The sequence below is a fragment of the Legionella fallonii LLAP-10 genome (assembly GCF_000953135.1).
Lineage (GTDB): Bacteria > Pseudomonadota > Gammaproteobacteria > Legionellales > Legionellaceae > Legionella > Legionella fallonii.
Genome location: NZ_LN614827.1, coordinates 2714942 through 2772612, shown reverse-complemented (window position 1 = coordinate 2772612; position 57671 = coordinate 2714942). Strand labels below are relative to the sequence as shown.

Genomic DNA, 57671 nt, shown 5'->3' with positions numbered 1-57671 from the left:
ATTTGGGTGATGTCGTCAGGTAATTTCACTCGTGGGATGGGTTTTGCTTTTTCTTCTGCAAAGAAAGAGTTTTTGCATAAAATATCATAATCTTCTTTACATGATTTAGCCGTTTTTTGAGGGGGATTAAACTCAAAAATAGAGCGGAACTTTTCTTTAAATATTTCTCCTAATCGGTTGTGCATGTCTTCTGTTGGATGAACATCATCCCAGAACATATAACCATCCGCAGGCGACAGTTTATCTTTTTCATATTCTGGATTTTCTTTATCCTTTTCAAACTGTTCAGATGAAGTAAATGGGGTTTTTTGCTTGCTTTTATCAAATCCATATTGCTCAGGATTGTCATATATTTTTTTAAAATCAGTATTAATATCGTCAATATAAAGATTAATAGGGATATGGAGATCTTTATATTTTTGATTAAGCTCAGCACAGCGTTCAGCAAGCTTTCTATTGAAATAGTCACAACATTCTGAGGCGTTATCTCGTTCCCATTGGCTTTTCGCTTGATATCGAGGGGTTAATCCGAGATCGGGCAGGTTAAATAGAATAAAATTCCTATAACCTTTTTGGATTGATAACTCTATATTTTTGATGCGCTCATTAACAGCATTATCTACTTCAGTGTGAGTAGGTCTTTCGTTTACAGTGATTAAGTCATTGGCTCCAGACCACTCAATAATTAAAGTTGCTGCTTTTTCTGCGTTAGAAATGGCATACTTTTTATCATCAGCAAAAAGCGCGTTTCGTTTTTTTTCTAGTGTAGATAAGATAAGCCGAGAAACTTCTTTGGAGGGATCAATAGTAATGGTTGTTGAGTAATCATAGGACGTTAGGCCACCTTCACAATAGAATCGTGCAAATCGTTCCCCGTTAAATAGAATGTGCTTATCATCATTAAGACTAAATGCTGTCTCATTTCGTTTGAGTAAAGCGATATCAGTTAGGAACTCATCACTAATATCGGCATTAGCAGCGGCGGTATGCTGCAATTTGAGCTTGTTGCGCTGATGCTCAATTTCAAATCCTTCTGCTACAGCAGAGCAGTAATAATCTCCCCAAAGATATCCGTTGGTAAATCGGCCTTTGGGGGATTTGCCATACAAACCGGACAATAAACCCATAGGAATAAAACCTAGGAGCTCACGTTTATCAAGAGTTCCTCTATCTGATAAGCTATCACCCAGTACAACTAATCGACTAATCCGTGTCATATAGTTCTCCTTGTAGTTAAGCCTAGAAAAAGACATTGGGTTCGATGTCTTTAGTTTTCTGCTGCTCACTACATACCCAATGATTTCTCTAGATTGTGAAGACAGTAAAATAATGAGAGTTCTGCATAAAAGAGGGGGATATCCTTTTATGCTGCTAGGCAAAAGTTAGCGCGTAAAATGCATAGCATAGAAATAAGTATAGATAGAGAATTCTTTTTATGAGGGATAAGCTCGGGAAATTTACACTTTACTACTGGGTGGGTTTCTGCAAAGTCAGAGATATCTTTTTCTAATTGTCTTAATGGAGATGAACGTTTTTGCTTGCTCGCATAAAAAGAAACATATTCTTTCGGATTTTATTTCATACAAGCCTGGGCGCAGTGCTAGCGCAACACCCAGGCTACAAATACTGTCTTATCCACGTTGCTGCCCGACTTACTTCTGTGTCGAACTTATCATGAATTAGGATTATGATTGTGGGGTTTCATCTTCATTAGGCAGATAGCGTATACGATGAGCTTCATTGACTAGTACTTTAAAATAGTCATAACTCATATAGAAGTTTCCATGATCACCAACGTTTTCTCCCCAGGAATTACGCAGGGTAAATAAACCTTTGTGTTGTCTTCCTTGTTCGTCAGTGGCAACAGCATCATCATCGTACCCTGTAATGATCATTTCATGTCCGCCGAATAATGGTCGTAAATAAATGTCACGAGCTATTTCAGGTGTAAGTACCCAGGTATCATAAGTTGCATTACGTGTCCCAACTGCTCCTGCGAAGCCCAGATCAAAATCTAGAAGGAGTACACCAAAAGTGACTCGGTCATTTTCATTCAATGCTACTTTAATGTCATGAATGGTTTTATCGGTATCTGTTCTATCAAGAAGCGCCTGAAAAAGATCGAGAATAGAGGACCAACGTATGGTCTTTTGAGAGAGATCTTCACTGAGCTGATGATATTCTTCAGGAGTCATTCCTGGATTGGACAAAGACTGCTCCGTTTCAGGATATTCAGTCAAACCGCCACAACCAGCAGTTTTTTGTTGTTCTTTACTTACTATGCCAAATGTTTCCATTTGATTTAATACTAGTCGACCGTAGGAACCATTCCAGCCACTAGGATTATAGCCATTTTTTTCTAGGTATGTACCTAATTGTAACTGACAGAGTTGGCTGATGTAGTCACCTTGATTGAGTGCAGCATTGACTGCAGCTGTGTTAGCAAAGGTAACACAGGAGCCAAAATTGCCTTGATCCAGAACAGGGACATTGCCCATGCCTAACTCTACTTTACGAGGAAGATTGCTCGCCATGAGCGATGCTTTGTTGGTTTTATTGACTGTAACGGTCATCCTGTTTTTTAGCAGATCGATAGCCGGTTTAGATAATTTTATTTTAAGTAATTTGATATGTTGTATCGTTGGTTTTGCACTGATTGCTTTATTTTTTGGAGCGGTGAATGTATGGTCAATTGTTCCAATCACTTTAGCTTCTTGAGCAAATGAGTTAGCACTCAATGCTAAGGAGAGTAACAACAGTTTGGGTATGCGCATTAATAATCCTCCATAAATAAAAATAGTTGGCAGTTACATTAGTTGATTCAACGGAACAGGATTATACTTTATGATCCAAAAACGATCAATCAACTAACTGGAAAATCAAAATAAGTATTTGGATAGGGTTCTTTTTTTAGTGTGTAATGCCACCATTCATACAAATAGGGCTTGAAACCATTTTTGATCATCAATTGTTGCAATAGTAGACGATTCTCTTTTTGGCTTTTGCTGAGATGGTCATAATGAATATGAGCAGTCCTGTCGAGGCAGTCAAAACGAGTGCCCATATCAATGGAGTCATCGTCTGCATAGTTTGGCGATATATCATAACAACGAGTAAAGGGTATTGAATTTTGTTTTTTAGCAGGACTATTTAATTTGACTAAGGTCAGATCAACGGTGCTACCGCGAGTATGTCCAGAGGATAAGGCAATGTAATCTCGTTTAAAGAGTTGGTCTTTGGGTTCGCGGGGATAAAAAGCGGCTTTTTGGCGTTGATCGGCGCTCTTTTGGCTCCATTGATAAAAGTAATTGACTGCGCGTTGCGGCCTGTAACAATCATACACTTTAAGACTATAACCTTTGGCTTTAATTTCCTTTTGTGCTTTTTTTAATTGCTCGGCTGCTTGTTGGGTGACTATGCATACTCCTTTTTTATATCCAGGAATGGAGTTGCCAATAAAATTATTAGACGTGGCATAACGCATGTCTTGAATGATATCAGGAGCAACATCATGCAAATAAACAAATCCTTGGGGTAGGGCAAAGGAAGTTATGGTGACAAAGGAGCAAAAAATAAAAAGGGATATTTTTCTCATAATCTACACGGTAACCAAGAAGTATCTTTGTTTATCATGAAAAAATAGGTTTTGTCTACTTTAGACGATCGGCGGGGATTTTTCTGAATCTTCGTTTTCTCCCTTTATTTGGTCTTTAAAGCCGTTCTTGATGGTTCCTCATTATTATCATTAGCGGTAGGAGTAACACCGGGTTGTTGGATCGTTGGTGCGGTAGTTTGCATGGATTGTAATAATGAAGAAACTAAACTTTTGCTGTGTCTTGGTTCCTTTTCAGATAGAGAAGATTGTTTATTAGACTGTTCTTGAGAGGTATTAGATAAAGCTCTGCGTATTTTTTCAGAGCTATCTTCGTTCTCGTGCATTATAGTGTCAGGGTTTTCTGTATCATAAGTTTCTGCTTTTAGAGCAACATTGGCCTCAAGAGTTTTAGATTGCCTTTGCCAATTGTCATAGAGATGGTAAGGGAGGGTAAAGACCAAAAGGATAACTCCTAATATTCCGCCAGCTACTTTTAAGGGGCCAGACTTCATTCTATCCCAAAATGACGGGGGGAAACCCTCCCAGGCATTCATTAGCATTTTGGTTAAACTTTTATGAGCTTGCATCGCCCCAGCTTTTTCTTGATGCAGATTGGTCATTACTGACTTTTGTTCTTCTGCGTAGTTCCTCGAGGTCAATATACCAACTTCTCCATCTTTAGCTTCAAACTTTCGCAGAGGCTCCTTGGTCTACTAAACTGACTAGAGAAGCCGCACCTTGTAGGCCCACTTTATTGTATTCACTATCAAGAGTCGCTTTTAATTGTTTTGCCGTTTGAGGAACCTGTTCACCACCATGAGCTAATTTACTAAGAGCTTTACTAATCAGTGTCATCCCTGCGGATTGTTTGCCATTAGCTAGACTGTCTAATATGGCGACACGACCATTAATTGCTTGCGCTCGCTCATTTCCGCTTTTACATCCACCAATAGAAGCTTCTTCAGCATAAACTGACAAGACCTGAGTTAGTTTGGCGTATTCATGATTAAAATGTAAATCATGAGCCATTAAATTTTTTAAGCCCAGTTGCACGTTGTCTAGGAGTGACTCTGATTCGGGAGATACTTGGGACTTCCAAGCTTTTTTAATTTCTTGAATTGATTGTTTTGCTTCACGTCCTTCGGCGGAGCTAGAAAAATAGGATTCGCGTTGGGGAGAACGTTCTAGGTAGTCTTTATATTTTTGGAATATTTGACTAATTTGCTCTTGTTCTGGAGGAAGAGCTTTATCATATAAAGTATGTAATAAGGCCATTTCACTCATTAGAGTCGATTCTTCTCTTAATACATTGCCTGTATCATAGCCAAGTGAATCTCCGAATCCATTAACCGAGATATTCTGCACAAAACAGAATACGGGTTCTTGAGTCTTATCACGTAATTGTTTGACGTTATAACGATGCATTCCCCGTAGGATGTGTCCGGCACTTTGAGTTTGAAGATTTTCGTTCAAACCAATGGTGCCAAGAAAATCATCTGGGCCATCATTGATGGCGGTGTAACTATTGTAGATAAAGGCTTTAGGCTTGCGCTCTCTTTCAGTTAATAGGGCTCCTAAATTATATTCCTTTTTAATCGTTTTTAATTTTTCTGCAACATCATTGATGTAGGCATTATCGCCGGGTAAGCCCTCTTTTAAGACAGGAGAAGGCGTACGAATTTGCATGCGCGTGTGTTCATTTGCGGCAATTTCTCCTAATCCATTTAAGCCATGGGTAATTAGTTGTCTATGAGCAAATTGACTGCCTTGAATTCGTTCATGTGCTGTATTGTCGCTACCTGCAATTAAGGTGGCTATGCCTAGGTCCTGATCAAGATGTAACACATCATTAGCCGTAGCAGTAGTTCCTTCGGCGATGTGCTTTAACGAGACTAACTCTTCAGTGCTCTCGGATAGTTCTATTTGAACGTCTTCGATCATTTTTTTTGATAAAATGATCCCCGTTTGTTGGACAATTTGTTGCATCATTAGGGTGTGGACTTGAGGCAATAATTCTTTACGGGCTTTATCAAGCGATTTATTTAACTTAGCTACATCAAGTGTTCCATCTCTTTTCATTGCGCTTTTTAGCGCTTTAGCATAAGTATCCATAACTAATTGATTGACTTTAAGCATGGTGGCTTGATGAACCGCCATCATTTTACCTTCAGTTAGTGCTGGAACTGCTTTTGAGTAAACACGCGAAACAAGGTTTAGATGGAAATCAAATTCCTGTTGTAGTGCGATGATGCTCCCTTTGGGAGTTTCTTGGAGCTTCGCTATTATTTCTTGAGGTTTATCGACCCCTGCTTTGCTTAAGGCGCCATTTAATTGCTTATTAAATTTGGCGAGCAAAACATCATTGTTATTCACATCGAGACTTACTGTGGTCGTCGGTGTCGTGGGAATTAATTCTTTGCCAAGAGCTGCATCTAGTCCTTTTTTGCTTAATGGAAAATTGCTTCTTGAAACTCTATTGATTTCCCTAACGATATTGATGATTTCATTTTCACTTGGAGTGACATGGACTAATAGGCGTCCTTGGGGGTCAAATGCTAGATTATTTCCATTTTGTTCTGCTTTGGCTTTAGCAAGTTGTGCTAACTCATTCATGTATGTTGCTTGGGCCTTGGCCTGTCTTTCCATGAGTTCATTTGCCATACTGTTACCTCTTCCACAGCCGCTACTTTTTATATTATAGGCTTGCAAAACTTAAGAGCCGATTAAGACTTTCTTAAGGCTACATTAAGCGCCCTAGATTTCTGTACCGGACATATTCCTGTATTTGTCTTTCTTTTTGCACTGAGATTGAATATTTCATAAATACCTAACGTCTATTGTGAAAGCTAACAATCAATAGCGTTAGGTACACTACAGGGAGTTAGTAATAATCTATAGTAGTAGTTGTTACGTCTAAGGGACCGGGGTAATCAACATCCAATATTACTGGCTCAACAACTGGAGCAACTGTTACTTGTCTGTATTGAACGATTTCGCTGGAAGTCACGCAACAACATCCAGACGCTAATACGGCAATTCCAATCAGTACTATCCATTTCATCATGAAATCCTGAGTTCTTTGTTTAACCAAAGTGTAGATTATTTATTCCTTATTTTCCAGGTCAAATAAGAGACATAGTCGTTGTGGGTTGTTTCACTAGACTAAATAGTTTTAATAGACCTCTTTCCAAACTTGCGACAGAGGATGAATTGTGAGGAGAAATGGAGCGCAGAACGGGGGTGTACACGAAAGTCTCATGAAGATTCGAGCACCGTTGCGAGTTTGGGAGTGCTACTTACTTAGGAATAGAGTTAATCTTGTGGATTTTGCTGTTTCTGTTCATTTACATGATAGAGAAAAACTAATAATTGAGCGACTGCAACATAGAGGTTTGATGGAATTTCATCGTTGAGTTTCACTGTAGATAACAAAGCAGTCAGCTCTTCGTTTTGCTCTATAGGTATACCGTGTTCTCTGGCAGTTGCAATAATTTTCCTCGCAAGAGCGCCTTCTCCTTTAGCGGCGATCCGCGGAGCATTGTTACCATCGTAGTGTAAGGCAACAGCTAACGGTTTCTCTTTTTTCATATACGTATATCCAATAAACGTAAATTGGCGACATCAATTTGGTTATTTTCTAATCCTAGCTGCAATTTCCATTGATGCAGGTTGAGGCCTAATTCATTGAGCATTTTACCTATTTCTTGTTGGTATTCATTCAATGTGTTTACCGTTTCAGGATGTTGTGCATTAATTTTAATGTCTACACGGTCGTTGAAAAGGGATACGGTGGCTTGCAAATCTCCCATGGGGACTAAGCTTAAGGCAAAAGAAAGACTCCATTTAGATTGCTGCATAGGTTCTGCTTTATGTTGTTTGATCATTAATGGAATGACATCTACACGATCCGCGATTTTTATCGGTAGATCGAGCATGATCATATATCCATTTTTATTATCGGATAAATGATTAATCTGATTGGCCGTAATTCTTGCCAATACATGATTCAGTTGTTGTTTCACTATAGAAAAAAGATCTTCAGGTGATTGTTCCGGTAAACAAATGAACGGAGTGTTATGTAAGGGTTGTGGAATGGCTCCAGGTAAAGGTAAGGGATCTTGTTCTAGGAGCTTGTATTCTTGATGTGGCATTAGCCCACTATCCGGTTTAATGTAGTAGGGCAAGTTTTTTAAAAGTTTCAGACATTGTCCTTTGAAATCTGCCTTTAGTTGCTGAGTGTTTTTATCTATTCGCCGGTTCAGTAGCAGAGACTCGAAAAACAAACCGCTTTGACTGATCGCCAGCATTAAGTGCTGTGGGACTTCAGATAGTGGAATGATATTCGCCAAGATGGTATTGATTTGTTGACTGATAGAGCCTGGAATATCCTCTAACTGCGCCAATTGATTGAGTATATTAAGTAAATTAGTCGGCGGAGCTTGTTTGGGTAAGGTTAATAAAAGAGCTTGTTGTAGCACTGATAAAGGCAGGGATTTGGGCTGTACCTCAAGAACAGTGTTATGTTTATTAGCAACAACTTTTACTTCTAAAGTTTCTCCAGGGCTAAAATGATGGGAAGATTGGGCATTTAAGTTTTGGCCATTAATATTAATAAGTACTTGATTGTTCGTTAATGGAGTAACGACTACTGCTTTTAATATTTGGCCTACATAAAGTTCAGTCGCGGGCTTAGCTAGTTTGATCTCTTGTGTTGGCGTTAAACGTACACTAGGAGATTTATTCATTTCAACAGCCATGGCGATTCTTCCTGTTCATTTTGAATGAGTATATACTTCTCTTCTTTGTTATCGGCAGAGTGATGAATTGCTTTATAATTCACCAGGAAAGGACACCAGGATTTGAGCTGGGAAGGATCGTTATTTTATTAATTTATTATTGAAATTAATAAGTTAGTTTATTTAAGGATAGCCCAAAGTTCTTCTGGTCATTGCGCAATTTTAATAGGGTGTAGTGATGTTAGATAGAGCCAGCGTAGTTGATGAACAGTTTCTTAAACGAGTTTTGCAAGCAGATTTTCCTCAACCTAATAGTACTATGAGTCCAACAACAGCAGAATTGGATAAAAAAACTGCTGTGGACTTATTTGATTCGCAAATTAAATCGCGACTTTTGGATTTGATCGCCAGACAATTAAAAGAAAAAGGATTGTCATTTTATACCATTGGCAGCAGTGGTCATGAGGGTAATGCGGTATTAGGTCAGGTATTTAGAGCAACCGATATGGCTTTTTTGCATTATCGTAGCGGGGGATTTTATCTGCAACGGGCCAAGCAAGTTACTGGGGCTGATGGGGTAAAAGACATTTTATTGTCCTTGGTTGCTGCGGCATCTGATCCTATCTCCGGTGGGCGTCACAAGGTATTTGGTAGCGTTCCTCTCTATATTCCGCCGCAGACATCAACTATTGCCTCTCATTTACCCAAGGCATTAGGAGCTGCTGTATCTATTACGCGGGCTAAAGAATTAAATCTTCAATCCACATTGGCCGCGGACTCGGTTATCCTTTGTTCCTTTGGTGATGCATCAGCCAATCATGCTTCGGCGCAAACTACATTTAATGCGTGTTCTTGGATTGCCCAGCAAAATTATCCATTACCTATAGTATTTATTTGTGAAGATAATGGGATTGGTATTTCTGTTCCTACCCCGAATCACTGGATAGAATCTTCTATCGGCGCACGTCCAGGATTACATTATATCTCTTGTGATGGCTTAAATATTGCCGATGTTTATGCTAAAGCGCAGGAAGCCGAATATTTAGCACGTTTTAAAAAGCAACCTGTGCTTTTGCATATGAAGTGTGTGCGTTTATTGGGACACGCCGGTTCTGACATTGAGTCTCAATACAATACCCAAGCTGAAATAGAGTTTAGAGAATCTCATGATCCATTGTTACATACTGCTCGGATTCTTTACACGGAAGGGTGGATGGATTTGCAATCAATGGTTGATCTCTATCTAGACAATAGGGCATTGATTGAAGCGAAAGCATTAGAGGCTATTAGAGAGCCAAGAATGAGTAATGCAGAAGAGGTAATGGCTTCTTTATTGCCTAAGGTTGAGGCAAAGCCAGTATTATCTATTCCTGATGAAACAAAACGAGCGCAAGTGTTTGCTGGGGCTTATAGTCAATTAAAACAAAAAAGAAATTTATGCCAACATATTAACTTTGCTTTGACCGATTTAATGATGCAGTATCCCAATATGCTGGTCTTTGGTGAGGATGTTGGTAAAAAGGGGGGCGTGTATCGCGTTACCGCCGATCTGCAGGTACGGTTTGGCAAACGCCGTGTTTTTGATACCCTACTTGATGAAACGACCATTTTAGGAACTGCGATTGGATTAGCACACAATGGCTTTATCCCTGTTCCTGAAATTCAGTTCTTGGCCTATTTACATAATGCAGAAGATCAATTACGTGGAGAAGCGTCGACTTTATCTTTCTTTTCCAGTGGACAATATCAAAACCCTATGCTCATTCGCATTGCGTCCTTAGCTTATCAAAAAGGATTTGGTGGACATTTTCATAATGATAATTCTTTTGCGGTATTACGCGATTTACCCGGAGTGATCGTTGCTTGTCCCTCCAATGGGCCTGATGCTGCAAAAATGCTACGTACTTGCATGCATTTAGCGTACACGGAAGGGCGAGTGGTAGTGTTCTTAGAGCCTATAGCTTTATATATGACTAAAGACTTACACGCCCCAGGTGATAATGGCTGGCTCTTTGATTATCCCGAGCCGCAAGAAGTTATTCCTTGGGGGAGCGTTGGTGTTTTTGGTGAGGGTGACACGGTAATTTTAACTTATGCCAATGGATACTATTTATCACGCCAAGCAGCAAAAGTCTTGAAAGAACGGCATGGTATCAATGTGAAAATTGTCGACTTGCGTTGGCTCAGTCCTTTGCCCAAAGAGGATATTTTAAAAGAAGTAGCCACAGCAAAGCGCGTTTTAATTGTTGATGAAGGCAGGCAGAGTGGTTCTATTAGTGAAGGATTGATGGCCCTCTTAATGGAAGAAGCCCCAGCTACTTTAAAAGTGAGAAGAATTACGGGTAAAGATTGTTTTATTCCATTAGGTACTGCTTGGCAATATTTATTACCTAGCCAGGAAAGTATAATAGAAGCGGTAATCGCATTAGCAGCTGTTCACAATTCTACTATCTTAGCCGAAATGCCATAAGGTTCCACGTTTTGTCGTGCTGCGACATTCGAATATCTTGGTACGTAGAAGCCATTTAGTGAATTGTAGACAGACTCAACAGTCAGATAAAAGGGAGATGGAAAGTGGATGATTTGTTATTTCTTGATGAGCAATTACAAGACGACGAGCGCATGATACGAGACAGCGTAGCGCGTTTTGTGAGTAATGATGTAGTACCCCTAATGACAGAAGCCTTTGAGCATGCTCATTTCCCTCGTGAACTAATCCAAAAATGTGCTGATTTAGGTTTGTTAGGATTAACCTTACCGACCCAATATGGCGGTGCAGAAGCGTCTTATGTGGCCTATGGCCTTGTCTGTCAGGAGTTGGAACGAGGCGATAGCGGCTTGCGTAGTTTTGTTTCGGTACAAAGCTCGTTATGCATGTACCCTATATTTCGTTATGGAAATGAAGAGCAAAAAATGCGTTTTTTACCGGCTATGGCTAGCGGTGAAATTATTGGTTGTTTTGGTCTAACAGAGCCCGACTCCGGTTCTGATCCTGCATCGATGAGAACTTATGCTAAAAAAGTAGATGGCGGCTGGATATTAAATGGTGCAAAAATGTGGATTACTAACGCACCTATTGCTGATATTGCTATTGTTTGGGCCAAAACAGAGCTGGGGATCCGTGGTTTTATTGTTGATACACAATCTAAAGGGATGAGTCGTCCTGAAATTAAATTAAAAATGTCTTTACGAGCTTCCATTACTGGAGAGTTAGTATTTGATAACGTATTTGTCCCGGATGAAAATCTTCTTCCTGGAAGCGATAAAGGCTTAGGTGCTCCTTTAAGTTGTTTAAGCCAAGCGCGTTATGGGATTGCTTGGGGAGCTATCGGTGCTGCTATGGATTGCTATGATAGAGCTCGCGATTATGTGTCAGAACGCAAACAATTTGATAAACCATTGGCTTCTTTCCAGTTGATCCAAAAAGATTTAGCTGACATGTACACCGAAATTATTAAAGCCCAATGCATTAACCTGCAAATTGGGCGATTGAAAGATCAGAAGAGAGAAACACCCACGATGATTTCCTTAGCGAAGGGCAACGCATGTCGTGAGGCATTGAAAATTGCTCGAAAATGTAGGAATCTAATGGGTGGGAATGGAATAAGTCTCGAGTATCATGTCATCAGACATATGCTTAATTTGGAGTCTGTCTTTACATATGAAGGTACTGACAACGTTCATACCCTAGTATTAGGGAGACATATCACTGGAATTAATGCTTTTAGCTAAAGATTTACCGTATTTTATCAAGCGGTTATCATAGTAGATCTAAAAAGTATTTCTTGCAAATTGAGTCCCTGTTACCAACTGAAACAGGGGCCATCGGGATGCTTATGTTTCTCCTGGAATTAAGTGTAGGGTCCTCGATGCAATAAGGAAGATTGAACTCTAGATTCACTATTCATTTCGTAATTAAAGGAAACTTTAATTTTCATAACGGATATTTCACGAACAGGAGTGTATATGAATAATGTGAGTTTAAAAAAAGTCTTAGTCTTAAGTTTAGCTCTACTGTCTTTTAGTCTTAATGCAAATACAATTTCTAACATGGATTCTTTAGCACAACAATGCCAGGATTTATCAAAAACTGTTGCTGCTTTGGTTTCTAGTCAGGCCAAGAGGACTTGTATTGAAAAATTGAATACCGCGTCAGTTTTCCTTGAAAAAGCAGGGTATTTAATCCTTGAATACGCGAATGCAACAGCCAAAAAAGAGTTAAACCACGCCATTTACTCCTTACAATATGCTGAACTAAACAGTTGCAATCGCTACATTCAAATAGCACATACAAAATTTGAAGCACAAAAAATTAAAAACGCCCTGTAAATTGCTCCTGAGCTAATCGAATAGAATTGAAATTCCCGCTGATGCGGGAGTTTCAAACATCGCCTAATAGTTAGAAATAGTTCTACCGAACGATTTTCAAATAACTGCTAAACTTAATACATGAATTAATTCCTATAAGAGTAGCAACATGACCAATTTAGAGAAAGAGCCGGATACCCTTACCTCTCCAGAAGACGTTTTAAGCCCAGACATCTTAAGTCCTGAATCTGTAAAAAACGCATTACAACTAGCAGGAACAGATAACGATTTAAATCAAAATCAATTTATTGGCGGAGATCAAGTTAATCTACTTGGCGACGGCGTTCCAGGCTATGAAGCAACAGGGGTAAGCGGCACAGACGATGAACTTGAAAAGCAATTAGAAGCACGAAACACACCCAGTTTCAAACCAGGGTAACACCATAAACCCTTGTTATTTTCCCCAGATTCCGCTATGATTCGCTACCAAGTTCGGGGCGTAGCGCAGCCTGGTAGCGTACTAGCATGGGGTGCTAGTGGTCGAAGGTTCAAATCCTTCCGTCCCGACCAATCCCAGTAAGGGTTTTAAGATTTTATCCCCTTCCTCTAAAGATTTTAATGGGTACTTTACAGGGTACTTAGAAAAAAAGAACGGGTCTTTCCCAATTACGGGGGACCTCACCATTAACAACACAGCACCCTAACACGAGTTCTATATTTCCCAATTCTAATTTCTTCATGTAGCAAACCGCGCTAGAAAAAAGATCCACCCCTTCTTTTGTTTATAGTATATGTAATTTTATTTCATACTGAATGTAACAATGAATGTAGTATCTTAATCTATCTAAGTTCTTAATTTCATCTTCAGTAAGTTTCTCACAACCGTCGTGAACAATTTTACAACGAGTTTTATATATATCAACAAATGAGCTTATGATTTCCGATCTTTCAAAATCTGATGTTCCAATTGCATACGCTAATCGATTTGCAATTAAATTTTTGATTCCAACTCCTCCAGTATTTTGATCCCCTAGCAAAGTTTCAATGGCGGTAATTGCTAAAATATATTGAAGTAATTGGTTTTCAATAAGATAACTATTCATCAACCATCTAGCCGCACATTTAACTTTATCTTTTAAATTAAAATACACGGGGAAAAGCTTACACACTGAATGAAGATAGTCATCTTGATAATTTTTATCCCAACCTTTAAAGACGCTATGTATCTCTATACGTGGAATAGGTGTATGAGAAATACTTTCAATGTAAAAGTAATCGTGAAAAATATAGTTGTCCTTAGACTTCTCTTTGAATGCTATAAATTGATTATTATCATTATTTTGTCTTGCGCTTACCGAAACAATGCAATATGAATTTAAAATAACTAATATTTCTTTAAAAAGATCATAAAGTTTTTGTTTTGTTGGTCCGCCAAAGTAAGAAAGATATCCATCATAACAAATTTGTAAATATGCAACATTTGGTTGTAATTGAAAATCTTTTTCAAAATATTTATTATTTGATTTTGAATGGGGAGCTTTATATTCATTATTTATTTGTTCGTCTGTTAAACAGATAATATCGATATTATCTGAAATCGCTATACCTTTATTTACAAAAGGAGATAAATATCTACCTACATCCCCTAAGTTAAAAAATACTTTATATTTAGCTGTAGGTTTGTTTATTTTAGTTATCAGTTCATCGGCTAAAGAATTAGTATCCGAAAAAATTTCAATTGATGTAAGTGGTACATTTTCTTTATTTTCTATGTATGGTAATTCAGCCCGGAGTTGATAATATATTTCGGGAAAAATAAAATCTCTAACAGGATTATCTGAAATCATATTTTCAAGACGTATTCGATTATTGGGTTTGAGACAGGATTCTATCTCATTCAGCCCACTTAAAATTTCTATATCTAAAGAATTGTTATTATTAACAGTAGATTCCATTAAGGATTTTTCTATAGCAGGTTTTAACTCAATAAGGTTTTTATAATCTAGGCTATCAGACATTAATATCTCTTTTTGAATTGATATATAGAATATAGTTCAAGATTATAAAAGATCGCTATCTCATACACATACCAGAGTTCTCATTATTTGAAAGATGGACATACCTTAAATCTTTAATGCGAAAAAAAACAGACGATTGCCTGTTTTTAAAAGATCTAGATTGCGGGACTATTGAGCTGGAGAGTTCAATTCATTAGTGATGTTCATATGTTGATTGATCCATTGCTGGATCACTTCAAAGTGCCAGGATAAAAGTGAACCGTTTAATTTAATCGGTTTAGGGAATTTACCAGTTAACCACCATCGTCGAAGAGTAATTCGATTGACTCCGATGATTTGTTCGATATCACCCATAAATAAAATTTGTTGTTTGAATTCGGTCTGCAGCATAATTAACTCCTAGCCTGATCTTCTTATATTTCCGTTTATCAAAATGCTCGATTCGTGCATTTATTTAATCATAACGAGTAGCCCCATGCAATATGTTTTCAACAATTGTTTTTTAAGCTAAGAAAATTGAATTTTCAAAAGACGCTATACCTTTGATCTTTTTGTTTATACAATTGGCCATAGGAGTAATATTACAGAGGAAATAGGGATGAATTTACTAGATGCAGTAGAAAAATCGGTAGGTAATGAGTATTTTAATGATGGTGAGCACTCAGAAAAGTGTTCTGATCTGCAAAAAGCAGATGCCAATCTATCACTTTCGTTAAATCAATCTCATCAGCCCAATGCCAATAAAATTGTAAATATAAAATAATTAATGCACACACTTATTGTTGTAGGATCTGGAATAAAGTCGATCGCTCATTTGACAGAAGAGACTAAACGAGTTATTCAAAAAGCAGATAAGGTTTTATATTTAGTTAATGAAGACAGCCTGAAAGAATGGATTGGTCGTGAGGCTAAAGAAGCTCAGTCCTTAGAGTCTATTTATTTTAATTGTGATAAACGAGTTGATGCTTATCACAATATCACCACCCATATAATTAGCGAATATCTACGGGTTAAAAACCTTTGTGTGGTTTTTTATGGGCATCCTACGGTTTTTGCTGAATCTGCCTTGAGTGCGGTAAAAAAAATCCGGGCTGAGAATGGGAATGCGGTAATATTGCCAGCAGTATCCTCTATGGATTGTCTCTTTTCAGATTTACAAGTTGATCCTGGCGATCAAGGTTGTTTTGCAATTGATGCAACAGAGTTGCTAATTTATGAAAGACGAATAGATGTATATGCACACATCATTCTTTGGCAAATTTCCAATCTGGGCATGCATGACACAAAGCAAACTCAAAAACTAAATATTCTTTGTGATTACCTACGAACTTATTATCTTGATGAACAGTTGGTATGTATTTATGAAGCAGCCATTCTGCCTACGCAAAAACCAAGAATTGAATGGATTAAACTGCGAGAATTAAAACAAGCCGTGGTTACCGCAGTTTCAACTCTATATATACCCCCTATAACAAAGCAAGGTGTTAGTCAAAAATATCTGGATCTTTTGGAAATAGATGCTCAGAATTTTAAGCTATCTAACAAGTCGCACACATCCTCTAAATAATTTGGCATCACTGGAAAAGCTGGTGACGTCATTACAATGTGAGAAAGCAAACCGTTTATCAGACTCTAAAAGTTCTAATGGATTTTTTATGGTTTGTTTTCCTGTGGATTTGTAATGGTAAAATGAAAATTCGGTTTCCATGCTCACATGATAAAGGGAGCTGCCAAAGGCATCACCATTCTCTTCTGTAAATTCTTCTTGATAGGCAAGTAAAACATTTTTCAGGGTTTCCAGCTCAGTTAATGTGCTGTTACTTTGGTTTGTTTTAAAAGTATTTATTTTGGCAAAAGGGCATTGTAATGGATAATAAACGCTGTCATTTTTTTCACTCAAAGAAGAAGGGACCATTAGTGTAGGTGTATATTCAAGGCCATAACATTGATTATAAATTTTTTGGATAGCTTGAACTGGGAAATACTGGTCATCAATAGCCGGTTTAACTCCGATGCCTGATCCCATACAAATATTAAAGATATACTTCGCTGTATCCATAATAAAAGGGGTGGGTCTAAACCGATTAACTTTTTTTGCACTTAAAAACAGATCGTTACAAGAAGCATCATAAGTATGTTGGGTGATTTTTTTTCTCAATGACTCTGAAAAATAGAGCTTTAACTTAAGCCATTTATCATTGTTTTGGACTTCCTTAATAAACTGCTCTGAAAAATAAAGAATTTCGCTATACCAATTCGGTTGAGTATTCTTATCCTGCAGAATTTCTTTGAATATCTGGTAGTGCTCATAAGGTGATTTAGGTGCGGAAACAGATACGTTAAAATGTTTTTGAATTCTTACGTGCTTTCTTTGGCAGCCAATATTAGGTAACAGGAATGATGATAATGCACCGGCAGATACCGATAAGACGTTGTTATCAATAGTTTTGTCTTCATCAAAAACAACTTGCATATTGAAAATAGCGCCTGGTCCTTGCACACAGTCAGGAAATATACGCTCATTCTCTCCAAAGTAATGCCATTCACAGTATTTATCCAGGATCATGCCTAAAGGTAAGCTATTTTTACCATAGCCTAAGTGCTTAAAAAGATCATTGTCAGTATGCTTGCTATCAATTTTTTCTAATTTGCCCGAAGCAGTTGGTAAGTAAGCATGATTTTTGATACCAAAATGTTCACCGAACTCATATTTGGCAAGAAAAAATGGGATGCCATCATCAGGAGTAATTTGCTCAATTACTTGGTATATAGAGGGGTTAATTGTTTTTACTTTGTGCTTGATTTCTTCCCATGAAACTTTTTGAATACTGTTCATTCCTAAACACCTTATAAATCAATGCACTTACAATTATTGCAATTTATAAAAATAGATAAATGCTGAAAAGACTTAATACTAGCCAATTTTAATGGTAGAGTCACCCACCAAAAGGAATCCAGGGAGAAAAAATGATTAAATCATTGCAACGAATGCCGAAAGGAGTAACCCCGCTATATTTCATACAAGCTTTTTCAACATTTTCATACGCTATTCTCTATTCGTCCCTATCGCTCTATATCACGAAACAGCTTGGTTTATCCAATACGGTTTCAAACAGTATCGTTGGCCTATTTCTGGCCTTTAATTTCGTATTGCATTTGGTAGGCGGATTAATGGGAGGGCGCTATCTTAGCAACCGTGCCTTATTTTTTATTACTACCATCATACAAAGCTTCGGCATTTTGTTTTTGATTTTTTCCCAAGCATCAACTCTTTATTTGGGTTTAAGTTTGTTTTTAGTGGGATGTGGACTCAATACCACTTGTTATAACACTATTTTAACCCAGCGCTTTGATCCAGATGATAATAGACGGGATAAAGCCTTTTTTATGAGCTATTCAGCAATGAATGTTGGGTTTTTTGCAGGTTTTATTATTAGTGGGTTTTATGATTATTCTAATCAATACCAACAAATATTTTACGCAAGCCTCTTTATCAATATTATTACGTTACTTTTAATGGCTTTTAGTTGGGCTGATCTTGCTGATAAAAATACACCTTTGATGGAATTGAAAGATCGTAGTAGCCGGAGACTGAAGCATTTGTTAGGTATAACTGGCACCGTTCTACTTGTCCCTTTCCTGATGGTCTGTTTTAACTCAGCGGATTTTAGTAACGGAATGGTGTTGGTGGTAAGTATTATCATGTTCTTTGTTATTGTTTTTTTAAGACAGAAGCAACCGCTTAAGGCAGATAAACAAAAAATTAAAGCTTATTTAATCCTGACGGTAACTTCTATAATCTTCTGGATGATTTATTACACCGGTCCCATGGGTATAACCATCTTTATTAAAAATAATGTTGATAAGCATATTTTAAATTATGAATTGGCAACTCAATGGATTTTAAATATCAATGCCATAATTATCATCGTGGGTGCACCAATTACTGCAATAGTAATTAACAAATTACAATCAAAAGGCTTTAATTTCTCTGTTACCATGCACTTTGTATGGGCCTTTATATTTCTGGCACTTTCTTTCTTTTTATTGGCTTGTGGTGTGATGTTGTCTGATAGTCATGGTTTTAGTAGTGTTAATTGGGTGATATTGCATTTAGTGGCTCAATCTATTGCTGAGTTACTTATTGGTCCAGTAGGGTATGCAATGATAGGACAAATTGCCCCTCCCAAATTACAAGGAATTTTAATGGGTACCTGGATGATGGTATCTGGGGTTTCCGCTTCGTTATCAACTTATTTTTCTAACGCAATGATGAAAACAGATTCTATTGATCCTTTATCGACGAATGCTGATTATTTGCATGTATTCAATCAGTTGGGGGTCTGGGCATTGGTAGCCGCAGTATTTTTGTATTTAATTGCTGGAAAAATTCGTAATCTCATTGATAATACAAAAGCACCAGAAAGCACAATAATTGAAACAATTACTGTTTAAAGTGCGCCCTGGACTAAAAGTTTATATTGACTATTAGTAATACAATTCTGCATTTTATCCCCAACATTCTCTAGGTAAAAAAACTAATTTTTTTACCTACTGCAGTATGTTTTACTGCTTTCAGGGGTAGTGAATAAGCCCCAGTTGTTGGAATAAAGGGGAGATTGTAACATGGGATGTTTAGCCGAAGTTTGGGCATCAGAAGTTGGTGTACATTTTGAGCGTAGAAAAGAAGCGCAAAAATATTTAATTGAATTTATTCTGACACACGGTAATTATGATTTGAAAGCCCTTGCAGAAATCTTGGATGTGAGTCCGTTGTTGCTAAGTCAGGTTGTAAGTGGATTTAGCTATCTTGAGGATGCTAATGCTTTAAGGTTGTATGACTGGTTCTTTCTGTTTATTGGTGAATGAAATTAATTTGAGACAAGGGGCTGATGTGATGGAATTCTCTTGGCATTATTGGAGACTTCTCAGTGAGTGTTACTGATTATCTGGATTAGGTATGGTTTTCAACGGATTATATTTAGTCACTTTCTCGCTGATTTGTTCTGTAGTATCAGGATCACTTAGTTTTATTTCTGTTACAGCAGCCCTATAATTGGCCGCGGGATTTGATTTCACATCTACGTCAAATTTAAATCCTTCTCTAGAGTAAAGCCATTGGCATGTAGCACTAAGATCTCCAACAATGGGTTCGGCTATTTTTTGAAAAATAGCTGGGCCATTAGCGCTATTTGTAAGGCAGGTAATAGATTGATTTGTTGAAAGGTTGACGGCAGTAAAATTTCGACAGGTTTGATTATCGCCCCAATGAAAAGCAGTAAAACTTCCATCTTTGTTGTGCTGCAGTCCAATGCCTAAGCCCCAATTGATTTGCTTCAAAACGGTAACAGGAACTTTTGCATCTATTGCTTTGGTATCTTTTTGTGAGAACTCTGGGACTGCAGGTGCAAACATCTTTTCTCTGATAAAGCTATCAGTTGCACAGGCCGTCAAAAACTTGCAATAATCTTTTGCAGTAGTATGTAACGATGCCGCAGGGTGGATACCATAGAAATGTTGGTTAGTATCAATTTTTCCATCTGGGTGATGTCCTGTTGCTTGAATTCGGTCCTTTAAAGGTAAAAAGCTACTGTTGATCATATCAAGATTTTTAAATTCTTTTTATGCAAGATCTTCAAGGGTTATGAGCTGTCCAGTCGATTTCGAGTTAGCAATTTTTTCTACAACCTCTTGCAAAAAACAATAGGCTTCCCCGGAATAATTAAATTGCTTACCCACTTCTGTAACAAAATCAAAGGTCTCAGGTTTACTCCGTTCAAATTCATTAGGTAAACCCGCTTGATGGGACAAAATCATACCTGCAGTTAATTTTTTGTAATTGTCATGGTTGCGAATTTTTTTTTCAGGAGGGCCAAAATCACCTATTTGATCATATAATGGTATATCTAAATCAAGTTCACCGCGCTCAGCCATTTTTAAAACTATATAGGCAAATACAGGCTTGCTTAGCGATGCGGCTTCAAAAATGGTGGTTTCAGTTACGGGTTGCTGGGGTGTATTATTATTAATTACTCCTGCTGTATGTGTGGCAATTTTTCCGCCCGGAGAGGCAGTAGCAATTGATATACCTGGAATCTTGGCTTGTTCAATTAGTGTTTCTAGTTTACTTTGCATAATTAAATCCTGATCCCACAATCAAATTGAATTTTATCTAATTATAGAGTAGTTAATTTGATTAATCTTATTACTGAATTTCAGAGAAATAATTTTTTTAATTAATCTAAGTTTTTTCTTAAATAAATTCTGTCATGCCCTAATAAATAGTCTTCAAGTCGTCCAATTACAAAAAAACCTTGTTTTTTATAAAAATCAACCGCTTGGAACTCATAGGTATCAACAAAGATTTTTTTTACATTTTTAATGGTTGCTTGATTAAATAGTTCATTGAGTAATCGAGAGCCTACCCCTTGTTCTCTGTAATTCTCCTCAACCCATAATATGTCAATGTAAAATGCATCACTATGTTCCCAAATACTAGCACCACCTATGATCTCATTTTTATTATTTTGAGCGAAAACACTAAATGGACTGGCTTTTTCATGGAGGTATTTAGCATTAAAATCTAATATTCCGTTTCTTAAGCGAGCATTGTTTTCATCACTAGGACTATTATCAATCAATATATTAACTGTGCTCATTCTGTATGCCTCTATGGTTCTTTATAGAATTTGACAAATTATATCGTAAATAAAGTGTAACAAGTGGGGTTGTTCAAAATCAGTCTCACCAAAATATTATATAATAAGCTAATGGCACCTAGCGAATAAAATCACTATGAAAAATAAAGAAGAAATTGACGAGAGAATGATTAAAGGAGGAATTCCGGGTGCATCTATTGCATATTTTAAACCAGGAGAGCCTATAAGACCCGAGGTAATAGGAAAAACCGATGTATACTTTGAAACTCCAGGAGCCAAAGTAGAGCCAAATACAAAATTTGGAGCTGCGTCCCTTAGTAAGGCTGTGTTTTCCTATTTAGTACTTAAAATGATATCTGATAAAAAATTTACCAAGCCATTTACTTTAGACACCCCAATTTCAGAAATTCTACCAATACAAGACTTCTATAAAAATAATTTAGGTAAGGAAGTTAGTAAAGATTTTATTGAAGAAGCAAATAAAATAACTCCTCGTATGGTTTTATCTCACAGTTCAGGCATACCTATTAATGGCGCACCAAGATTGGAGTTTCCACCAGGAACAGCCTATTCTTATGGGAATACGGCCTTATATTATTTGCAAAAGGCCATCGAAAAAGATCAAAACATGTCACTTGAAAAGCTTGCCAAGGCAGAGATTTTTCAACCTTTGAATATGGCACATAGCAGCTTTGTAGCTCCCGGAAGTACAGAGGATAAATCCCATGCAGCGAATACCCTACATACTACGCCAAGTGATTATGCTCGTTTAACCTCAGCCTGGATGCAAGTATGTGGTCTGATAAAAATGTCTGAAAATCCGACAAATGAAAATCAAAAAGACTCAATAACCTCACGATATATTCTTACTGAAACGGGCTTTTTTTACTACAATAAGTTAGATAATACTCTGCACCAGATCACATTAGAACAGTCCAAATTAGAGGAACTACAGGATGGATTCGCTGAAGTAACTGAAGACAAACCAATTAATAATCTATCAGATAAGCAACTTGCCGAGGTAACTTCTATTACAGAGCATACTCATAAAAATGAAACATTGCATGAAGCTTTTAAGCCTCAAATATCCTTGATGTCAGATCAATGGGCTAAAGATTTGAAGGTATCAGATAAAGACAGACAACACCTCGCATGGGGATTAGGTTTTGGATTGCAATTAGATGAGCAGGGTAAGGTCACAACAGCGTTCCATAGTGGTGACATGAACCAGTGGCGCGGGTGGGTTGCAATGGATATGGAAACCAAATCTTCTGTTGTTTTACTTACTAATGGTAACGCGGAGCTTAATAAGTCTCCCCACGGATATGGACATGTTCTTGCTGAATTAATTGTGGGTCCAGAAGTGAAATTAGAACATGCCTTTAATTGGTTTTTTCAAAAATTTGGTGTTTCGAGAGATGTTGAGCCTGGATGGAAAGCAAAAGAGGACTGGGATACTGCTCGAATTGATATTTATGTAAGGTGTCATCTCAATGGTTTACCAAAGTGGCAATTTAATTTAATTGATCAGCTACTCAGCACGATGCACGATTATTATTGTCTTCCAGAGAAGTTTGAGGCAATGAAGGCCAGTTTGGCAAATACCCTTATCAGTAAATGCAAAGAAATTAACGAAACGACTTTAGCGTCAGGAACTGAAAGATCACTATCTACGTTAGAAGATTATGGTGTTTTTGTCGTTCAAATTAATGAAGTCCTTCATGGTTTCGACCCTCATTTAGAGTTGGAATACAACCCTGCATTTATCAAAGAAATGACAGATGGAAAAAAAGTAAAAACAGGGCAGCACTCAGCCCAATTTGATTTTAGTGGCGGGCCTCCAAAAGAAGAAGTTGAGAAATGGAATAAATATGAACAAGACAATCCAGCCACTAGGAATTATGGATTCATTGATTATCAAGGTGCAAGCGGAAATATCCCCGATAATATTGGTTACGTAAATATAAGTCATCTTATTGATCCTCAATTAGGTGCTACCGAGAGTGAGGACAGATACAGAATGGGACCTAATGCCATAAAAAGGCTTCATGCGGTTATGGAAGGACTGCGAGAAAAGGAAGGTATTATTCTTGATTTAAGTGTTACGCCATACGGTGGTTCACCAGAGATGGTTCAAAATGTAGTTAGCTTTTTCATGCCGGATGGTACGCCAATTAATACAGTACATGATCATGTAACTGGTGAACAAAAGCCCTATGAGGCTATAAGGACGCCTTGTAAATTACTTGATAAACCCGTTGTTTTGCTTGTAGGTCCAAATACCTTTTCTGGGCGCGAAGAAACGGCCTATGATTTGCAACAGTTTAATACAACATTAAAAGAAAAACGGTTCACTGTTATGGGACAATCTACTAAAGGTGGCGCCCATCCAGAGTGCTCTTTTCCTTTACTAGATGCAAACTCTGGTGAAATAAATGATTCGTTTGTTTTACGTGTCCCTTATGCTACATCCATTAATCCTATTTCTGGAACAAACTGGGAAGATGGCTCTAAATCAGGTGTACAACCAGACATTGAAATTCCAAAAGAAGAAAATGCACTCAATGTTGTTGTTAAGCACATAAACTCACTTATTGCTCAATATTCTAAAGTAGAGTCAGTAGTGCAAACGCCACGTATTGCTGTAAAAGCCGAAGAATTATTAGCAGCACGTGAAAGAATGAGCGAATTTAGAGCAAAAATGCCACATAAAACCCCTGATAATACTGCAAACCGGGAGGATGAAAAAAAAGACGATAGTTTGATTTCTCCCTTTCAAACTACACTTAAACCAAAATTTCCAGGTGAAGATTGATATGAAGATCAGAAATTCTTGCGTAAAAAATAAAATACTGAATCTTTGAGGAATCCATGCCTTTCAAACTCAATCTTAAAGCCTGTTTTTTGATAAAAACCTAAAGCTTCCCAATCAAAGGTATTTACGGTGGCAAAAGTACAGCCGTTTTCTTTACCATATTGTAGAGCTGCTTTTATAAGTGCTGCTCCCCAACCTTGTTTACGTAGCAAATCACTTACCCAAAGCTGATCGATATAAAGACATCCATAAAGTGCACTCCCATTACAGCCACCCACGATGGTATTGTCTGCATCACGGATAAAGAAAGCAAAGAAATCCAAAGGATTAAACCCCTTCTTCTGGGTAGCTTGTTTCATAATAGCATTGCCAAGAACTTGGATGTCTTCTTGATTTGGGTTGTTCTCAAAGGATAATTGATAAGTCATTTTTTAAGGTTTACCTCAATCATACTTGCTTTTTAATTAAGTCGTTTATACGCAATATTGTAGGTATAACCTGGGTCACTTGTCCTATTCCCATTAAACGCTGTTCAGAGTCTAGTGGGTTGCAAGAACGCTTTATGTTATAAGCGAACCAATTTATCCAATTTCCTAAAACCCCATAGAATGATGCTTCAAAATCTGATTTGTTAATAATACCACCAGCGTTTTTGTATGCCTGAATCATTTTATTGAACAACTCAGGATTAAACTGTGTTGTGATCCCACTCCAATCTAAACTGCCATTGATGATTTCATACGTTGGATTCAATTTGCGAGCAGATTCCCAATCGATGAGAATTGGATTATTAGCCTTATCCCATAAAACATTTTTTTGGTCCAAATCACCATGACTTACAACACTATGTTTTTTAAGAACTGGAACCGCCTGATGGTAAGCAGTATTTGCACTGAGTAAATCTGCAAGATGCTTATTTAAAAGCATGGAGAATGAGCTACGGTATTCTTCGGCTCTTTGAGTTAAGGCAATAAGATTATCGTTTGTATGAATATCATATTCGGGCTCTAAAATCTCTGGAACTTGTAGATTAATCTCATGCAAACGAGCTAGAATCACTGCAATTTGCAGGGCCTGAGATTCCGATACAGTGTCTTTATGCTGTGCTTTGGCAACAACCCACGGATAAACCAAAAATCCTACGTCATCGATTATAAATAAATAGCTACCTGCTTGTTCCATGGCGCAAACAGCAGGGATACCCTTTTGAATAAATTGAGAAGCAATATGCTCGGTAAGGTTATAATTTTCAATAATGTGATTATCAGACAGATTGATATCCCTGGATAACTGTTTTACTGCATAAATATTTTTATCAGTCTCTACGCGCCACATTATGTTGAGTAGTCCTCCATAAATTCTTGTTGGAGGCTTTATGGGCGTGCCTAGTTTAAAGTAAGAGCAAATCGACTCTATCGGATAATTTTTCACACATTAACTCCAGGAGAGGGTGGTTTACTCAAATCATACACTTGGGTGCATAAATCTAAATAGGTATCCAAGGATTTTGTCATAAGTGAAATTCCATTACGGTCACAGTGTGTCCTTTAAACACATCAATTCCTATTACGCTCCATCCAAGACGAGAATAATAATCAGGAATGGTGGGATCAAAGGCGAACAGATAAATTTTTTTAAAACCCAAATCATTTGCCTTTTGTTGGGTTGCCTCAATAAGCGATGGGGCTATCCCTTGCTTTTGATAGGCCGGTGATACAACAAGTGATCCTAGCCAAGGTGTTAGGTCTGGTCGTATTCCATCATTTTCTCTTAAACTACACATGCCTACTGGCTTCTCACCATCTGTTGCCACAAAAGTTATAGGTAATTGAGAGTCATTTAAATGGGAATCATATTTTTGAATGACTCGTTCAATAGGAACATCAGGTACCCATATTCTACCAAGGACTTCATGCCAAATTGTGGCAAGTCTAGGAATTGAGTCTTGGTGATTTTTAAGGAGATCAATTGTTATCATTTTTTATCCAAAAAAATATTAGGTTTCATAAAATAAACATCGACTAAAACACCCTTAAAATGAGTCCGTTTCAAATGATTCATTCCAATATTTTGTGCTACTTTTTTTGAAGCTAAATTATCCACGTGGATGATAGAAATAAGATGAGTTAGCTTTAACTGTTTGAATGCGAAGTCTCTTACACCTTTGGCAGCCTCACTTGCAATTCCTTGCCCCCAAAAAGCACTATCAAGTCTATAGCCAAGTTCGATATAGGACTCGTCATCAACTACTTGCGGCATTAAGCCACAAAATCCTAAAAGTTTGCCGTTTTTTTTAAGGTGAGAGCTAACAATCCGAATCCTTGCTCTTCATATGAAGTTATCCAGGATTCCATTCGCGCTCTAACGGTCTCTTTATCAAGAGGTTGTCCATCTCCAATAAAGCGCATTACCTTCGGATCTGAGCATATTAAAGAAAAAGCATCTAAATCTTCAAAGTTAAATGGACGAAGTACTAATCTTTGGGTTTCAATTTTAAAATCATCATTGTTGCTATTCATAATTATTACTCTGAATACTTAAGTAAACCTTGAGTTTGGTTTTCTTCTTCAAAAAATTTCACAAAGAATGTTTTTGAAAGCTGGGGATTAATTTTATTTATTCGGGTAAATTCGGCTGTGAACCCGCATTTTTTATAAAACTCTGGTGCTTGAAAAGCACTGGTCACAAGATTGATGTTATTAAATCCTTGTCCTTTAAAATGATCTTCAAGAGCCTGTAATAATTTTTTTCCAAACCCTCTGCCACGATAGGCACTATCTACCCAAATATCATCAACATAGATTTCGGCAAAGGCAGTGAAGGCATTGATCACGCCACAAACACAATTGTTCTCCTTGGATAGCACTACTGAAAATCGTTTGTAATTTACATCAATGCCATGATTTTTTTCATAGGCAATGAAACCGTCTGTCATGCGCTTGTCAAGCTCATCACTTAAGCTATCAACAAAGGTGATTTTTAAGCTGTTGTTATCATCAGTGTTATTAATTGATGAATTGCTGTGCGTATCAAAGCTTAAAATATAACGTTCTGGTTGATGTGAATCATATGTAATTGCTTTGAGTTCTTCAGTATAGTTACCTACTGTAAAAGTCGAGATCGTTTTACGCCAAAATGCTAAAGCGGGCTTATTCTCAGGAATGACAGATACTTCCCAAAGGCCAGGATGTGTTTTCCAAACCTCATGGGCTGCACGGCTCCCTATTCCACTCCCTTGAAATTTAGCGAGGATAAAAAATTCTCCCATATTCCAATTAATGTTGGGTTGTGTACCTTCTTTATTCAGCAGAGCAAAGCCTGCTAATTCATCATGGACTTTGATTAGAAATGCTTGCCTTTGGGGATTATCAAAATACACTTTAAAGTCATAACTTTCATAAAGCCCATCAGATGGACAGGCCCAATCATCGCTGATGAAACCGCAACTTCTGGACATATCATAAACATAAAATCGCGCCATATTTTGAACGGTTGGATAATCATCTATAGTTGCTTTAATTATTTTGAGTTGGAATTCAATGTCTTTAATAGTCATAAGTTTTTTTTCTCTTTCACATTTTCCAGCATTCGTCTTGCAAGCGTTGCTAAAACAGGATTTGAATTCTTATAATACGGCAACATAATAAGTGCAATTGATAGAGCCCAGCCCTTACCTCTTTCCCATGTATCATCATCAATATGTTGTAGATTTTCCCTAAAGATTCTTCTTGAATGTGAGTTAAGTAAACTCCAAGCGATAACCAGATCACAAGCAGGATCACCTATACCTAAATCGGAGAAATCAATCACCGCATTTAGCCGATTGCCTTGAACTAAAATATTTCCGGGTAAAAAGTCTCCATGAACCCATACAGGTTCCTTGTTCCAATAGGGGACATTTGATAGCTGATTCCATAAAGAAGCTATGGATTGAAGATCAATTTCTCCTTCAAGTTCACCTATAGCTTTCCGTGTCTCTTCATCGAGTTCTTTTGTTTTTAGGGGAATACCGCGGCGGGAAGTAGGGCCATCTGATAGTTTTATTTCGTGTAGATCGTTTAAAAACAAAGCCAAGTCCTTAGCAAGAAGTTCATATTCCTTATCTTCTTCAAAATTTGGGTTATGTCCCTCATTCCATTTGGTCACTGTCCAAACCCAAGGGTAGAACTCTTCAGGATTACCTTTGAACAAAGGTTCAGAGACCGATATTTTCAAAAGTCGAGCAATTTTCGGAATCCACTCATATTCTTTATTAATACTTTTATTGATACTTCCTGGAGCCCATTCGATTCGAGGAAGACGAACAACATACTCACTACCTAAACGAAATAACGCATTGTCTGTTCCACTTGATAATATAGGATTTATGAGCAGATTAGCCCAATGAGAGCACTGATTTTTAAGAAGTTTATGTACAAGACCTTCGTCTATTTCAAGCTCATTTTCATGCATTTTTGCCATGATTTTCTGTCTCTATGTAATATTATTTTTAACAAGCATTTTACCCATGGGGATATCTTGCGGGAAGCTTAAGCCATTTTCAGGGTCGTTAAATGGCATTTCAATATATCCTTGGTGCACATAAAATTTTTTCGCTTCGGGTGAAGACTCCATTTGCAATACAACAATGCCTTGTTGATATAACCAACGTTCACAAAGTTTTAGAAATGCTCCGCCTATTCCCTGATTTCTCGAATGTTCTTCAATAACCATGATACGAAGCGCGGCTCTTTGCTCTGGCCAAAATTGAATATGAGCATAACCCTTAATCTGGGTTCCTTTATAAAGAATAAAGTGGACATGAGCTTCGTGATCAAAGGTCCAGGTATATGGATCTGATACAGGTACTTTATCAAAAAAATAGTGTTGACGAAAATGACGCACTGCTTCCCATTCACGGGGAGTTAATGATTTCACTATGCGAAGTCCAAAACACCCAGCTTTATTATCAATGTCTGCAATAAATGCCTCTTTGCCTAGACAATAAGCCATGATGTCATTGGGATGATTTTTAGCCAACTCTTGTTTCAGTGCTGCATAAGCATCCCGGTCAGTGGGATGGGAGCTCATCCAATCACGAAATTTTAAGTGTCTTTCAATTTCAGGACAGCCTTCTTCAAATACATGAGCATGATGGGTTCTAAATTCAGCCCCTTTCTGAAAGTATCGCCTAAATGCAATTCCATACTCACCCTTTGCTTCATAACCCAATAGCGGCATAGCATTGTTAGAGTTGTCGACTTTCATGATGTCACGAACTACTGGAATCATGTCAATCACCGGTTTCGCTGCTAGGCCTGGCACAGAAGTAGATCCAATGTGATGAATGCCAATGCAATTTTCTCCAAGAGCTTCTTTGATACGACTTGCTTCCATATTATATAAATTGGGCCACTCTGGATTATAGGGAACAACTTCAATTATTCTTTGAGTACTCATAATGCATTATCCAGTTGCTTGATAAAAAAATAAATAAGTGCACGAATATCACTACACTGATTTGAATGTGGACCATAAGGGCATCGCGCGAGGCAATCAAGTAGGGATGACAAATTAAGAAAGTAGATACTAACGTGAAAGTCCGGTGGAAGAGTATAACCTTCCTTTAACCCTTTTAAAAATGATTCCTCAAATTGAACAGGCATTTGATGGGCATAACGGAGCATGTTGGCTACATCCCAAAGGGGAGAGCCAGAAAAAGAAAATTCCCAATCTAAAATCCCTGTAATTTCCCATTGCCCATTTTTTATATCAACCAGAATATTAGCGGGATCAAAGTCTCCATGAACTAAGTGATTTTCATGATCATCTGGAATATATGATTTAAAGTGATCTATATGTAGCTTTTACTTTGTAATGACTTCGTTGCCTAAGGTTTGAATCACTAATGTATGATTCAAACTCTCTTGATCATATTGCAGCAAGGCATCTTTGGTTGTTATTTCAGCTACCATTAATTCTTTATTGAAAAAACCAGCAGAGTCAAAGCGGTTAGTTTGAATGATAGATAGCATCTTCCCTACAGAAAACATAATCGAATTCAGGTCGTAGGATTGAGTACCCAGTAACAGATCACGGAGGGTAATTCCGTGGATATATTCGGTGATTGCAAAGCGATTATTATCATAATCTCCAATAAAATTGACTTGTGGTATTGGAACAGTTCGTTTTAAAAGTAAGCTCAAATTTTTTTCACGGTATGCAGCTTCTTTATCTCGCAAATAAACGCGCAAAATATAGGGTGTGTTATCCGCCTCCAAGTTGATTTGGATGTTTAAATTGGCACAGCCACCAGAAATTATCTTATAGGAAGACATCTTCTTATTAGGAAAGGCCATCTTTACCATAGACTCAATGGTCTGAACTGGCAGCTGAATTTGCTCGTCTACTTTTTCCCAGTTTGCTTTAAATGTCATGGTTAATTCACAATTAAATAATGGGTGAGGGCTCATAATAGCGATTAACGAACAACTCATGAAATCCTATTTTTTTGTATAAATCCAATCCAGAGCTAGAAGCCTCTAGAAAACAATGAGTACTGTTTAATTGCTTAACATAGTCTAGTGCAGCATAAATCAGCTGTGTAGCATAACCTCTTTTCTGGTAAGCAGGCATAGTGGCTACATCATCAATACGTGCCTTATTATCACAGAAGGATAAAGACAAAGAACACACAACCTTATCATGAATAAAACCAGAAAAATGATAAAGTAATGCGCCAGACTCTGATGCTAGGCGATGTCTTTCAGGGTACTCTTCTGACAGCTCAGATGCAGGGTCAAACGCGACCAATGGGAGGCTCCATGTGTTTAAATCTTTTTTCATTTCTTTGATTTTCATCGGTGAATCAAATGAGGGGAAGTTAATGGCTTCAATCAGCACAGCCATAGCAACACCTTTATCAGCCAAGATAAATCCTTGGTTTTTTAATAGTTCAGCGACATGCTCATTATATAAATATTCGGGTAAGATTAATGCCCAAGGTAAATTGTTCTTTAGATAAAAAGATTGGCAACTCGATAAATTTGTCAAAAATGCATCATCTACTTTATTGACTATAACAGGATTTAATCCAGATGCTTGTACCCCGGTAGCAAAAGCAATGAGATTGTCATAGTTCATTTGCTTAAAGCTAACTAGGGAGAAGAAGTTAGTTGCAGTTCTGTGGAATGCGTTTAATTCATTATTCATTTTTATTCGTTATTTATTGGAAGAGACCAATAGCATTTTCTTGGTCGGGATTATTATATCAGTTAGTGTTACCCTGTTTTGGCTACTCTATATATTTTAAAATAAAGTCAGCACGTGCTTTTATGGAACATTTAGGCACCTCTATAACAGAGTATCCGCAGGCATTATAACCTTCTTTAACTGCATGATAGGTATCTATTGCTTCCTGAAAATCTTGTTTTCTCTCAGTATCATGGCAATAAATTTCAGGCCATGGGGGAAAAAGGAATACTTGTGGATTATACCGAAAGTGGTTAACTGCGTCTTGTATTGCAGAGTCTACACCACCACAAAATCTATTTGAATAGCTGTACAAATCGGGAATGCCCCTGTCAAAGAAGACTACCTCATTAAGGGTTGAGTTTTTTATGTAATCCTCAATGGATTTCATTAACATCAAATCACAATATATGGTTCTATTACCGTTATGGGTGGCATTACCACCAATGGCATTTTGCTCCTTGATAATGGCCCGTGCTACCTCTGGTACAACGGAGAAACCTTGGCGTGATAATTCATTTAGTACCGTTGATTTCCCGGCACCAGGACCACCAGTGAACAAAAAGAAATTAAGATTTTCAATTGTATTCATCCTTGATCCTCCGCATTACATGCGGCTATAAATTCTTTCAATGGATTACTGGGCTTTCCATGCCTTTGAAATGATGATGTAAATTTTGCTTTATCACATGCGCTTATCAATCGATTACTGCTTAATGCGCCATAAATGAAAAATAATATGCCTGCTGTTGAAAAAGCATCTAACAAGTGCTTTTTAGATTCAGAATTCAAATAATTTTTAAGACAACAATCTTTGATTCTCAGATAGGTATCATCTTTGTCTGTTAGTGCGTGATGTTTTTTAATTTGTAGCAAACAGTTTAGCAGCGAAAAAAATGGATGCGAAATCGCTATTTCACCCAAATCAATGATGGTGATATCTTGCGATATATCGTCTATGAGCGTGTTATTGTCATTAAAATCAGGTTGAACAATGGTTTGTTTGATAGAATAGTCAGATAATTTTTTACATAAATGTGAAATTTTTGGACCCAGTGCCTCCAATTGACTAATCTCTATTTCTGATAACCCATCATCTATCAATAAATCTTTTTGTGAAATCAGCTCGTTGTATAAATCAGGAAATTTATCTAATCGCCAATCTGGAACTCCGATATCAAGAAAAACATCGACACGATCTGCAACTGATATCTGAAGTGATGTAAATTGGTCAATAGCTTTGCAAAGCAATGCTTCATCGAATTTCTGTTTTAGCATTCCTCTTAATGATTTGCCTGCATCTTCCATTAAAAAGCAGTTTAATTCAGCATTGTGCGCGATAACTTTTGGAACAGAAGCATGAAATTGAGCATGCAAAGTTTTGATAATGGTCGCCTCCAATGCAAGTTGCTCTGGAGTATGTTTCAAATAAATGTAACCATCAGATGTTGCAAAACGGACCACATAAGACCAAGGTGTTTCTTGCACAATTTCTGGCTGGTTGCTTTTTAGTGTATACCTATGGGACGAAAGGTATTTGCAACCCCATTGGATGATTTCTTTATTCTGATGGTCATTTCCTGGCACAGGTTCAGTTGTCATAATGCACTTTTAGTTTCACAAAAACTCCTTAATAAACTAAAGTACTAAATCGTCATCAAGGCAAACATCGGCACCGGGAGTAACATGATTATAATCGTAAGTAACACCCAACCCATCGGGTATATAGCCTCTTTTAATATACAATCTCTGCGCACTACCATAGCCATCATAAAGCCCTACTCCAATACCTACTTTATTTTGTTTCTTAACTGCTTCAAGCTCTGCCATATCAAGTAACGCTGTAGCAAGTGATATACCTGGAATCTTGGCTTGTTCAATTAGTGTTTCAGTTTACTTTGCATAATTAAACTCTGATACCGCAATCAAATCGAATTTTATCTAATTATAGAGTAGTTGATTTGATTCATCTTATTGCTTCCAATGTGGATTGGTTGTTGAATGTATTTCTTCTTCTTTTGCCCTTGTGGATTCTAAATAATCAGGATGAGATTCTCTCAATTCTGTAACAGCATTCTTATATTCAAATTGTGATTTTTGCATGGGCTGTTTATCTAGTGATTTCTTCCAACCCTCAATAGAAAGAACGCTCATCTGACCTTCTTTAATGCTTAATTGGAAAGATTGATTCTTTTCAGTTACAAAGTTGGTCTCTGATATTCGTACAAGCTTAGTTTCATGACCAAATTGCTTGTGTATTAAATTGCCATCTCTGATTGATATCTCTATTACTTCGTGGGGGTTCTTGTATTTTCCTACAAACGTTTCCAATCGGTGGTTAAATTCTTGATTTTCTGGATTGGATGAATGTACTGCATTAAACCATTCCAAACGCCTTTGTTTGTATTCGTCCGCAGGCGATCGCTCAAGGGCTTTTTCAAAATTACTTCTAGCCTTTGCAAAACAACGCCTAGCCTCTTCAACGTTGCCCCGATCTTTAGCAAAGTTGCCTTTATCTTCAGCAATCTCACCTTCAAGCATTTCTTGCCATCCTAGCTCATCGCTTTGACTATAATTCAGATTTTTAAATACTGCTTGCATATTACCAATAGGGTCTCTCAATAGTTGGTTTCCAACACACATCCCATGTTCCGAATTAGTAAAAATTGCAACCCCTTTTTTATTGTCCACGTTGATAGCAACAAAAGATCGCATATCCGTGTTTTCCCCATATTGATAGGCAATTACCTCATCTTCTTTTTCTTTATTTTTATATATATGCCAACCTAAACCGCATTTTGGAGTGTGATTATTTTTTAATGTATTGAAAATTTCATCTTTTGGTGAAATGAATACTGTTACATCCTGTTTCCATTCAAATTTAACCTCTAAATTGCCAATATCTGTAAGTTGCCATTTATTTTCTTTATATCCCCAAAGTTTATATTTACCTTGGTCATCTTTTATAAGATAAGGTTTTTGGTCTAGCTTACTTATTTCCAATTTATCAAATGAAGTAATGGACATCAAAGAGAGGTAATACCCTGGTTCAAATGCTTGTCTGAAGGTGGGAGCATTCATATTCTTTAACCAAGCAGCCATAAATTTCGAAAAATCATCTGCCGTTGTAAGCAGTGATCCAGCAGCATTAAGATGAGGGGTATGACTAGCTTTTGAAGTCATCGCCAAGATATCGCTTCTGAATGAACGATTATTAAGTTTTGTTGTTAAATTTGTTAAATCAATTTCAAGAGGAATAGGAGCTGGCCCACTCATTCCTTTTATATAGTACTCACGAGGATTTTCAGATAAATAAATTTTACCTTTTTCAGCTTGACTGAGATCAGACAATGATGACCTCAATTCCAGATCATACCTAAGGTGAGGAATGCTCTCATGGATTGAAATTGGTTTTCCTAGATGACTATGAACCGCTACAATCTCGGTGTCGTCCTCTCGTTGTGGCAAAAATGTGGAATGCCCCATCTCTAGGGGGTCAAACACATATTTTTTAGCCAGCATCTCTAAATCAACCTCTCGCTTTAAAACTTTACTCATTTGAGTCTCGATGACTTTTTGTAAGTAAATAAAAGCTTCGCCTGAATAGGAGTATTTCGTGCCCAGTATTGATTTATCATCAAACGATAACTTTGATGATAAATCTGGCTCCACATTTGGCAGGCCTGTAGTATGTGACAAAACGTGCCGAGCTGTTAATTGTTTGGCCTTTTCAGGATATTCATCATTTATCTTGAATCGTTCATATTGCAGAATTTTATGTAATGGTTCATCCAACTCGATATATCCTTCATTGACCAACTGTAGCACCAAATATGTGAATACAACTTTACTCAAAGATGCTGCTGGAAATCGGGTATCAGCATTTACGCTATTCTTAGTCTCGGTGGCGTTTTTTTTGCCGAAAGAAAATGAATTGCTTGCAAATTCATGTTCGCTGTCTTTTTTGGGTTCGACATAAGCATAACCTATGGCTGGAATATGAGCAGACTCTGTTATTTCTTGTATTATTTCTTTAGATGGTAAGTTAGGCATATCAACGAAAGTTACCCTACGATGTATTAATTATAGACACAACTCAAATGCAAAAATAGGGTATTCATACCCTAATTTAGAAAGCACCAAATGTTCTATAATTACACATAATACAAACTAAAAGGTGATAAGATGGCTTCGAATCAATTAAAACCAGAACCAAATCTGGATCAACGCAAATCAGCACTCAATAACAATCCTTGTGGTATTTGCCGAGCGATGGGTTCACCTACATGCAAAGGACATGGGGGTTCTGGTGGTGGATCAGGTGGTTCTTCTGATAAAAATGAGTCACTTACCAATGTTCAAGCAACTACTAATAAACCTATTTCAATTGATTTGGAAAAGTCTTTAGGGAAAAGTACTCTTTGGCTAAAACCAGATGACTTGGCTTTTGAATTTAATATTCCAGATGCTTTAATATCTGTAAAAATTGATATGGAGCAAGGAGTTATTTTATTTTCAGGTAAAGGCGATCTTTCACCGGATCAAAATATTGCTCTTCAAAAGGTTTTTGAGGCAATTAAACAAGAATTTAATGAGTTTAAGAAAGATTTCTCTGTTGCTGCAAATCAAATGCAGTTAAACCAGGTAGGAAATGAATTAAAGGTTACGATTTCAAATCCAAAACTATTTGATGCCTTTGTACAACGATTACTTGATAAGAATATATTAACCACCGAAATGGGACCAATGCCAAGTAAGGGGCAAAATACTGTATTTGAATCGAAACAAGAAACGGGAAATCAGTATAAATCCCCAAATCCATCCGACATTAGTGGTCCAAAACCATGGAAATGATAGGATTAGGATAGCAAAAAATAAATTGAGTTATTTCCTTAATGATGTTTAAGAGAATTGTCATCATTAGGTTGTAAGGACCCTGCCTTAAGACAAATTTAAATGAACTCGCGGTAACAATATGATTCAAGGCTACTAATATAATGGAGTGAATTTACTTAATTTTTAAGAAATTGATGGATATACATGGCAATTATTTCTTTATTGGTTCTACATCCTAGTAATTCTCGGATTCGTTCAAAATAGTGCTCGACTGTGCGCACAGAAAGCTGAAGAACTTTTGCAGTTTCTTTTGTAGATTTACCTTGCATCAGTAATTTAAGACATCTATTTTGTTGTGGGGATAAATAAATGGGCACATGCATTGTTTCATGAAATATTCTTACTCGAGGTTGAGTTCTCTCAGCAGAAGGTCCGATATCACTAAAATTAGGCAAAACAATTCTATTTTCTGGTGACTTCGCTTCTAAAACAAGCTCCTTTGCAATTAAATTATAATTCTCGATAAAATCATGTAGTAATTGGCCATTATTAACAATCCAATGCAAAAAATCATGTTCGTCTTGTTCAAAAAACAATGAATAAAGGTGTTGGCAATCCTCTTCTCGAATAACGATATGCACTGAATTTTTCCCAAATTGTTGACCAAATTGCTTTGCCACTTTAACCATAATTGGCATCAAGATAGAGCAATCCCTAAACTGCGCTTCCAATATTTTATTGAGGTATACACCATCGTTCAGGGTTCTTCCTGAATCATCTGTACATAACATGGGAATTTTATTGCTCGCATAAAACTGCATAATCTGTTTGTTATTAACCAACATGGTGATTTGACCTTGTCCATAGGTCATGTCATGCATGAAATTAGTTAGGCCATATTGATGGAGCGGTTTGCTCATCTCATTGATAAATTGAGCTGCTGCGACAGAAAATGTGGAATGCTGCGTCTTTCTCATAAACACCTCTGTATAAATTCTAAACTATTTACGGTTTTTTGTAAAATACTAGAGTGACCGACTAGAGTGACCGAATTAGTATACAAAAGTAGCAGTCGATATAGTGATTTATTAATAATCATAGGGTATTTCTACGGGTACACTGTGTTTGATGGATGCTATATACTCCCAATCCAAAAATTAATGATATGCATGCATTGGAAAATGTGGGGATTAATGCGTCGCTGGTCTTTTACGATCTTAAAATCGCTTACCAGCCTGTCTTGGAGATCTAGATTACTATGTATAAGCCAGTTGTAGAAGTAATAAAAAAGAAAGAAAAGGGTGAGAGTTTAGAACAGGCTGTTAAAGAGACAGTTGAAGAGCAAGCTGTCAAGAAGGGATCAGCGCTCATTGGACTAGGTAAGTATTCCGGTCCGTTGGTTCGGGTTTTCAAAAAAAATAGAGAAGGCAAGGATACTAAGACAATTATTGCAGAAACAGTGAGGGATGGTTACATTGATGCTGCATATAAAAAAGGGATGACATTAGTAGGTTTAGGAAGATACTCTAATCCTATCGGAGTCTTTGCTTCGATTATGGCACCTACTCAAATGGGTAATGGTTCTTTACCACAAAATAATTTTAGTTTTGGTTCGTATCAGAGAAGAGATCCCTCTTACGGTTTAGTTTATAAAAATAAATTTTCCAATCAAAACTCAACGAGATCAAAATCACAAGCCTTCTCATCACTTAATAGCGGAGGGATGCGATATCGCTCTCTTAACCCCGTATCCCAAAAATCAAGTTCTTTTAGCCTATCAAAGCCCAATGTCAGTTTTCAATCAAGACCTTATTCCTTTTTAAATTCTAAGAATTTTGGTAACCCATTTAATAATAAATTTAATCAATTAGGTTCTGGTGGATTCAATTCAACTTCAGGTATGGGATTGGGAAACAGCATATCCCTTTCAGGATTTAGCAACGTAGTCTCAAGCACTGGTTTAACCAGCAGCTATAACAGTTATAATCCCTACTCGAAAATAAGCAACGGCGGAAATGGAGGGGGAGATATAGGCGGAGTTGCAACTGAAGTGGCTACTATCACTGATTTAGTTAATAGTGATACCCACGCAGAGGCTAATGATTATGTTCTATGCTTTCCAATCCACCAACACCCCATGACCCAAAAAGAGCTTACTCAAATTGCTCTAGAGCTTAATGAAGGATTCAACGAACAAAAATCCCTCCCTTTCTTTAGTCTTCATTTTAATGATGAGGGTTATTTGTACCCTGTAATTCACCCCGCGTACCGTAATACGTACATAGGTAAAATCATTGGTTTACTGGATTATTGGATGAAGTGTTACTTAAACGGAGGAATGTTTGAAGAAGCCTTTTTAGAAAAATGGCATGAAACAGTAAATCTGGATGAAGAATTTTTGCGATCAATGTTAGTCGATTTGAAAAAATATTTTAAAGAAAATATAAAGGGAACACCGTATTTTTCGCTAAGAGAAATGGCGAGTAAATACGGCATTAAAGAACAAAAGGGCAACGGCCAATACAAACAGCCTTTTATGACCTCCTTTCGCATAATTGCCTATCAAGAGGGCATTGAACGACATCAAAATATTTTAATTCCTCGTCCGACATTTCGTATTGAATACACCATAGACATGATGCCTGATTATAAGGAGTACATCGAAAATTATCTTAAAGAGCATGGTCATTACCCCGAGGAATATAGGCGTCTTCGACAGTGTTATGAAGCCTTTGCCGAAGAAATTAAGAATAAATTGCCACTGTTACCTTTTTGTAAGCCTTTTTTCCAATTATTAGAAGTCACTACATCATTGAGTTATTTCTATGCCACCTTAAATGAGATGGGCAAAAAGCCAGTGTTTTCATCAGAATTACCTGATAATTCTTTTGTGTTCCCTAAAGCACTGCCACCAATCCCAGTTCGATACCATCATACTTATCCAATGTCTCTATTATTGAGCGAATTGTTGCAACGCATCCAAAATGATAACAACGGAGCAAATTTGGATAATCAGTTGGCTCAGTATTTTAATAAAAAGCACATTGGATCTGTACCTGATTCTGTGACCCAGCTTTTGCGTCAAACCATCAGCACCATGATTAGGGAAAAACTATCCACGCACATCCCTGTCGATTCTAAAACTGAGCTGAATGAAGATGAAGTGGAACGAGTGGTACACGAGGCAAGTGCTTGCCTACGTTTATTTGTCAGTCAAATGAAGGCAGGCATGCACCAAGTGATTAAAAAATACCAAAAAAGAATGCCAGAGCTGCAACAAAAAGAGGTCAGTACGCTTGATGTTCCCAGTCAAATAGTGATGTTAAAAAACTGGATGCAAGAGCGTGTTAATTATCTTGAATTACGTTGGCAAACCTCCTCTGAGTTAGTTGAATCTGAGTTTATTAATGAAATTCAGGACGAGCAGTATCAAGAGTTACGCAATCAATTCAATCAATTTATTTTAGAATCAAAGCGAGATATTGAGAAAATTTATAGCGATTTAAGTTCTAAGGTAATTCAAACAAAAGAACAAAGCCTTAATGAAATTGCTGAACTCATCCTAAATCAACAAAAAGAAATGGATAAGGTAACGCAATTAATCCCTTCTTTAAACCAGGGTAAACAAAATCAATTGACTCAAGTTGATGTTCATTTTAATACACTACTTCAACAATTGAATCAGCAAGGAGCTCAAGCCCTTAGTCAATTGAATGCGGCACTGGTTTCGAATAATCAAACTAAAGTTCAGTACAACCAAACCATAGTTCAACAGCAACAGCATTTGGCAACTCAGCAAGCCACCTTCAATAATTTACCTCATCAGGCCAAAGCACTTAATCAAGCAATTATGAATCAGTTGGTTCAAACAGTTACTAGCAATATCAGTCAATTGAATCAAGCAATTACGGGTATAAACAATAAAAATGCATCGATTAATCAAGAAATAATTCGGATTCAACAAGAGATAGTTCAAAAAACAAGTTCACTAAATCAAAAGCGTGATGCAGCAAAAGAAGATGTTAATAAAATTGCCGAACAGGAATTAAATAAAATCACCTCATTCATTGCTCTTGCTCAAGATAAAATGAATGAATTAAAGTTAGAAAGCACTAAAGTTGAAGAGCGAGCTGAGGAAAAATTAAACCAACTGCAGCAGATGAAGGCAAAAGATAAATTATTAGTCTTATCACAAAATGCCATTCTTAACATTAAAACAATCTATGAAAAAGAAATGAATAGGTTGGAATTACTTAAGCAAAATATTCAGAAAATCAGTCAGATTATTCTAACTATTCCTGAGCTTGCTAATCTGGATCACTGCAAAAATTACGTACACACTTTGATTGGATTTACCAACAAACATCTAGCAGATCAAACGGGCGATACCTTCCGGGTTATTGGTGGATGTGGTTTATCCTTGCCCAATATGCAATCAAAGCCAATGATTCAATCTGAAAAGGTCATTCAGGAAGTTTCGAAGATTGAAGAGTTTGGCCAATTTGAAATCAATGGTCAGAGTTATGTTGCTTTACGTATACCTGTGATTGATGGTTTTGAAAATGAACTTTTTCTTTCTGAAGAGGATGACTTCGAATTAATTGAGTTGGAACATGATAAAGACGGCTCGATTGTTGCTCATTATGCCGCAGGTCATTTGCCGCTTGAAGAATTCATTAAAATCATTAGTGATCCCAAACAATTAAACGTTAGAGACCATCAGGGGCATTTGCCCATCCATGTTGCGGCGCGTGAAAATAATGAGGCAGTCCTACGACATATTATTCTAAATGATTCTTCAAAATTACAATGTGATGCTAAATCGTTTTCTGGAGAAACACCTCTTCTTATCGCTGTTGAACATGCCCATATAGAAGTCATTAAAACCTTGCTTGGCTTAGGGGCTAATTCTAATTACCGATTATCTAATGGGCTATTCGCACTCTATGTAGCCATTCAAAATAATCATACTGATGTTGCCATGTTACTTTTAGACCAGGAAACGCTTGCAGTGAGTACCAGTTTAGATAATGGCATGACTCCCTTGCATAAGGCTCTTGAAAATGAATTAGAATTGGTTGTGTTAAAGCTGATTGAAAAGGGTGCTTCAATGGATGCTCGTCGTAAATCCGATGGATTTACACCGTATCATTTGGCTGCACAAAAGGGCAATTTAAAAGCGATTCAAGCCATGCTTATACGCGGTGTTTTGATTGATCTCCCTCTTGAATCAGGAAAAACAGCCTTACATCTTGCTGCTGCAATGGGGCATATGGAGATTGTGAAATTCTTGCTGTCCAAAGGAGCTGCAATTGATGCAAGAACGAACTCCCAAGACACAGCGCTGATGTTGGCCATTCAATCAGGTCAAATGGAAGTCGCTTATTTGCTTGCCAGCACGGCAACTGTGAACGCGGTTAATCGTCAGGATGAAAGTGCGTCTTTACTTGCTCTTAAATCAGGCATGCCCATGGTCGCAGATCTTATATTGGCGCGAGGGGAAAATCCGCTTATCAAAGACAAACAGGGTCATGATTGTCTATATTATTTGGTTAGAAATGGAGATTACCAACGGTTTACCCAATTAAACTTAAAAATTAAGTGGGATGTTAATGCTGAATACGATGGCCAAAGTCTGGTGGCTATTGCTGCACAACGGGGCCATTTCATGTTGGTTTATGCCTTATTGGATGAAGGTGCCGAATACAAAAGTACAAATAAGAGTATGCAGTTGATTCACTACGCAGTGATGGCTAATGAGACCAGTTACGTGCGTGAATGGCTGCAAAAAAAGGATTTATCCTCAGGTTGGCTCAATGATCATTCATTGGCCTATTTAGCAGCTCAATATGGGGCTGATGCCGTGTTGGATTTATTTTTAAAAGCAATGTCCCTTGAAGAAATTGAGAAGCAAGAACTCTTAAGTGCTGCAATTGAAAGTAGCCAGGTTGAACCAGTTGAAAAAATACTGATGAAAACTAAAAACCTGAATAGAGCATTGGATGAAAAGGGCAATACAGCTTTGCATAAGGCAGTGAGTACTGGATCTATCGCGCAAGTGACTCTTTTATTAGAGCGAGGATGTGATCCAAGAGTTGTAAACCTATTGAAGCAAACTGTATTCCATCTAGCAGTTATTCTTGAAGACAGTGACATGCTCAAAGTGTTATTAGATAAAGTTTCATTGAATGATTGGCCACAGGATCTAGTCACTAGAGTAAATGAAAGTAAATCTTTGGCTTTGATCAAAGTAATGGATAAATATAAGGGTCCATTATGCACCAAATCGATAGACAAAGAGGAAGAAAATCAATCAGTATCTTCCAGTAAAATAGAACCTACTTCACTAAATGAAACCCTAACCGATTCGCTCAAGGAGCTGAATGAATTGATATCTGATTGCAATTTTGATGAGGCTGCTGAATTAATCGAGTCAGATTCTTCATTGCAATTACTCATTTTGAAAGATCCTACCCTGAATTTGATGGTTCATTTATTTGAGAACATTGATCTAGCAATTGAGATTATGGGGCATACCGCAACTGCAGATAATTTATTACGTGCTTTGAAGAAAATTGGTTTTAACCCAGCCATGACTTTGGGGCGTCATAATGTTTTGTCTACTTTAATTGCTAAGGTAAGTGATGAAGTTGTTGCCTACAGACTTCGGTTATTAACAACACATTTTCCTGAGAGCCTGCCTCACTTAATCCGTGACGAAGTGATTCCGGGTGTTTCTATGGTTCAAATGATTTTGCAAAGAGGAAAAATCAAATTATTTGAACAGTTATCAGATCTAGCTCCTAAGTCTGATTCAACCGATTCGGTCAGTGGCGGAATAAAATACTCTCCATTGCATGAGGCTACTCGGGGTGATCAGTATGAAGTAGTGCACTTCCTGCTTAGAACCACACCAGTTGACCAATTGAGTCAAAATCGAGAGACGGCGTTTATGCTGGCAGTAGCTAATAATAATATTAGGTTGATGGAATTACTGTTACGTAATGGAGCAAATCCTGATCAAACGGATAGGTATGGTCGAAATGCTCTCCATTACGCAATTGATGGCAAGCATGATGAAGCCTCCGCCTTTTTATTACCGCTAATACGTAATAAAAATCTTCCTGATAGGGATGGTCTAACTCCTTTGATGCTGGCCTCTGAAAAGGGGCTTATAAATATTGTTAGACGTTTGTGCTCTGAAACAATGGATACAGAACAGGTGACCAAAAAAGGGTTTAATGCACTTCATCTTGCAGCCATTGGAGGACATGAGGAGGTGGTTACTCATCTTGTTAATTCAGGATATCCAATTGATAAACCAGAAAGTCATTCCAGCGATAAGAACATATGCCTCAAAAGAACTGCACTGCACCTTGCTGCCCAAAGAGGGAAAGTGAGTGTTGTTGCTCAGTTAATTAATTTGGGAGCAAGCATGGATTACGCTGACGTTGAGGGTAATACAGTATGTGAACATGCGGTGATGAGTAATGATCCTGAGATGCTTCAGTTCATCCAGCAATTGCCAGCATTTCATCAGAAAGAACATGACAAAAAATTAGTTGAATCTGCTTCACGGTTTGATAACGACTCTATTTTAAATGAATTTATCTTAGACGATGTGTCGTTAGGATCTGTAAATGATCATGGTTACTCTCCATTGCATCTTGCAGCAATTCAAGGTGCGCATAAAGCCGCGCAGGTTCTCTTAAGCTCAAGCGATGTAGATAGTAATCTTCCTGATTCCAGAGGATATACCCCACTGCATTATGCTGCAGAGTTTGGTCATGTCAGGATGATCACTATGTTAGAGAATGCAGGGGTATTGTTAGATGCTGAAAATAATCAGGGTGAAACGCCATTATTCCTGGCCTGTAAACGCGGTAAACTGGGGGCCGTGGTCAAATTACTGCATTTAGGTGCTAACGAGAAATTGGGTAATAAAGAGGGGATCAGCCCAGGGCAAATCGCTTTAAATCATGGGCACACCGAGATAGCTAAACGATTAGGAAATGCAAAATCTTCTTTGTCGCATAGCTTCACCTTTTTCAAAGAGAGCAAGCAAGAGGATACGGTATTAATCTCTCCGCAGCAGCAAACAACCTATGAAAATAACTAGAGACTACGATGTTTAGAACTAATTTGTTTATATCTCAATCAACTGATCGCCCTTTAACGGAACTGGATGCGTATTTAAAAGAAGAAGGGGATTACCTCTTATTTAGAGCAAATTCGCTGGCAACCGTTAAAAGGTATTTGCCGAATCTTGAATTATCTTGGAGTGTATTCCTTGAAGAAGAAACAAAGCGATGTTCATCATGGAGTAGGTCAGAACGTTTACTGCTCATTAAAGCCGCGTATTTTTGTTTAAAAAATTCCAAGGAGAAAGGGGACTTTGCACAATTAATTAAGTCAGCCCATGATCTTAAAAAATACAATGGTGTTCGCTACTTCTTTATACTATTTCAGGCGAATATTCCAGAAGAGCAACGGGAATTAAAACAGTATAGTCATGTTTGTCGATTGCTGCTGGAGTTACGTGAGCAACCTGGATTAATTGATTTACTCAAAACGCACTTACCTAATTTGGGCTCCTTACACGATCAACTTGAGATAAAGTATGCCCAATATCGCCAGTCAAAATTTCCTAAGCGAGAAATCGATGAATTAATATCTATTTTCTCCACAAAAAATGATCTTGTTTCCTTTCCTTTATCCATGGATGAATTAAAGCTAATTAAAACACAGCTTGAATTTGTCTCTCTTTCTGCAGAATCTGCAAGTAAACTTTCTCTATCAGAACTTAAAGAGCAGGCACAACGAGTTGGTTTGCACTACAAGCAAACTAATGACCCACAGTCCAAATGTCAATTAGTGTCGCTTATTTGTGAGGCGGTCTATAGAACTTATAAAATTAAACCCCATGACACTCAAGTGTTGTCGATTTTAGCCTTACTCAATTCACCTGAGAAATTAAAAGGCCGTATCGCACAAATTAAAGCAGGAGAAGGAAAATCAACAATTATTGCGATTCTAGCAGCAATCTCAGCTTTAAAAGGGGACTTTGTTGATATCGTTACTTCTGCCGATTACTTGGCAATACGTGACGCTAAAAAATACAAACCTTTTTACGAGGAATTAGGTCTTACTTCTTCACATATCTGTGGGGAACATGTCAAAAAAGCCCAATTTCATGGACAAATATTATATGGAACGAACACTGATTATGAGTTTGCTTATTTAAGAGATGGTTTATATCAAGAAGGATTACGTTATTCTCTTCGTAATGGTGCATTGCAAGCACGAAGCTTTGATACAGTTATAGTCGATGAAGTAGATAATCTATTTCTGGATACGGCACTGAATTCAGCGCTTATGTCAGTGCCTTCTAATGAAAACATCGCGTGGGTATACCAACCCATTTTTAATAAAGTTAAAGAGAATTTAAAGATTGACCCTGATGAGTTACATGCCTATTTATTAGAGTATGAACAAGGTAAGTATCGTGATGTATTATTAAGCATTTCAAAAAAGAGAATAAGTGATTGGATTGAGAGCGCTAAAGAGGCCATTGTTGATAAAACCCATGGCGTAGATTATCTGGTAAAACCAACTTGTAACCTCAATGTTGAAAGTAAGGAAGAAGTAGAGGATGTTGTTATTAACGATTATGAAAATACAGGACGTTTTCAAGAAGGCTCACAGTGGGGGAATGGTCTGCATCAATTCCTTCAGGTTAAACATAATCTGCGGCTCAAGGCCGAAACGATAACTGCAGCTTCTCTCTCTCATCCTACTTATTTTGGGATGTATCGTCACATTTTAGCCTTGACTGGAACTATGGGTGAGGCAGTTGAACGTGAAGAAATTGAGCGTATTTATAAGGTCGATTGTTTTGATGTTCCACCTCATTACCCCTGCCTACGCATTACATTAAAGCCACAACTTTGCCTGGATAAAAAGGCTCAATATGAAGCGATTTTAAAATCAGCCCTTGAGATGCATCACAAGAAACGCCCAAGTTTAATTGTGTTTAAAACAATCAATGAATCGAATGAATTCAGTGAGTTTATGAAATCACGTAACAGAGATCATCAATTATTAAATGCAACTCAGCGTGAATCAGAAGATTATTTGGTTATTAGGGCCGGGGATGCGGGTATTATCACAGTGGCTACTAACACAGCAGGGCGGGGCACTGATATTGAGCCATCTTCAGAGAGTAAAGAAGCCGGGGGCTTGCATCAAATTTTTGCATTTTATCCTGCAAATCTACGTGTCGAAGTTCAAGGCGAAAGCCGTGCTGCTCGTCAAGGACAACCCGGAAGTTGTGAAATGATTCTTTCTTATGAAGATGATCATATAAAATCACTGATACAAATGATGGTCATAGTAAATTTTGTGACCACCTTAAATACTTCTAATATGCTTTCCTTAGAAAAATTCATTCAATTGGATGTGCCTCCGGAAGAAAAAATAAAGGCACTTGGCTACGTACGAACTAAAAAAATTGAGCAGGAATCAGCACGTAGGTATCAAGGAGCTCTTAAAGAAGAAGTCTATTTTGAAAAATTGCAGCTATTTTTCCAACAGTTGGCTGTGGTGAATACTCTCTTTGAATCCAGTGAGTTTAAGAAAGAGTTTTTAATCAATTGCCAATTATTAACTGGCAACACCAATCTAAGTCCATCCCCTCTTGAAGTAAATAAAGAATGGGAATCAACTTATTTGTTATCAAAAAAACTACTATCTAGACAAAGTAAGGGAGAAACAGTGGATTGGAATGCTTTTTTTGATTCATTTAAGCGGACTTACATAAATCAAATTCGCCAGCAGTGGGCTGTGTTTTATAATAAATTACACAATGAGGTAGTAGGAAGTGAAATGAAACAGGTTAAATTACAAGTTGAATCACTGTTTCTACAAACTCAATCAAAACTTAACGAGTATTTACCTATGGATATCGGTTTGCTTAGCACTTTATCACTTGAAGAGAAGCAAAAAAATAATGGGTCTATTGAATTAATTTTGAAATGGGTATCCACACTATTCACTAACGCCCAAAAAGAATTAAATTCTTCAATCAGTCCAGTGGAGCAGTCAATAATAAACCATAGCATATTTGGAAGAACAGGCATTTTATCAACCACTGAAAAAAATATATCTTTAGAAGTCAGAAATGAATTAAGTAATTAATTTCCGAATAAATGGACTAGTTTGATAATTAATTCAGCTTTATTGCGTACTAATAATTTCGCCTTAATAGAATCAATATAGTGTTCAACGGTTCGTGTAGATAACTCTAATTGAGAGGAGATCGATTTTGTACTAGAACCTTTTAACAATAGCGTGATGCATTGTTGCTGTCTTTTTGTAAACTTGAACTGATTTTTGAGTTCTTGATTGATTTGTTCCAGATTATTTGGGTGAGAAGCTTTTATGCCATTATTATGGAAGGGGGTAACAATTTTTTGCTGTTCAGCCTTTATTAATAAATCAGCTGCTTTTAGTTTGAAATAGTCACAAAAATTTTGGAGGATATCAAGGTGGTTTAGATACAAATTCACTACTTCTGGATGCTTTGGTGTTGAAGCAAACATAAAAAATTCACAATAATCGTCATGTTTTCTTATCAGATGAATTCCATGGGCTATATTAAAATAATCTTCGGACCATTTTACTGGGTATTGATTGGGCAAAGTAGAGGTTAAGGCTGCTTGGCTTTCATATAAATCAATTTTTGCATTGGCATTGCCCTGCAAATAAAGCTCATCTTCAAACCAAGCTTTAAGATGTTCCGCATTAGAAGTTAATCGTGCTCTTGAGCCATCTATATAAGCTTTGGTGTAGGCAAAATAACTGATATTGAAGCTCGATAAAGGCGATAATAATTGTTTTACATTATCGCTGGAAATTAAGGCAATATTATTTTTTTCTAACATCATTTTTGATATCTAATCAATCACAAATAGACAATTATAACACATTTATGTTGGATTTATTATAAACATAACCAAATAAAAATTTTAAATAATCCCTGCGAATAGCTAACTTGATTGCCATTTTTTGAATTTTAAGTTGGCTAATTTTTTGGATGACGGATTAACCGTTGTTCGCCGATAGTTCACCGTCTCACTTTCAAACTATACTCAAACCAAAACCTCTAGGTGATGATTGATATATAGATCAGAAATTCTTGCGTAAAAAATAAAATACCGACTGTATTTAAATGGCTCGGGGCATAGATTCGCAAATAAAACATCAAGAGTAATCAGGTGGTTTGGGTGTCATTTTAAGTGGGGATGGTGATGATGGTTTATCAGTTTCTGCCAGACTTTCTTCTTCAACCACCGTTGTATGAGAGGATACTTCAGCGGACTGTTTTTGTATTTCATGAGAACTTGGTGCTGGTGCTGGCGCCAGAGATTGTTTTGGCATTAGCACTCTCATGACAGCATAGCTACTAACTTCCTGTACTTCTAAGTTCGCATCAGCTGCTTCTTTTTTCTCATGAGGAGTTGGAGCAGGTGTTGGCACACCTTTTGGCATAAATGCTCCCATGACAGCATCGCTGTCTACTTTTTTATCCTTGTCTTGTACTCTTAAGCCAAAATGAGGTTCCTCAGGAAGCTGGTCAACGTTTAATGCAAACGGGAATTTTGAGTAAAACCATGTATGGGCGTAATCGACGGGGATTTTTGGTGTAATAATGAGTGGGCCTAAAACATGGCCATTTGCCTCTATATCGTTATGAGCATTCGCAAAATAAACAATACAGGATTTCTTTTCTAAATCGAGTGCTGTTTGCGCACGAAATTGATTCATATCGCCTGTATGAAACGCTTTAACTGCTTTACCTGTCTCATCAAGCTCTAAGCCCAATCCTAAACCCCACGCAAGACGCTCTTTAACTTTTATGTCTACATGTTCAGCAGCAGGGTTTGTTTCTCCTGTCAGTCTTTGATTATCTTGGGTTAAACTGATTTGCCTTACAAACGCTTGTTGCATAACAGGACTGGGATCCTGCATCCAGGCAGTCATCAACTTTGCATAATCACTGGCTGTTGTGTAGAGGCTATTAGCAGCATCAGCTTTATCTTCGGAGGCTCCAGGTGGGACAAAGCTACTGTTTTTCATATTCAAAGCTAACTCCCCAAATACATGCTCTTGAGCTAAAGCACCCAGTGATTTTTCTGTTTTTTCCTTAATAACTCTTTGTAGATATTCGAGCCCCGTACCTGAGTAGGCATATTCAGTACCAGGTGTAAAACTCAAAGCAGCACTAGCATCAATCCCTAGCCCGGATGTATGTGACAGGAGCATCCTTGGCGTAATTGCTTTAGCTCTTTCAATATCTACTTCACTTAATCGTTTGCCATGTTCATGAAAGAATTTTTCTAAAGGAAACACTTCATGTAAAGGTCTATCTAAGCCACTCGCGGCACTTTCTCCAGGTCTACTTAAAACACCTTTGTCGATAAGTTTTAATACCAGGTAAGCAAAAACAGGCTTGCTCAAAGAGGCTGCACCGAAAACAGTATCATCCTGCACATCGCTCACAATGGAAGTATCACGTGTGTCGGTTGTGCCAATGTTTGTTGTTGACGGAGTGCTTGTTTTACCATCTCTATAAGCAATACTGACACCTGGTATATGAGCTTGACGCATAGTGGATTCAATCAGCTCGCGGTCAATTCCTGTAATTTCTGGCATAATTTAGTATCGTAAATTGTTCACTATGAGCTAATTATAGCATGAAGCCATTCTAATTTAATTCCTAGGTATGGTTAATACCCTGCGTATCCTGAGTTATACAATTTTTCTAAAAGCGTTCAAACAGACTTTAAGAGTCCCCTGAGATCGTAGAAAGGATAAACAAAAAATCTAATTTTTCCCCAGGTCGGTACATCTTATTTTTCTGACCCTATGAATTCATTCGAGAAAATAAATATAAAAGAAAAAGGATCTTTGAGGTTTTCCAATTTTGAGGTAGAGGCTTAATTACCTCACAATATAGATATACGTTCTGAATATACCTTACTTTTCTCAAGTTTCTCTATAAATTCATTTGCTAAAAATGTTGGATTGCCTTTTGCAGTATTAATCACAGCATCAAAACTTATTCCTGAAGGAATGTTAAGAGAAACACGTTCTTGTTTTTCAAAAAATCCAAACCTATTGGCTAACTTACTGTATTCCTCAATTGTATTTTTTGAACCGATGCGAGGCTTATCAAATGTTGGAATATCCACCTTATCATTGTTTGTTTGTATCATTACCTTACCATTTTTTATCATAGTAACTTCGACATTATCATCATGATTTTGCTGTAATGCTTCTTGATCAACAGGATTTTCCAAAAATATCGGATCGTCAATTTTATCAGTATGGGCGTGTTTATTCACCATATAAAAAAGTTCATTTCTTGATAAGATATTCTCCGAGTTATTGTCTAATTTCTTATCTGCTGTAGTTAAAACCGCTAATTGATAAAATGGGAATAATCCTACTCTTTTATCCTCTGAGTTACCTATTTCAGCTTTACGATTACGCTCTTGAATACGTTCACTCAGTTTTTGAGGGGGACAATAAGCAAATACCACAGAAGTCCTTAGGGCTTCATTCGGATTTTGATTACGATATAGCTGCGCACGCTTTGCAAATTGTTCTAAACACTCTTTAGCACTGCCATTTGGATCGGGAACAACATCCAATACAAATGATTTTTCAGAATTATTCTTATTGAAGACATCATCATATAACCTCTCCATGGGATCTGGAAAAGGATGATCTTTAAAGGCGGCGTCGCCTATTTTAGTCACTAAACGAAAGGAATTAGCAAGATCAGGGATTTCAATGTCATTAAATCCAGCCTTTTTTAATACCAGTTCCAGCTCTTCAAGGAGAGGGTTTGAGAAAGAATATGCAAACTGATGATTTCCCTTTGAAATGGTTAAGATACCGCGACTAGCAAGCTTTATAATGTCATCTTCGGTCATAAGTGATTGTAAATTGCCAAAAAGATTTTTATTTTTTAACTCCTTACGTAAGAGAGGAGTCAATTTTTCCGTGCGTTCAATTTGAATTTTGTCACAGATTTCATCAACACTTCCAGAACTCCAACTATGTTTTGCCACTAACTCTCTACAAAGAGATGTTTTTCCAGCGGTTGATGATCCTAATAACAAAACAATGTGCATATAAAACCTCTTCAAATTTTGAATTAATTGCTTGTATTATCCGACTCATAAAAAGCCTATTTACACACTAGGCCTAAAACCAAGTAATTCTAATTATAATTTAAGTAACATGCTTGTTTTTTATTCGCGGACTTTTTTTACATAAAGTTTACATTTAAGCCAAAAGCCATATGAATTCGCTTATAAAATAATTAAGCAATATTTTTTTGAAATGCTTAGCATCAGTTCGGGGATTATTTCGTTTAGAGTGATTCATCTTTAATTTTCTATACTCATTTTACCAAGGTTTCATATTGAAGGGAGATCGGTTAAAGATTTTTTGTTCATCTTCCTCCGACTTTTTAGGTTCTACATCCTTATTTGGATCAATTTCTTCAGGTTTAGAGAGTTTATCTTTATTATAATTATAAGGCTTGGGTTCCATCGAAAGTGGATTTGGATCAAAACCTTGATCTTTCGTGACATCCTTCCTTTCTTGTGCTTTCTGACTGGGTATTGGAACTAAATTATTTGCTAGCCTTTGGATAAATCCATCATATAAAGCTAATGTGGGCATGGTAATACGAAGAGAAAGCATGTTTCCATTCTCATCTTGAATGATTTTTAAGCAATCATCGGGAAGATTATTTTCTTCTTTAAACTCTTTGAATTCTTTTGTAATCGCTTCTATGAATTTTTTTAATTCTTCTCTTTGCTCTTCAGTTAATACCTTAGGCTCACAAAGCAATTTAATGGTAATGGTCTTTGATTCGAGATCACTATCAACCAACAATAGTCCTTTATCGATCAACTCCGCAATTATTTCTGGGGCAAAACTAGACTCTAAATTAAGTTCTTCTGAATCAAATTCGTCTATCAATGCATCCGTAATCTCAAATACTTTGCCTGGTTGAGTTAGAGATTTATCTTCACCTTGCCTTGCTTTTTCCTCGGATGTCTTATCAGAGGAGGCACTGTCACCTCCACCGCCGCCTCCTCCGCCATGTCCAGAACAAAGCCGTTTAGGTGCGATTTCTTTAAAACAAACCTTGCAACGTACTTTTGCTGTCTCATTAGCAGACTCTTTTTTTTCTGCCTCTTTATTTTTTTCTTTTGCTTTGGTTAATAGTTGCAACGCTAGTGTAGTTGAAGAGATTTTTGGTTCTTCTGCTGTGGTTGACTCAGGGGTGAGTCGATGTTTTTCTTTATCTTTTTTCATGAAGAAAACCAATTTCAAATCTGTAATAATAGGGAGATTATATGTGAAATTAATTTATTTTATTCTGTATGATGGAGTTTTTACATTATTTTTACGTAAGAACCTGTAATACTATAATAAAGCTTCTTAAAACACTGTGACACGTAATGTTCTACTTTATTATCACCATACCTTTTTTATTAGTTATCTTAAAACTTCTATTAACCAACATACTTGTTCCCCATTTCAAGAAAAAAGAGCAAAAAAAACAGCTAATTCAGAAGGTAGATTGGTCAAGTATAGAAAAAAAGACTGGGATTTTGGAGGCACTTTACAAAAAAGCTCATGCAAAATCCTCTTCGATAAGGTATCGATTATTGCATTTGATTCAAGATAAGGAGTTTATTTATGGAGAAATAGATTTTTTGTCGTTTTATACCATTCTTGAACGAGCCACCCCTTCCACTGAGGATATTTTTTATGACTTAGGTTCGGGCTCGGGAAAAGCAGTATTGAGCACTATATTATTTTTCAATGTTAACAAATCTATTGGTATTGAGTTGTTGCCTCCGCTGTATGAGCAATCGAATACATTGCTTAAAAAAGCAATTCAACGATTTCAACAACATGATGTTGAGAAAGAATACCTACCCCAAATGGAGCGCATTCAATTTATCAATGACAGTTTTTTACATTGTGATTTTGGGGATGCTACTATTATTTACGTGGCAGCTACTTGCCTTACTGATGCGACCTGGAATGAATTAATCTCAAAGATGGCTCGTCTAAAACCAGGAAGCCGAATTATTGTGACCACTCGAATGATACACCACCAACAATTTGAATCTATTTATCAGGGCATAGAATTAATGAGTTGGGGGCTAAGTCCAATTAGGATATATAAAATTAAACAGTAAGTCGTTTGACTGAGTACAACCCATAGGAGATATAACTGAGAACGAGCACTCCATAAACCAAACTCATTCCCGGTACAGCAAAATTACCGCATCGCATAAAAAAGAATAGCACCAAGGTAGGTGTTGCTGCTACAGCCAATAGACGGCAGGAGGCTTTAAATGGGAGTTTAAAGCTGAAAAAAATATCAGAATACAGCTGCACTAATGCGGACAGTAGAAGTAACATAACCCCAAAAACTCCAAAATAAAATAAAGTCACACTGGGAAAGATAAGGATTTGCATCAGAGTATTTAATCTGGAAATCCCAGTGGAATTAATCCACTCTTCACCAGAGAGCAGTCCATTAAGTCCTTTGTCAAAAGTACGTGTATATATGGGGTTGCCAATGTTGTCTTTAGCCAAACCTAAAAACTGTTTATAACTGGGTGGTCTTATAATCATTTTGTTTTTGGTAATTAAAACCGTGAGTTGAGGATATGCCTGATTCATATCAGACACTGTTCCTGTTGTGTCGATTATTGAAACCACTTCTCCTTTGTTATTTTTTATTAAATAAGGCATAGGTTGATTGTAAGTGATCTCGCCATTTTGCATAGTCAGTGGAGGGATCGATTGTATGGGGAATAGAATCTCCTCATTAAAAAAATGATTAAATGCTACGATCACCCGTCCAGATAAAGGAATAGCTCCCAAAATAATGAGGAATAAAAGGTATCCTATCCCCAACCCGTACCAACGCTTCACCACATCAGCATATAAAACAAATGAATAGAATGACGCGTAAAGGGCTTTACTGTATTGTGATAGAGTAGAAAACCAACGATGTAATCGATCGTTCATAAGTACCTCTTGGGGGATATTATCATTTTTACCATAATATGAAATGATTGAGCATTGTTCAGAGTGTTATCGTTCCAAATAATTTAACCAAAAAAAAGAGGTAAGTTATGGAGACAACATCGTTTTAATCCAGCTATTATCGACATAGCGATATTCAAGCACATCTGATAGTTCATCAGTGCGATAAGCATAAAATACCATACGTACAGGTTTTATTCTAAATCCACAATAAAATTCGCTCATTGGTAGCGGTTTGTCCTGATAATTAACGTCAATGTCCTTCTTTGTCTTTTCGAGTTGATGCTTGTTTAAAATGGGTTGGGATGAGGTAGCTGCATAGCTATAAAATCTAATCTGCGCCTCGCGAGGATATGTTTGCCAATATCGTTCATTTTCCTCAGGCAATAAAGACTCAACTACGCCTTCAATAATCACTTCACGCTGTAACAACTCGAACCAAAAAGTGAGTGAAGCACTCGGATTAGTGGTTAACTCAGTCACCTTTCGGGTGCCTTTTTGAGTGAAAAACAATAAGCTTTGTTCACTAATCTCACGAATAGCGACCACTCGTGCATGGGGAATGGACTTTTTTGTTGCAGTAGACAAGACTGCTTGTTGAGGATTGGGTGCACCTTTATGGCGCTCTTCATCTATCCATATATTGAGTTGTTTTATGGGGTCAATCATATTTCTTTATACCGCGCTCTTTAGTGGCCCGTTAGTAAATGACTATAAATAATACAGCATTTCTAGGGCAATCCTTTTTCATCCATTATACAGGTTCATTAATTGCAAAATAAAATTAACCCTATTTTCGATAGTATCTTTTGGTACTTCGATTAAGTCATAGCCACAGACAGTATGTGCTTCCTTAATCGCTTTCCAGGTTTCTATTGCTTCCTGAAAATCCTGTTGTCTTTCCAAATCATATTTATATATCTCAGACCATGGTGGGAAGATAAAAACTGAAGTGTTATATCGATATTGCTGAGTGGCTCGCACTATTTCGGTATTTATTTTGCCACAAAATCGTTGGGAATAACCATATAAGTCCGGAATGCCACGGTCAAAAAAAACGGACTGATTCACCAGCTCCATTCTTTTAAAATCTGCTATGGACTGTTCAAGCATTAAATCACAGAAATTATCTCTATTGCCGGAATGTGTTGCATTGCCATCAACGGCATTTTGAGCTTGGATAATTTTGCGAGCTACTTCAGGCACAACAAGTTGACCTTGTTTGTTTAATTCATTTAATACAGAGGTCTTCCCAGCGCCTGGGCCACCCGTTATTAAGAAAAAATTGGGTTTGTTTATGGGGTGATGAACGGTGCTTTTGGGCATAATGAAAATTCCAGTTATTTCATAATTTAAAAGGTGGACTCATAGGCAGTTTTCATAGCTGATGATTTATTCCAGTTGAAACTTCCCCATCCTGGTGCAATTCCATGTGAGAGATTTGACCTTGTTTATTTTTGATAAAATTAATTTGGATGTCTGGTATTTTTCCAAAAAATTGAGTTTCTGATTCGGGAAAAAGTTGCGTTTTTGGTTGATTTGTTTCTTGTGCGATTAAGTAGCCATTTTTTAGAGAAATAACGAGTTGCTTTAAGGGTGTTAAGCCGTATGGACCAACATAGGGAGCAAAGTTATAAATACCAACATATTGAGCAAGTATTTCAGATGATACATTTATTTCTTTTCTTTCTGAGGGTAATGTAACTGTCTTGCCATGAGCTAGGGTCACCATTTTCAAAGCAAGATCCTGCGCAACATATCCTAATGCATTTAGATTGGCCAATACGATTACTGTCAACTTGTCATCTGGCGAGTAGATTAGTTTTGTATTGAATCCACTGGTGCCACCGGCATGTGTTATTGATTTATGCCCATCTAAAGAATGTATTCTTACTCCGAATCCATAATCATTTTTAAAAGGTTCAATCATTTTCTCTAGTGATGCCGATGATAGTATTTTTCCTCCAAACAATCCTTGTTCCCATAGCAGTAAATCGTGAGTGGTGGAGTAAAGAGAACCTGCTGAATAGGGTATGCTCATATCTAAGTAATCTGCATTACAAAGTCCATTGGGACTCACCATATAGCCAGACGCGCGATGTAATATTATCTCAGAATGGGAGTCATATCCTGAATCGTCCATATCAAGAGGTTTGAAAATATTATGAACAACAAAATCTGCATAGCTTTGACCACTTATTTTTTCAATTAGATATCCTAGGAGTACATAGGCCGAATTGTTGTACTCAAAGTTTGATCCGGGTTGAAAACTTAATGGTTTGTTGCGAAAAAAATCGATTTGTTGTTCTGGTGTTTTGGTACTTGTAGTAAATGCAGCAAAATCTGGAAAACTGGTGTAACTAGGAATTCCAGAAGTGTGGTTTAACAAATGGAAGATAGATACCTTGTCCCAAGCGGAAGGTGCATCTGGCATGTATTGGTTAATGAAATCGCTTATTTTAAGCTTACCCTGCTCTTCAAGCAATAAAATCGCTACGGCTGTAAACTGCTTTGTGAGCGAGGCGATGCGAAATTTTGTAGTTGTTGTATTAGGTATTTGCCACTCAAGATTGGCGTAGCCATAACCTTTATTCAGAATAATATGCCCATGTTGTGCGACAAGAATTGATCCCATGAATTGTTTATCTGCTACATACGACTGTACAACCTGTTCCATGCGCAATGCTTGTTTATTCATCCTCATCCTCATTCTTAACCCAATAATCGGCGGGGCCACCGCCAGGTGTTGGCCTGGTTGATAATGGACTTAGCTTATATGTTGATCCTTTCTCGTTACCACTGGATCCACTAGATTCTTTTTTTCGATTTGCAATGATGGTTTTGTTTGCCGTATCAATTAAAATTTTATCCCTAAGTATTAAGAGCAAATCGTTATCATGTATCGTATTATCATGCTCGAATTTACATACGACAAATAGATAGGCATCATTTTTATCATTAAATTGAGCAATTGTTTTTCTTTCCAAAGAGTCCATGGTTTTTATCACGACTTGGAAAATAAATGGGGCTGCATTATTAAAATCACCATTACCTTCTGCATATTTGGCATGGGTAATGGAAATGTTTTCTTTATTTAATTCATGCAATAGTTCATGGTCATCATATAGTCTATAAATAACGTTTTTTCTTTCCACATCATCTATAGATGATTTTTTTGACATAAAAAATTTTGCGTCATTTAATTCATTAAACTCAGCAATAAATTTTTCTTCCCCTCTTGCATAATGTTCGGTAATTTTAAAATTCATATGACATCTCAACTAAATAGTCATTTTTAATGATAGCATATTGATGTAATAG

The 57671-nt window shown here is 37.1% G+C and carries 50 protein-coding genes, 1 tRNA gene and 1 pseudogene (1 of these 52 cut by a window edge); 14 read left to right on the top strand and 38 right to left on the bottom strand.

The window, feature by feature from the left end; genetic code table 11:
• The 8 genes from LFA_RS11415 to fliK all read right to left on the bottom strand — a co-directional run.
• A protein-coding gene (locus LFA_RS11415) for an SGNH/GDSL hydrolase family protein (RefSeq protein ID WP_065814371.1) crosses the window boundary here: on the bottom strand, positions 1-1217 show its 5' portion. The gene continues 313 nt to the left of window position 1, outside the view; the window shows 1217 of its 1530 coding nt (coding positions 1-1217); it begins with the start codon at positions 1215-1217; its stop codon lies beyond the left edge, outside the window.
• A gap of 468 nt (positions 1218-1685) precedes the next feature.
• Positions 1686-2774, bottom strand: a complete 1089-nt coding sequence (locus LFA_RS11410) for a C1 family peptidase (protein ID WP_045096300.1) — start codon at positions 2772-2774, stop codon at positions 1686-1688.
• 89 nt (positions 2775-2863) lie between these two features.
• Entirely contained in the window at positions 2864-3595 is a 732-nt protein-coding gene (locus tag LFA_RS11405) for a M15 family metallopeptidase (RefSeq protein ID WP_045096299.1), read from the bottom strand.
• 104 nt (positions 3596-3699) lie between these two features.
• Positions 3700-4254 carry a hypothetical protein gene (locus LFA_RS11400; protein WP_157010345.1) on the bottom strand — a complete coding sequence of 185 codons (555 nt, stop codon included), beginning with the start codon at positions 4252-4254 and terminating at the stop codon, positions 3700-3702.
• Positions 4255-4279: 25 nt separating this feature from the next.
• Positions 4280-6256, bottom strand: coding sequence for a hypothetical protein (locus tag LFA_RS11395; protein WP_045096297.1), 1977 nt, complete (start codon positions 6254-6256; stop codon positions 4280-4282).
• A gap of 220 nt (positions 6257-6476) precedes the next feature.
• Positions 6477-6659 carry a hypothetical protein gene (locus LFA_RS11390; protein ID WP_231865838.1) on the bottom strand — a complete coding sequence of 61 codons (183 nt, stop codon included), beginning with the start codon at positions 6657-6659 and terminating at the stop codon, positions 6477-6479.
• Positions 6660-6907: 248 nt separating this feature from the next.
• Entirely contained in the window at positions 6908-7183 is a 276-nt protein-coding gene (locus LFA_RS11385) for an EscU/YscU/HrcU family type III secretion system export apparatus switch protein (protein WP_045096295.1), read from the bottom strand.
• Positions 7180-8352 carry a flagellar hook-length control protein FliK gene (gene fliK / locus LFA_RS11380; protein WP_045096294.1) on the bottom strand — a complete coding sequence of 391 codons (1173 nt, stop codon included), beginning with the start codon at positions 8350-8352 and terminating at the stop codon, positions 7180-7182. Before fliK ends, LFA_RS11385 begins: the two co-directional genes overlap by 4 nt.
• A 217-nt stretch (positions 8353-8569) precedes the next feature.
• On the opposite strand from fliK, the gene LFA_RS11375 reads away from it, so the two are divergent.
• From LFA_RS11375 to LFA_RS11355, 5 genes are all read left to right on the top strand, one after another.
• Positions 8570-10801 carry a dehydrogenase E1 component subunit alpha/beta gene (locus LFA_RS11375; protein WP_045096293.1) on the top strand — a complete coding sequence of 744 codons (2232 nt, stop codon included), beginning with the start codon at positions 8570-8572 and terminating at the stop codon, positions 10799-10801.
• A gap of 104 nt (positions 10802-10905) precedes the next feature.
• Positions 10906-12063, top strand: coding sequence for an acyl-CoA dehydrogenase family protein (locus LFA_RS11370; protein ID WP_045096292.1), 1158 nt, complete (start codon positions 10906-10908; stop codon positions 12061-12063).
• 234 nt (positions 12064-12297) lie between these two features.
• Positions 12298-12660 (top strand): hypothetical protein, encoded by a 363-nt coding sequence (locus tag LFA_RS11365; protein WP_045096291.1) that lies wholly within the window; start codon positions 12298-12300, stop codon positions 12658-12660.
• 148 nt (positions 12661-12808) lie between these two features.
• Positions 12809-13078 carry a hypothetical protein gene (locus LFA_RS11360; protein WP_045096290.1) on the top strand — a complete coding sequence of 90 codons (270 nt, stop codon included), beginning with the start codon at positions 12809-12811 and terminating at the stop codon, positions 13076-13078.
• A gap of 54 nt (positions 13079-13132) precedes the next feature.
• A tRNA-Pro gene (locus tag LFA_RS11355) sits at positions 13133-13209 on the top strand.
• A gap of 212 nt (positions 13210-13421) precedes the next feature.
• Here LFA_RS11355 and LFA_RS11350 read toward each other — a convergent pair.
• Both LFA_RS11350 and LFA_RS11345 read right to left on the bottom strand, forming a co-directional pair.
• Entirely contained in the window at positions 13422-14657 is a 1236-nt protein-coding gene (locus tag LFA_RS11350; protein ID WP_045096289.1) for a HEPN domain-containing protein, read from the bottom strand.
• Between the two features lie 168 nt (positions 14658-14825).
• Positions 14826-15047, bottom strand: a complete 222-nt coding sequence (locus LFA_RS11345) for a helix-turn-helix transcriptional regulator (RefSeq protein ID WP_045096288.1) — start codon at positions 15045-15047, stop codon at positions 14826-14828.
• Between the two features lie 208 nt (positions 15048-15255).
• On the opposite strand from LFA_RS11345, the gene LFA_RS19875 reads away from it, so the two are divergent.
• A complete protein-coding gene (locus tag LFA_RS19875) occupies positions 15256-15420 on the top strand; it encodes a hypothetical protein (RefSeq protein ID WP_157010344.1) in 165 nt (54 codons plus the stop codon).
• Positions 15421-15423: 3 nt separating this feature from the next.
• On the top strand, positions 15424-16224 hold the full coding sequence (locus tag LFA_RS11340) for an SAM-dependent methyltransferase (protein WP_045096287.1): 801 nt from the start codon (positions 15424-15426) through the stop codon (positions 16222-16224).
• Here the strand turns inward: LFA_RS11340 and LFA_RS11335 are convergent.
• A complete protein-coding gene (locus LFA_RS11335; RefSeq protein WP_045096286.1) occupies positions 16192-17493 on the bottom strand; it encodes a hypothetical protein in 1302 nt (433 codons plus the stop codon). The two genes, LFA_RS11340 and LFA_RS11335, sit on opposite strands and share 33 nt — an antisense overlap.
• Before the next feature lie 131 nt (positions 17494-17624).
• Here LFA_RS11335 and LFA_RS11330 point away from each other — a divergent pair, with 131 nt between their 5' ends.
• Both LFA_RS11330 and LFA_RS11325 read left to right on the top strand, forming a co-directional pair.
• The gene (locus tag LFA_RS11330) at positions 17625-19112 is read left to right on the top strand and encodes a peptide MFS transporter (protein ID WP_045096285.1); all 1488 of its coding nucleotides are present in this window, start codon (positions 17625-17627) and stop codon (positions 19110-19112) included.
• Between the two features lie 171 nt (positions 19113-19283).
• On the top strand, positions 19284-19526 hold the full coding sequence (locus LFA_RS11325; RefSeq protein WP_045096284.1) for a hypothetical protein: 243 nt from the start codon (positions 19284-19286) through the stop codon (positions 19524-19526).
• A gap of 69 nt (positions 19527-19595) precedes the next feature.
• Here LFA_RS11325 and LFA_RS11320 read toward each other — a convergent pair whose 3' ends face one another.
• The 3 genes from LFA_RS11320 to LFA_RS11310 all read right to left on the bottom strand — a co-directional run bounded on the left by LFA_RS11320 (position 19596) and on the right by LFA_RS11310 (position 21316).
• Positions 19596-20258 (bottom strand): serine hydrolase domain-containing protein, encoded by a 663-nt coding sequence (locus tag LFA_RS11320; protein WP_045096283.1) that lies wholly within the window; start codon positions 20256-20258, stop codon positions 19596-19598.
• A gap of 21 nt (positions 20259-20279) precedes the next feature.
• Entirely contained in the window at positions 20280-20792 is a 513-nt protein-coding gene (locus tag LFA_RS11315; protein ID WP_045096282.1) for a serine hydrolase domain-containing protein, read from the bottom strand.
• Positions 20793-20893: 101 nt separating this feature from the next.
• On the bottom strand, positions 20894-21316 hold the full coding sequence (locus LFA_RS11310) for a GNAT family N-acetyltransferase (RefSeq protein WP_045096281.1): 423 nt from the start codon (positions 21314-21316) through the stop codon (positions 20894-20896).
• 136 nt (positions 21317-21452) lie between these two features.
• Between LFA_RS11310 and LFA_RS18930 the strand changes: the two genes are divergently transcribed.
• The gene (locus LFA_RS18930; RefSeq protein WP_052673951.1) at positions 21453-24131 is read left to right on the top strand and encodes a serine hydrolase; all 2679 of its coding nucleotides are present in this window, start codon (positions 21453-21455) and stop codon (positions 24129-24131) included.
• Between the two features lie 8 nt (positions 24132-24139).
• Here the strand turns inward: LFA_RS18930 and LFA_RS11300 are convergent, their stop codons facing one another.
• The 14 genes and pseudogenes from LFA_RS11300 to LFA_RS18915 form a co-directional block, all read right to left on the bottom strand.
• Positions 24140-24559, bottom strand: a complete 420-nt coding sequence (locus tag LFA_RS11300) for a GNAT family N-acetyltransferase (protein ID WP_045096280.1) — start codon at positions 24557-24559, stop codon at positions 24140-24142.
• A 19-nt stretch (positions 24560-24578) separates the two neighbouring features.
• Positions 24579-25562, bottom strand: coding sequence for a phosphotransferase (locus LFA_RS11295; protein WP_045096279.1), 984 nt, complete (start codon positions 25560-25562; stop codon positions 24579-24581).
• 79 nt (positions 25563-25641) lie between these two features.
• Positions 25642-26109 (bottom strand): GNAT family N-acetyltransferase, encoded by a 468-nt coding sequence (locus LFA_RS11290; protein WP_045096278.1) that lies wholly within the window; start codon positions 26107-26109, stop codon positions 25642-25644.
• Positions 26106-26650: pseudogene (locus LFA_RS20355) on the bottom strand (GNAT family N-acetyltransferase). Before LFA_RS20355 ends, LFA_RS11290 begins: the two are co-directional and overlap by 4 nt.
• 5 nt (positions 26651-26655) lie before the next feature.
• Positions 26656-27687 (bottom strand): GNAT family N-acetyltransferase, encoded by a 1032-nt coding sequence (locus LFA_RS11280; protein ID WP_045096277.1) that lies wholly within the window; start codon positions 27685-27687, stop codon positions 26656-26658.
• Complete coding sequence (locus LFA_RS11275; RefSeq protein ID WP_052673948.1) at positions 27684-28592, bottom strand: aminoglycoside phosphotransferase family protein; 909 nt, start codon at positions 28590-28592, stop codon at positions 27684-27686. The genes LFA_RS11280 and LFA_RS11275 overlap by 4 nt, the downstream gene beginning before the upstream one ends.
• 12 nt (positions 28593-28604) lie before the next feature.
• Complete coding sequence (locus LFA_RS11270; protein WP_045096276.1) at positions 28605-29570, bottom strand: bifunctional GrpB family protein/GNAT family N-acetyltransferase; 966 nt, start codon at positions 29568-29570, stop codon at positions 28605-28607.
• A complete protein-coding gene (locus tag LFA_RS20625; protein WP_084602168.1) occupies positions 29567-29968 on the bottom strand; it encodes a phosphotransferase family protein in 402 nt (133 codons plus the stop codon). The genes LFA_RS11270 and LFA_RS20625 overlap by 4 nt, the downstream gene beginning before the upstream one ends.
• Positions 29969-29977: 9 nt before the next feature.
• Positions 29978-30547 carry a protein kinase family protein gene (locus LFA_RS11260; protein ID WP_157010343.1) on the bottom strand — a complete coding sequence of 190 codons (570 nt, stop codon included), beginning with the start codon at positions 30545-30547 and terminating at the stop codon, positions 29978-29980.
• A gap of 13 nt (positions 30548-30560) precedes the next feature.
• The gene (locus LFA_RS11255; protein ID WP_045096273.1) at positions 30561-31322 is read right to left on the bottom strand and encodes a GNAT family N-acetyltransferase; all 762 of its coding nucleotides are present in this window, start codon (positions 31320-31322) and stop codon (positions 30561-30563) included.
• Positions 31323-31404: 82 nt separating this feature from the next.
• The gene (locus LFA_RS11250) at positions 31405-31953 is read right to left on the bottom strand and encodes an AAA family ATPase (RefSeq protein ID WP_045096272.1); all 549 of its coding nucleotides are present in this window, start codon (positions 31951-31953) and stop codon (positions 31405-31407) included.
• Positions 31950-32963 carry an aminoglycoside phosphotransferase family protein gene (locus tag LFA_RS11245; RefSeq protein ID WP_045096271.1) on the bottom strand — a complete coding sequence of 338 codons (1014 nt, stop codon included), beginning with the start codon at positions 32961-32963 and terminating at the stop codon, positions 31950-31952. Before LFA_RS11245 ends, LFA_RS11250 begins: the two co-directional genes overlap by 4 nt.
• 36 nt (positions 32964-32999) lie before the next feature.
• Positions 33000-33191 carry a hypothetical protein gene (locus tag LFA_RS11240; protein WP_052673947.1) on the bottom strand — a complete coding sequence of 64 codons (192 nt, stop codon included), beginning with the start codon at positions 33189-33191 and terminating at the stop codon, positions 33000-33002.
• 141 nt (positions 33192-33332) lie between these two features.
• Positions 33333-35414 (bottom strand): serine hydrolase domain-containing protein, encoded by a 2082-nt coding sequence (locus LFA_RS18915; RefSeq protein ID WP_052673946.1) that lies wholly within the window; start codon positions 35412-35414, stop codon positions 33333-33335.
• Positions 35415-35546: 132 nt separating this feature from the next.
• Here LFA_RS18915 and LFA_RS11230 point away from each other — a divergent pair, with 132 nt between their 5' ends.
• Positions 35547-36215 carry a hypothetical protein gene (locus LFA_RS11230; RefSeq protein WP_045096270.1) on the top strand — a complete coding sequence of 223 codons (669 nt, stop codon included), beginning with the start codon at positions 35547-35549 and terminating at the stop codon, positions 36213-36215.
• A 158-nt stretch (positions 36216-36373) separates the two neighbouring features.
• Here the strand turns inward: LFA_RS11230 and LFA_RS11225 are convergent, their stop codons facing one another.
• Complete coding sequence (locus LFA_RS11225; protein WP_045096269.1) at positions 36374-37174, bottom strand: helix-turn-helix transcriptional regulator; 801 nt, start codon at positions 37172-37174, stop codon at positions 36374-36376.
• A gap of 281 nt (positions 37175-37455) precedes the next feature.
• Between LFA_RS11225 and LFA_RS11220 the strand changes: the two genes are divergently transcribed.
• The gene (locus tag LFA_RS11220; RefSeq protein ID WP_045096268.1) at positions 37456-44316 is read left to right on the top strand and encodes an ankyrin repeat domain-containing protein; all 6861 of its coding nucleotides are present in this window, start codon (positions 37456-37458) and stop codon (positions 44314-44316) included.
• 8 nt (positions 44317-44324) lie between these two features.
• Entirely contained in the window at positions 44325-47393 is a 3069-nt protein-coding gene (locus LFA_RS11215; protein WP_045096267.1) for a preprotein translocase subunit SecA, read from the top strand.
• Here the strand turns inward: LFA_RS11215 and LFA_RS11210 are convergent.
• From LFA_RS11210 to LFA_RS11195, 4 genes are all read right to left on the bottom strand, one after another.
• Positions 47390-48142, bottom strand: coding sequence for a helix-turn-helix transcriptional regulator (locus LFA_RS11210; protein ID WP_045096266.1), 753 nt, complete (start codon positions 48140-48142; stop codon positions 47390-47392). The two genes, LFA_RS11215 and LFA_RS11210, sit on opposite strands and share 4 nt — an antisense overlap.
• Positions 48143-48458: 316 nt before the next feature.
• A complete protein-coding gene (locus tag LFA_RS11205; protein ID WP_045096265.1) occupies positions 48459-49910 on the bottom strand; it encodes a serine hydrolase domain-containing protein in 1452 nt (483 codons plus the stop codon).
• A 293-nt stretch (positions 49911-50203) separates the two neighbouring features.
• Positions 50204-51397: a hypothetical protein gene (locus LFA_RS11200; protein ID WP_045096264.1), complete on the bottom strand. Its 1194-nt coding sequence runs from the start codon at positions 51395-51397 to the stop codon at positions 50204-50206.
• 277 nt (positions 51398-51674) lie between these two features.
• Positions 51675-52595 (bottom strand): hypothetical protein, encoded by a 921-nt coding sequence (locus LFA_RS11195; RefSeq protein WP_045096263.1) that lies wholly within the window; start codon positions 52593-52595, stop codon positions 51675-51677.
• Positions 52596-52741: 146 nt separating this feature from the next.
• Here LFA_RS11195 and LFA_RS11190 point away from each other — a divergent pair, with 146 nt between their 5' ends.
• The gene (locus LFA_RS11190; RefSeq protein WP_045096262.1) at positions 52742-53491 is read left to right on the top strand and encodes a class I SAM-dependent methyltransferase; all 750 of its coding nucleotides are present in this window, start codon (positions 52742-52744) and stop codon (positions 53489-53491) included.
• On the opposite strand, the gene LFA_RS11185 is transcribed toward LFA_RS11190, so the two are convergent.
• From LFA_RS11185 to LFA_RS11165, 5 genes are all read right to left on the bottom strand, one after another.
• The gene (locus tag LFA_RS11185) at positions 53481-54332 is read right to left on the bottom strand and encodes a DUF1189 family protein (protein WP_045096261.1); all 852 of its coding nucleotides are present in this window, start codon (positions 54330-54332) and stop codon (positions 53481-53483) included. The genes LFA_RS11190 and LFA_RS11185 overlap by 11 nt on opposite strands.
• 105 nt (positions 54333-54437) lie before the next feature.
• Positions 54438-55019 carry a pyridoxine/pyridoxamine 5'-phosphate oxidase gene (locus LFA_RS11180; RefSeq protein WP_045096260.1) on the bottom strand — a complete coding sequence of 194 codons (582 nt, stop codon included), beginning with the start codon at positions 55017-55019 and terminating at the stop codon, positions 54438-54440.
• A 78-nt stretch (positions 55020-55097) separates the two neighbouring features.
• Entirely contained in the window at positions 55098-55676 is a 579-nt protein-coding gene (locus tag LFA_RS11175; RefSeq protein ID WP_045096259.1) for an AAA family ATPase, read from the bottom strand.
• Positions 55677-55728: 52 nt separating this feature from the next.
• Positions 55729-57048, bottom strand: coding sequence for a serine hydrolase (locus LFA_RS11170; protein ID WP_052673945.1), 1320 nt, complete (start codon positions 57046-57048; stop codon positions 55729-55731).
• Positions 57041-57619, bottom strand: coding sequence for a hypothetical protein (locus tag LFA_RS11165; RefSeq protein WP_045096257.1), 579 nt, complete (start codon positions 57617-57619; stop codon positions 57041-57043). The genes LFA_RS11170 and LFA_RS11165 overlap by 8 nt, the downstream gene beginning before the upstream one ends.
• Positions 57620-57671: the final 52 nt, after the last annotated feature.

What these genes read in the sequence shown, in the direction of transcription:
- LFA_RS11345 (WP_045096288.1), bottom strand. Translation starts at nt 15,047, where the DNA reads ATGCTGCAGACCGAATTCAAACAACAAATTTTATTTATGGGTGATATC.
- LFA_RS19875 (WP_157010344.1), top strand. Translation starts at nt 15,256, where the DNA reads ATGAATTTACTAGATGCAGTAGAAAAATCGGTAGGTAATGAGTATTTT.
- LFA_RS11280 (WP_045096277.1), bottom strand. Translation starts at nt 27,687, where the DNA reads ATGACTATTAAAGACATTGAATTCCAACTCAAAATAATTAAAGCAACT.
- LFA_RS11385 (WP_045096295.1), bottom strand. Translation starts at nt 7,183, where the DNA reads ATGAAAAAAGAGAAACCGTTAGCTGTTGCCTTACACTACGATGGTAAC.
- LFA_RS18915 (WP_052673946.1), bottom strand. Translation starts at nt 35,414, where the DNA reads ATGCCTAACTTACCATCTAAAGAAATAATACAAGAAATAACAGAGTCT.
- LFA_RS11205 (WP_045096265.1), bottom strand. Translation starts at nt 49,910, where the DNA reads ATGCCAGAAATTACAGGAATTGACCGCGAGCTGATTGAATCCACTATG.
- LFA_RS11165 (WP_045096257.1), bottom strand. Translation starts at nt 57,619, where the DNA reads ATGAATTTTAAAATTACCGAACATTATGCAAGAGGGGAAGAAAAATTT.
- LFA_RS11310 (WP_045096281.1), bottom strand. Translation starts at nt 21,316, where the DNA reads ATGAGCACAGTTAATATATTGATTGATAATAGTCCTAGTGATGAAAAC.
- LFA_RS11340 (WP_045096287.1), top strand. Translation starts at nt 15,424, where the DNA reads ATGCACACACTTATTGTTGTAGGATCTGGAATAAAGTCGATCGCTCAT.
- LFA_RS11260 (WP_157010343.1), bottom strand. Translation starts at nt 30,547, where the DNA reads ATGACATTTAAAGCAAACTGGGAAAAAGTAGACGAGCAAATTCAGCTG.
- LFA_RS11250 (WP_045096272.1), bottom strand. Translation starts at nt 31,953, where the DNA reads ATGAATACAATTGAAAATCTTAATTTCTTTTTGTTCACTGGTGGTCCT.
- LFA_RS11210 (WP_045096266.1), bottom strand. Translation starts at nt 48,142, where the DNA reads ATGATGTTAGAAAAAAATAATATTGCCTTAATTTCCAGCGATAATGTA.
- LFA_RS11335 (WP_045096286.1), bottom strand. Translation starts at nt 17,493, where the DNA reads ATGAACAGTATTCAAAAAGTTTCATGGGAAGAAATCAAGCACAAAGTA.
- LFA_RS11175 (WP_045096259.1), bottom strand. Translation starts at nt 55,676, where the DNA reads ATGCCCAAAAGCACCGTTCATCACCCCATAAACAAACCCAATTTTTTC.
- LFA_RS11225 (WP_045096269.1), bottom strand. Translation starts at nt 37,174, where the DNA reads ATGAGAAAGACGCAGCATTCCACATTTTCTGTCGCAGCAGCTCAATTT.
- LFA_RS11325 (WP_045096284.1), top strand. Translation starts at nt 19,284, where the DNA reads ATGGGATGTTTAGCCGAAGTTTGGGCATCAGAAGTTGGTGTACATTTT.
- LFA_RS11220 (WP_045096268.1), top strand. Translation starts at nt 37,456, where the DNA reads ATGTATAAGCCAGTTGTAGAAGTAATAAAAAAGAAAGAAAAGGGTGAG.
- LFA_RS11360 (WP_045096290.1), top strand. Translation starts at nt 12,809, where the DNA reads ATGACCAATTTAGAGAAAGAGCCGGATACCCTTACCTCTCCAGAAGAC.
- LFA_RS11390 (WP_231865838.1), bottom strand. Translation starts at nt 6,659, where the DNA reads ATGATGAAATGGATAGTACTGATTGGAATTGCCGTATTAGCGTCTGGA.
- LFA_RS11315 (WP_045096282.1), bottom strand. Translation starts at nt 20,792, where the DNA reads ATGCAAAGTAAACTAGAAACACTAATTGAACAAGCCAAGATTCCAGGT.
- LFA_RS11170 (WP_052673945.1), bottom strand. Translation starts at nt 57,048, where the DNA reads ATGAATAAACAAGCATTGCGCATGGAACAGGTTGTACAGTCGTATGTA.
- LFA_RS11300 (WP_045096280.1), bottom strand. Translation starts at nt 24,559, where the DNA reads ATGACTTATCAATTATCCTTTGAGAACAACCCAAATCAAGAAGACATC.
- LFA_RS11215 (WP_045096267.1), top strand. Translation starts at nt 44,325, where the DNA reads ATGTTTAGAACTAATTTGTTTATATCTCAATCAACTGATCGCCCTTTA.
- LFA_RS11230 (WP_045096270.1), top strand. Translation starts at nt 35,547, where the DNA reads ATGGCTTCGAATCAATTAAAACCAGAACCAAATCTGGATCAACGCAAA.
- LFA_RS11270 (WP_045096276.1), bottom strand. Translation starts at nt 29,570, where the DNA reads ATGAGTACTCAAAGAATAATTGAAGTTGTTCCCTATAATCCAGAGTGG.
- LFA_RS11405 (WP_045096299.1), bottom strand. Translation starts at nt 3,595, where the DNA reads ATGAGAAAAATATCCCTTTTTATTTTTTGCTCCTTTGTCACCATAACT.
- LFA_RS18930 (WP_052673951.1), top strand. Translation starts at nt 21,453, where the DNA reads ATGAAAAATAAAGAAGAAATTGACGAGAGAATGATTAAAGGAGGAATT.
- LFA_RS11320 (WP_045096283.1), bottom strand. Translation starts at nt 20,258, where the DNA reads ATGATCAACAGTAGCTTTTTACCTTTAAAGGACCGAATTCAAGCAACA.
- LFA_RS11185 (WP_045096261.1), bottom strand. Translation starts at nt 54,332, where the DNA reads ATGAACGATCGATTACATCGTTGGTTTTCTACTCTATCACAATACAGT.
- LFA_RS11190 (WP_045096262.1), top strand. Translation starts at nt 52,742, where the DNA reads ATGTTCTACTTTATTATCACCATACCTTTTTTATTAGTTATCTTAAAA.
- LFA_RS11245 (WP_045096271.1), bottom strand. Translation starts at nt 32,963, where the DNA reads ATGACAACTGAACCTGTGCCAGGAAATGACCATCAGAATAAAGAAATC.
- LFA_RS11410 (WP_045096300.1), bottom strand. Translation starts at nt 2,774, where the DNA reads ATGCGCATACCCAAACTGTTGTTACTCTCCTTAGCATTGAGTGCTAAC.
- LFA_RS11255 (WP_045096273.1), bottom strand. Translation starts at nt 31,322, where the DNA reads ATGAATAATGAATTAAACGCATTCCACAGAACTGCAACTAACTTCTTC.
- LFA_RS11275 (WP_052673948.1), bottom strand. Translation starts at nt 28,592, where the DNA reads ATGGCAAAAATGCATGAAAATGAGCTTGAAATAGACGAAGGTCTTGTA.
- LFA_RS11375 (WP_045096293.1), top strand. Translation starts at nt 8,570, where the DNA reads ATGTTAGATAGAGCCAGCGTAGTTGATGAACAGTTTCTTAAACGAGTT.
- LFA_RS11330 (WP_045096285.1), top strand. Translation starts at nt 17,625, where the DNA reads ATGATTAAATCATTGCAACGAATGCCGAAAGGAGTAACCCCGCTATAT.
- LFA_RS11395 (WP_045096297.1), bottom strand. Translation starts at nt 6,256, where the DNA reads ATGGCAAATGAACTCATGGAAAGACAGGCCAAGGCCCAAGCAACATAC.
- LFA_RS11180 (WP_045096260.1), bottom strand. Translation starts at nt 55,019, where the DNA reads ATGATTGACCCCATAAAACAACTCAATATATGGATAGATGAAGAGCGC.
- LFA_RS11240 (WP_052673947.1), bottom strand. Translation starts at nt 33,191, where the DNA reads ATGGCAGAGCTTGAAGCAGTTAAGAAACAAAATAAAGTAGGTATTGGA.
- LFA_RS11365 (WP_045096291.1), top strand. Translation starts at nt 12,298, where the DNA reads ATGAATAATGTGAGTTTAAAAAAAGTCTTAGTCTTAAGTTTAGCTCTA.
- fliK (WP_045096294.1), bottom strand. Translation starts at nt 8,352, where the DNA reads ATGGCTGTTGAAATGAATAAATCTCCTAGTGTACGTTTAACGCCAACA.
- LFA_RS11195 (WP_045096263.1), bottom strand. Translation starts at nt 52,595, where the DNA reads ATGAAAAAAGATAAAGAAAAACATCGACTCACCCCTGAGTCAACCACA.
- LFA_RS11200 (WP_045096264.1), bottom strand. Translation starts at nt 51,397, where the DNA reads ATGCACATTGTTTTGTTATTAGGATCATCAACCGCTGGAAAAACATCT.
- LFA_RS11290 (WP_045096278.1), bottom strand. Translation starts at nt 26,109, where the DNA reads ATGATAACAATTGATCTCCTTAAAAATCACCAAGACTCAATTCCTAGA.
- LFA_RS11350 (WP_045096289.1), bottom strand. Translation starts at nt 14,657, where the DNA reads ATGTCTGATAGCCTAGATTATAAAAACCTTATTGAGTTAAAACCTGCT.